The 55,051-nt window shown below is 62.2% G+C and carries 51 protein-coding genes (1 of these 51 cut by a window edge); 25 read left to right on the top strand and 26 right to left on the bottom strand.

Annotated elements, in window-relative coordinates; all coding sequences use genetic code 11:
- The first annotated feature begins 333 nt into the window (after nucleotides 1-333).
- Complete coding sequence (locus QMG25_RS12665; RefSeq protein ID WP_283460720.1) at nucleotides 334-555, top strand: hypothetical protein; 222 nt, start codon at nucleotides 334-336, stop codon at nucleotides 553-555.
- Between the two features lie 196 nt (nucleotides 556-751).
- Here the strand turns inward: QMG25_RS12665 and QMG25_RS12660 are convergent, their stop codons facing one another.
- Nucleotides 752-1,177: a hypothetical protein gene (locus QMG25_RS12660; protein WP_283460718.1), complete on the bottom strand. Its 426-nt coding sequence runs from the start codon at nucleotides 1,175-1,177 to the stop codon at nucleotides 752-754.
- On the opposite strand from QMG25_RS12660, the gene QMG25_RS20445 reads away from it, so the two are divergent.
- The 3 genes from QMG25_RS20445 (at nucleotide 1,171) to QMG25_RS12650 (ending at nucleotide 3,665) form a co-directional block, all read left to right on the top strand.
- Complete coding sequence (locus tag QMG25_RS20445) at nucleotides 1,171-1,560, top strand: putative quinol monooxygenase (protein ID WP_349307138.1); 390 nt, start codon at nucleotides 1,171-1,173, stop codon at nucleotides 1,558-1,560. The two genes, QMG25_RS12660 and QMG25_RS20445, sit on opposite strands and share 7 nt — an antisense overlap.
- Before the next feature lie 300 nt (nucleotides 1,561-1,860).
- A complete protein-coding gene (locus QMG25_RS12655) occupies nucleotides 1,861-3,444 on the top strand; it encodes an acyl-CoA carboxylase subunit beta (protein WP_283460715.1) in 1,584 nt (527 codons plus the stop codon).
- Entirely contained in the window at nucleotides 3,441-3,665 is a 225-nt protein-coding gene (locus tag QMG25_RS12650; protein ID WP_283460714.1) for an acyl-CoA carboxylase subunit epsilon, read from the top strand. The genes QMG25_RS12655 and QMG25_RS12650 overlap by 4 nt, the downstream gene beginning before the upstream one ends.
- A gap of 33 nt (nucleotides 3,666-3,698) precedes the next feature.
- On the opposite strand, the gene QMG25_RS12645 is transcribed toward QMG25_RS12650, so the two are convergent.
- A complete protein-coding gene (locus QMG25_RS12645; RefSeq protein ID WP_283460712.1) occupies nucleotides 3,699-5,834 on the bottom strand; it encodes an FUSC family protein in 2,136 nt (711 codons plus the stop codon).
- 99 nt (nucleotides 5,835-5,933) lie between these two features.
- Between QMG25_RS12645 and QMG25_RS12640 the strand changes: the two genes are divergently transcribed.
- On the top strand, nucleotides 5,934-7,736 hold the full coding sequence (locus tag QMG25_RS12640) for a DUF885 domain-containing protein (protein ID WP_283460710.1): 1,803 nt from the start codon (nucleotides 5,934-5,936) through the stop codon (nucleotides 7,734-7,736).
- A gap of 107 nt (nucleotides 7,737-7,843) precedes the next feature.
- Here QMG25_RS12640 and QMG25_RS12635 read toward each other — a convergent pair whose 3' ends face one another.
- On the bottom strand, nucleotides 7,844-8,836 hold the full coding sequence (locus QMG25_RS12635; RefSeq protein WP_283460708.1) for a DUF559 domain-containing protein: 993 nt from the start codon (nucleotides 8,834-8,836) through the stop codon (nucleotides 7,844-7,846).
- A gap of 269 nt (nucleotides 8,837-9,105) precedes the next feature.
- Here QMG25_RS12635 and QMG25_RS12630 point away from each other — a divergent pair, with 269 nt between their 5' ends.
- Nucleotides 9,106-10,554, top strand: coding sequence for a dicarboxylate/amino acid:cation symporter (locus QMG25_RS12630; RefSeq protein ID WP_283460706.1), 1,449 nt, complete (start codon nucleotides 9,106-9,108; stop codon nucleotides 10,552-10,554).
- 141 nt (nucleotides 10,555-10,695) lie between these two features.
- Here the strand turns inward: QMG25_RS12630 and QMG25_RS12625 are convergent, their stop codons facing one another.
- Nucleotides 10,696-11,166 carry a DUF6326 family protein gene (locus QMG25_RS12625; protein WP_283460704.1) on the bottom strand — a complete coding sequence of 157 codons (471 nt, stop codon included), beginning with the start codon at nucleotides 11,164-11,166 and terminating at the stop codon, nucleotides 10,696-10,698.
- Nucleotides 11,167-11,331: 165 nt separating this feature from the next.
- Here QMG25_RS12625 and QMG25_RS12620 point away from each other — a divergent pair, with 165 nt between their 5' ends.
- Nucleotides 11,332-12,483, top strand: a complete 1,152-nt coding sequence (locus QMG25_RS12620) for a sensor histidine kinase (protein WP_283460703.1) — start codon at nucleotides 11,332-11,334, stop codon at nucleotides 12,481-12,483.
- Complete coding sequence (locus QMG25_RS12615) at nucleotides 12,480-13,127, top strand: response regulator transcription factor (RefSeq protein WP_283460701.1); 648 nt, start codon at nucleotides 12,480-12,482, stop codon at nucleotides 13,125-13,127. Before QMG25_RS12620 ends, QMG25_RS12615 begins: the two co-directional genes overlap by 4 nt.
- 1,547 nt (nucleotides 13,128-14,674) lie before the next feature.
- Here QMG25_RS12615 and QMG25_RS12610 read toward each other — a convergent pair.
- From QMG25_RS12610 to QMG25_RS12595, 4 genes are all read right to left on the bottom strand, one after another.
- Nucleotides 14,675-15,001: a type II toxin-antitoxin system HicB family antitoxin gene (locus QMG25_RS12610; protein WP_283460699.1), complete on the bottom strand. Its 327-nt coding sequence runs from the start codon at nucleotides 14,999-15,001 to the stop codon at nucleotides 14,675-14,677.
- Complete coding sequence (locus tag QMG25_RS12605; protein WP_283460697.1) at nucleotides 14,998-15,294, bottom strand: toxin HicA; 297 nt, start codon at nucleotides 15,292-15,294, stop codon at nucleotides 14,998-15,000. The genes QMG25_RS12610 and QMG25_RS12605 overlap by 4 nt, the downstream gene beginning before the upstream one ends.
- A gap of 178 nt (nucleotides 15,295-15,472) precedes the next feature.
- A complete protein-coding gene (locus tag QMG25_RS12600; RefSeq protein WP_283460695.1) occupies nucleotides 15,473-16,159 on the bottom strand; it encodes a hypothetical protein in 687 nt (228 codons plus the stop codon).
- A complete protein-coding gene (locus QMG25_RS12595) occupies nucleotides 16,156-16,455 on the bottom strand; it encodes a hypothetical protein (protein WP_283460694.1) in 300 nt (99 codons plus the stop codon). Before QMG25_RS12595 ends, QMG25_RS12600 begins: the two co-directional genes overlap by 4 nt.
- Before the next feature lie 474 nt (nucleotides 16,456-16,929).
- Here QMG25_RS12595 and QMG25_RS12590 point away from each other — a divergent pair, with 474 nt between their 5' ends.
- The 3 genes from QMG25_RS12590 (at nucleotide 16,930) to QMG25_RS12580 (ending at nucleotide 21,914) form a co-directional block, all read left to right on the top strand.
- A complete protein-coding gene (locus QMG25_RS12590; protein WP_283460692.1) occupies nucleotides 16,930-17,544 on the top strand; it encodes a TetR/AcrR family transcriptional regulator in 615 nt (204 codons plus the stop codon).
- Nucleotides 17,545-17,591: 47 nt separating this feature from the next.
- Entirely contained in the window at nucleotides 17,592-20,300 is a 2,709-nt protein-coding gene (locus QMG25_RS12585; protein WP_283460690.1) for an MMPL family transporter, read from the top strand.
- Nucleotides 20,301-20,645: 345 nt separating this feature from the next.
- Entirely contained in the window at nucleotides 20,646-21,914 is a 1,269-nt protein-coding gene (locus QMG25_RS12580) for a GAF domain-containing protein (RefSeq protein WP_283460688.1), read from the top strand.
- Between the two features lie 148 nt (nucleotides 21,915-22,062).
- Here QMG25_RS12580 and QMG25_RS12575 read toward each other — a convergent pair whose 3' ends face one another.
- From QMG25_RS12575 to QMG25_RS12550, 6 genes are all read right to left on the bottom strand, one after another.
- On the bottom strand, nucleotides 22,063-22,560 hold the full coding sequence (locus QMG25_RS12575; protein WP_349307136.1) for an RES family NAD+ phosphorylase: 498 nt from the start codon (nucleotides 22,558-22,560) through the stop codon (nucleotides 22,063-22,065).
- 113 nt (nucleotides 22,561-22,673) lie between these two features.
- Nucleotides 22,674-23,198, bottom strand: a complete 525-nt coding sequence (locus QMG25_RS12570) for a hypothetical protein (RefSeq protein ID WP_283460685.1) — start codon at nucleotides 23,196-23,198, stop codon at nucleotides 22,674-22,676.
- A gap of 603 nt (nucleotides 23,199-23,801) precedes the next feature.
- Nucleotides 23,802-24,089 (bottom strand): HigA family addiction module antitoxin, encoded by a 288-nt coding sequence (locus tag QMG25_RS12565; protein ID WP_283460684.1) that lies wholly within the window; start codon nucleotides 24,087-24,089, stop codon nucleotides 23,802-23,804.
- Nucleotides 24,090-24,099: 10 nt separating this feature from the next.
- Nucleotides 24,100-24,378 carry a type II toxin-antitoxin system RelE/ParE family toxin gene (locus QMG25_RS12560; RefSeq protein ID WP_283460681.1) on the bottom strand — a complete coding sequence of 93 codons (279 nt, stop codon included), beginning with the start codon at nucleotides 24,376-24,378 and terminating at the stop codon, nucleotides 24,100-24,102.
- A gap of 388 nt (nucleotides 24,379-24,766) precedes the next feature.
- Nucleotides 24,767-25,507, bottom strand: a complete 741-nt coding sequence (locus QMG25_RS12555) for a hypothetical protein (RefSeq protein WP_283460678.1) — start codon at nucleotides 25,505-25,507, stop codon at nucleotides 24,767-24,769.
- 9 nt (nucleotides 25,508-25,516) lie between these two features.
- Nucleotides 25,517-25,924: a hypothetical protein gene (locus tag QMG25_RS12550; protein ID WP_283460676.1), complete on the bottom strand. Its 408-nt coding sequence runs from the start codon at nucleotides 25,922-25,924 to the stop codon at nucleotides 25,517-25,519.
- Nucleotides 25,925-26,084: 160 nt separating this feature from the next.
- On the opposite strand from QMG25_RS12550, the gene exaC reads away from it, so the two are divergent.
- Together exaC and QMG25_RS12540 are read left to right on the top strand one after the other, a co-directional pair.
- Nucleotides 26,085-27,608 carry an acetaldehyde dehydrogenase ExaC gene (gene exaC / locus QMG25_RS12545; protein ID WP_283460674.1) on the top strand — a complete coding sequence of 508 codons (1,524 nt, stop codon included), beginning with the start codon at nucleotides 26,085-26,087 and terminating at the stop codon, nucleotides 27,606-27,608.
- Between the two features lie 210 nt (nucleotides 27,609-27,818).
- Nucleotides 27,819-28,235 (top strand): DUF779 domain-containing protein, encoded by a 417-nt coding sequence (locus tag QMG25_RS12540; protein ID WP_283460673.1) that lies wholly within the window; start codon nucleotides 27,819-27,821, stop codon nucleotides 28,233-28,235.
- A gap of 241 nt (nucleotides 28,236-28,476) precedes the next feature.
- Here the strand turns inward: QMG25_RS12540 and QMG25_RS12535 are convergent, their stop codons facing one another.
- Both QMG25_RS12535 and QMG25_RS12530 read right to left on the bottom strand, forming a co-directional pair.
- Nucleotides 28,477-29,028: a TetR/AcrR family transcriptional regulator gene (locus QMG25_RS12535; protein WP_283460671.1), complete on the bottom strand. Its 552-nt coding sequence runs from the start codon at nucleotides 29,026-29,028 to the stop codon at nucleotides 28,477-28,479.
- Nucleotides 29,028-31,220 (bottom strand): MFS transporter, encoded by a 2,193-nt coding sequence (locus tag QMG25_RS12530; RefSeq protein WP_283460669.1) that lies wholly within the window; start codon nucleotides 31,218-31,220, stop codon nucleotides 29,028-29,030. The genes QMG25_RS12535 and QMG25_RS12530 overlap by 1 nt, the downstream gene beginning before the upstream one ends.
- 264 nt (nucleotides 31,221-31,484) lie before the next feature.
- Between QMG25_RS12530 and QMG25_RS12525 the strand changes: the two genes are divergently transcribed.
- The 8 genes from QMG25_RS12525 to QMG25_RS12490 all read left to right on the top strand — a co-directional run bounded on the left by QMG25_RS12525 (nucleotide 31,485) and on the right by QMG25_RS12490 (nucleotide 39,549).
- Nucleotides 31,485-32,123, top strand: a complete 639-nt coding sequence (locus QMG25_RS12525) for a Maf family protein (RefSeq protein ID WP_283460668.1) — start codon at nucleotides 31,485-31,487, stop codon at nucleotides 32,121-32,123.
- A 271-nt stretch (nucleotides 32,124-32,394) separates the two neighbouring features.
- Complete coding sequence (locus QMG25_RS12520) at nucleotides 32,395-32,838, top strand: hypothetical protein (protein WP_283460666.1); 444 nt, start codon at nucleotides 32,395-32,397, stop codon at nucleotides 32,836-32,838.
- Nucleotides 32,835-33,173: a winged helix-turn-helix domain-containing protein gene (locus QMG25_RS12515; protein WP_283460664.1), complete on the top strand. Its 339-nt coding sequence runs from the start codon at nucleotides 32,835-32,837 to the stop codon at nucleotides 33,171-33,173. Before QMG25_RS12520 ends, QMG25_RS12515 begins: the two co-directional genes overlap by 4 nt.
- Before the next feature lie 73 nt (nucleotides 33,174-33,246).
- Entirely contained in the window at nucleotides 33,247-33,504 is a 258-nt protein-coding gene (locus tag QMG25_RS12510; RefSeq protein ID WP_283460662.1) for a hypothetical protein, read from the top strand.
- A 1,226-nt stretch (nucleotides 33,505-34,730) separates the two neighbouring features.
- Nucleotides 34,731-36,218 (top strand): NCS1 family nucleobase:cation symporter-1, encoded by a 1,488-nt coding sequence (locus tag QMG25_RS12505; RefSeq protein WP_283460724.1) that lies wholly within the window; start codon nucleotides 34,731-34,733, stop codon nucleotides 36,216-36,218.
- A 92-nt stretch (nucleotides 36,219-36,310) separates the two neighbouring features.
- Nucleotides 36,311-37,045 carry an aspartate/glutamate racemase family protein gene (locus tag QMG25_RS12500; protein ID WP_283460660.1) on the top strand — a complete coding sequence of 245 codons (735 nt, stop codon included), beginning with the start codon at nucleotides 36,311-36,313 and terminating at the stop codon, nucleotides 37,043-37,045.
- 80 nt (nucleotides 37,046-37,125) lie between these two features.
- Complete coding sequence (gene allB / locus QMG25_RS12495) at nucleotides 37,126-38,520, top strand: allantoinase AllB (RefSeq protein WP_283460658.1); 1,395 nt, start codon at nucleotides 37,126-37,128, stop codon at nucleotides 38,518-38,520.
- A gap of 168 nt (nucleotides 38,521-38,688) precedes the next feature.
- Nucleotides 38,689-39,549 carry a universal stress protein gene (locus QMG25_RS12490; RefSeq protein ID WP_283460656.1) on the top strand — a complete coding sequence of 287 codons (861 nt, stop codon included), beginning with the start codon at nucleotides 38,689-38,691 and terminating at the stop codon, nucleotides 39,547-39,549.
- A gap of 356 nt (nucleotides 39,550-39,905) precedes the next feature.
- Here QMG25_RS12490 and QMG25_RS12485 read toward each other — a convergent pair whose 3' ends face one another.
- The 3 genes from QMG25_RS12485 to QMG25_RS12475 all read right to left on the bottom strand — a co-directional run bounded on the left by QMG25_RS12485 (nucleotide 39,906) and on the right by QMG25_RS12475 (nucleotide 44,028).
- A complete protein-coding gene (locus QMG25_RS12485; protein WP_283460654.1) occupies nucleotides 39,906-42,203 on the bottom strand; it encodes an FtsX-like permease family protein in 2,298 nt (765 codons plus the stop codon).
- Between the two features lie 36 nt (nucleotides 42,204-42,239).
- Nucleotides 42,240-42,983 (bottom strand): ABC transporter ATP-binding protein, encoded by a 744-nt coding sequence (locus QMG25_RS12480; RefSeq protein ID WP_283460652.1) that lies wholly within the window; start codon nucleotides 42,981-42,983, stop codon nucleotides 42,240-42,242.
- 766 nt (nucleotides 42,984-43,749) lie between these two features.
- Complete coding sequence (locus tag QMG25_RS12475; protein ID WP_283460650.1) at nucleotides 43,750-44,028, bottom strand: hypothetical protein; 279 nt, start codon at nucleotides 44,026-44,028, stop codon at nucleotides 43,750-43,752.
- Nucleotides 44,029-44,771: 743 nt separating this feature from the next.
- Between QMG25_RS12475 and QMG25_RS12470 the strand changes: the two genes are divergently transcribed.
- Complete coding sequence (locus QMG25_RS12470) at nucleotides 44,772-46,571, top strand: acetyl/propionyl/methylcrotonyl-CoA carboxylase subunit alpha (RefSeq protein ID WP_283460649.1); 1,800 nt, start codon at nucleotides 44,772-44,774, stop codon at nucleotides 46,569-46,571.
- Between the two features lie 136 nt (nucleotides 46,572-46,707).
- Here the strand turns inward: QMG25_RS12470 and QMG25_RS12465 are convergent, their stop codons facing one another.
- The 4 genes from QMG25_RS12465 to QMG25_RS12450 all read right to left on the bottom strand — a co-directional run bounded on the left by QMG25_RS12465 (nucleotide 46,708) and on the right by QMG25_RS12450 (nucleotide 51,042).
- A complete protein-coding gene (locus tag QMG25_RS12465) occupies nucleotides 46,708-48,117 on the bottom strand; it encodes an MFS transporter (protein WP_283460647.1) in 1,410 nt (469 codons plus the stop codon).
- A gap of 221 nt (nucleotides 48,118-48,338) precedes the next feature.
- The gene (locus QMG25_RS12460) at nucleotides 48,339-48,629 is read right to left on the bottom strand and encodes a DUF4287 domain-containing protein (RefSeq protein WP_283460645.1); all 291 of its coding nucleotides are present in this window, start codon (nucleotides 48,627-48,629) and stop codon (nucleotides 48,339-48,341) included.
- Nucleotides 48,630-49,116: 487 nt separating this feature from the next.
- Nucleotides 49,117-49,548 carry a protein-tyrosine phosphatase family protein gene (locus tag QMG25_RS12455; protein WP_283460643.1) on the bottom strand — a complete coding sequence of 144 codons (432 nt, stop codon included), beginning with the start codon at nucleotides 49,546-49,548 and terminating at the stop codon, nucleotides 49,117-49,119.
- 102 nt (nucleotides 49,549-49,650) lie between these two features.
- Nucleotides 49,651-51,042, bottom strand: a complete 1,392-nt coding sequence (locus tag QMG25_RS12450; protein WP_349307135.1) for a metallophosphoesterase family protein — start codon at nucleotides 51,040-51,042, stop codon at nucleotides 49,651-49,653.
- A gap of 269 nt (nucleotides 51,043-51,311) precedes the next feature.
- Here QMG25_RS12450 and QMG25_RS12445 point away from each other — a divergent pair, with 269 nt between their 5' ends.
- The 3 genes from QMG25_RS12445 to QMG25_RS12435 all read left to right on the top strand — a co-directional run bounded on the left by QMG25_RS12445 (nucleotide 51,312) and on the right by QMG25_RS12435 (nucleotide 52,633).
- Nucleotides 51,312-51,560, top strand: a complete 249-nt coding sequence (locus QMG25_RS12445) for a type II toxin-antitoxin system Phd/YefM family antitoxin (protein WP_113719418.1) — start codon at nucleotides 51,312-51,314, stop codon at nucleotides 51,558-51,560.
- A complete protein-coding gene (locus QMG25_RS12440; RefSeq protein WP_283460639.1) occupies nucleotides 51,557-51,814 on the top strand; it encodes a type II toxin-antitoxin system RelE family toxin in 258 nt (85 codons plus the stop codon). The genes QMG25_RS12445 and QMG25_RS12440 overlap by 4 nt, the downstream gene beginning before the upstream one ends.
- 120 nt (nucleotides 51,815-51,934) lie before the next feature.
- Nucleotides 51,935-52,633, top strand: coding sequence for a nucleotidyltransferase domain-containing protein (locus QMG25_RS12435; RefSeq protein ID WP_283460636.1), 699 nt, complete (start codon nucleotides 51,935-51,937; stop codon nucleotides 52,631-52,633).
- Between the two features lie 37 nt (nucleotides 52,634-52,670).
- On the opposite strand, the gene QMG25_RS12430 is transcribed toward QMG25_RS12435, so the two are convergent.
- The 3 genes from QMG25_RS12430 to QMG25_RS12420 all read right to left on the bottom strand — a co-directional run.
- Complete coding sequence (locus QMG25_RS12430) at nucleotides 52,671-53,312, bottom strand: GNAT family N-acetyltransferase (RefSeq protein WP_283460635.1); 642 nt, start codon at nucleotides 53,310-53,312, stop codon at nucleotides 52,671-52,673.
- A 410-nt stretch (nucleotides 53,313-53,722) separates the two neighbouring features.
- The gene (locus tag QMG25_RS12425; protein WP_283460632.1) at nucleotides 53,723-53,860 is read right to left on the bottom strand and encodes a methionine/alanine import family NSS transporter small subunit; all 138 of its coding nucleotides are present in this window, start codon (nucleotides 53,858-53,860) and stop codon (nucleotides 53,723-53,725) included.
- On the bottom strand, nucleotides 53,857-55,051 hold the 3' portion of the coding sequence (locus QMG25_RS12420) for a sodium-dependent transporter (RefSeq protein ID WP_283460630.1). Its footprint extends 410 nt past the window's final position; 1,195 of the gene's 1,605 nt are visible here — the last part of the coding sequence; its start codon lies beyond the right edge, outside the window; it ends in the stop codon at nucleotides 53,857-53,859. Before QMG25_RS12420 ends, QMG25_RS12425 begins: the two co-directional genes overlap by 4 nt.

Below are 55,051 nucleotides of genomic sequence, written 5' to 3'. Positions count from 1 at the left end.
AGCAATTAATGGAAGATTGGAACACCTTCGGGGCTCTGCCCTCGGCTTCAGGAATCTCACCAACTACGTCGCCAGATCATTGCTGGAATCCGGAGGCTTCAGACCGAAACTACACTCTGGATTCTGACGAGCCCGTTTACTACAGCCTAGACACAGTTCCAAGGCATCCTCCACTTCGAGCAATCCCGGAAGCCAGGGTCGATCCCCGGCCGTAGGACGTTCCCCTTGCTGGCCCGGAATCGTTGTCCACGCGACTTTGAACATTCCGTGCAGTCGTTTTTGGAAAACGATTCGGGAAAAACTGCATCTTCCCACTGCCTGTAGCATCGAGCTATGCACAGCTCAATAGATCGCATCATCCGCGCCGACCGACCCATAGCGACCACCTTCGCGCTGATTGGGATCGGATTCTTGGTGAGCTTGCTGGTCGGGCTGGTGGTCGGGTTACTCGCCGATGACTTTCGGTCATCGTTCGGATGGACTGTAGCCGTCGGGATGATCGTGACGGCCGTCCTCAGCATCGTCTTGCTTGCCGTCGCGACCGCGCGCCGGTAGCAGTTCAAGGCCCTTCTGCTTAGCGCTAGATTCCACGCGCGTCGCGGCTGGCAGGCTGGCATCTGTATAACCGTCCCTCAAGTAGCGTCAGCGAGTAACAGGTGGGCTGTGCAGATGCCTTCTGACAGAGTGGCGTCTGATGAGACGTATCGCAGCCCCTGCCCCACTGGCGCAGTACAGGATGCACTTGGCTGGATCAGCCCACGGCGACGAGCGTCGCCCAGGCAACGTCAATCACACAAAACCCATCGCCAATCTCACGGTAGAAGACGTCTCCCGGATAGTGGCTCCCGGGCACTGCACCCTCGGGGAGCCCCTCCAGGTTAATGCTCCATTGCGGGTCGAGCGTCGCTTGGTCGTCCCAATACTCCGCGACAAACTTTTCCGGTTCGCCCGCGGAAAGCCCTAACCAATCGCTGGGCGCGCCGAGCTGCGCCACGGAATTCGTGCAGACAATGTCTGACGTTTCACCCGATGCCAAGTCGCCCACGAGCTTCTCTGTCGCTTGAATGACCTGGGCACCATCGCTCCCCCAGATCAGAGTGTCAACCGAGCATCCAGTCAGCAGAGCCGCGAGTGCTCCGGCTGAAAGTCCGCGAATCGCTCTCCGAATCGATGCCATCGGCCAAACCTATCCGATCTCTGCACCAACGGTCGAGGAGTGACCGGCCAATGTGCCACCGTCCCTATTTTGGCGTCGCACTTGTCCGTGTCAGGATCATTGTTGTGAACAACGTCTTTTTGACTGGGCTGCTGATATGCCAAAGTGACGGCGAGACTGCAATCGTTGCGGAGTTTCTACCTCGGCATCTTGAATTGACACGTGCTGAGCCAGGTTGCATTTCTTTCGAGGTGAGCCCCACTGGCGATCCACTGGTCTGGGATGTCGCCGAGTGTTTCCAGAACGCAGACTCCTTTGAGCTTCACCAAGCGCGGGTCAGGGCCAGCGAATGGGGACGCGCGAGGGCTGGTATCAAGCGCCGCTACTCAGTGTGGGGCCAGTAATGCGGGCGCGAACTCCGCCCCGCGCACACCAGTCCGTAGGCGGGGTTCTCCTTGCGGGGAACCCCGACCCTGACACGAATCAAACGGACTCACTGCACTTGGACCATTGTGCTGGCTTCACGGCTTTTCATCGTCCAACTTGGATGGGACTGGACAACGGCAGAGAGAAAACGGGCGACTTTGTAGGGTTCCTACACACGCAGAGGCAATTTCCTTTACTAGAATGAATCCAGAGAATGCCCTTTTGTGCGGTTCCCACTTAAGGGTCGCCCGCTTCCACACCAACGAGCCGGAGTATCAATGAGCCACGATCTTTCAACGACAGCAGGCAAAATTGCCGATTTCCGCGACCGGATGGCTCAATCGGAGAAGCCCTCGGGGGAAGCGGCCATTGAAAAGCAGCATGCCAAGGGCCGCAACACGGCCCGCGAGCGCATAGACCTGTTGCTTGACCCCGACTCCTTTGTGGAGTTTGACGCCCTCGCCGTGCACCGTTCCACCGCGTTTGGGATGGAAAGGAAGAAGCCGCTGGGCGACGGCGTCGTGTCCGGCTACGGCACTGTCGAGGGAAGGCTCGTGGCGGTCTACAGCCAGGACTTCAGCGTCTATGGCGGCTCCCTCAGCAAGGTCAACGGCGAAAAGATCGTCAAGGTCCAGGAATTTGCGCTGCGCAACGGCTGCCCCGTGGTGGGCATCAACGACGGCGGCGGAGCCCGCATCCAGGAAGGCGTGGCCTCGCTAGCCATGTTCGCGGACATTTTCCGCAACAACGTCCACGCCTCCGGTGTGATCCCGCAGATCTCCCTCATCATGGGCCCGTGTGCCGGCGGCGCCGCGTACTCCCCCGCCTTGACCGACTACGTGGTCATGGTGGACAAGACCAGCCACATGTTCATCACCGGTCCGGACGTCATCAAGACCGTCACCGGCGAGGACGTGGACATGGAGACCCTGGGCGGGGCGCGCCAGCACAACGCCAACACGGGAACCTCCACCTACCTGGCCGCGGATGAAGCGGACGCCATTGAGTTTGTGCGCGAACTTCTTGACTTCCTGCCCTCCAACAACCTGGCCGAGGCTCCCGTCGTCGACCATGAACAGGATATGGAGCTCGACGACGGCGACCTCGCCTTGGACACGCTGATCCCCGATTCCGCCAACCACCCGTACAACATGTCCACGCTGGTCGAACAGATCCTCGACGACGGGCACTTCCTGGAGATGCAGTCACTGTACGCACCCAACGTCATGATCGGCTACGGGCGCATCGAAGGCCACACGGTGGGCATTGTGGCCAACCAGCCCATGCAGTTTGCCGGCACCCTTGACATTGCGGCCTCCGAAAAGGCTGCCCGTTTTGTGCGCAATTGCGATGCCTTCAACATCCCGATCATCACCCTTGTTGACGTCCCCGGCTTCCTGCCCGGCAAGGACCAGGAATTCCAGGGCATCATCCGCCGCGGCGCCAAACTGCTGTACGCCTATGCCGAAGCCACCGTGCCCAAGCTGACCGTCATCACCCGCAAGGCCTACGGCGGAGCGTACATCGTCATGGGTTCGAAGAAGCTCGGCGCCGACCTGAACCTGGCCTGGCCCACGGCCCAGATCGGCGTCATGGGCGCACAAGGTGCCGTGAACATCCTGTACCGCCGCGACTTGGCCGCCGTCGAGGCCGACGGCGGCGACGTCGAGGCTCGCCGCACGGAGATTGTCCGCGACTACGAGGACGAGCTGCTGAATCCCTACCAGGCTGCAGAACTTGGCTACATCGACGCCGTCATCGCCCCGTCCGACACACGCCTCCAGCTCATCAAGGGCCTGCGCGCCCTCCGTGAAAAGCGAGCCAGCCTGCCCGCCAAGAAGCATGGGAACATCCCGCTGTGACAGCCCACGACTCGCCGGCTGACCGGCCATCGGAGCCGTTGCTCAACGTCACTCGGGGCAATCCAAGCGCTGAAGAGCTGGCCGCGGTCACCGCCGTCGTGCTGGCACTGCAGTCCGAGGCAAACAACGACGACTCCCCTGCGTCGAACCGGCATTGGGCGCGGCGGGCGCAGCTGAACCTGCCGCCCAAACCAGGTGCAGGTGCGTGGCGCCGTTCCTAACTCACTGGCTGCAGCAACCCGCCGGCCGCCACCCTAATCGGTGCTGGCGGCGGCGCGCTCACGCAGCAGGTGCACCATCGTGTCCACCGAGTTGGCGATCCTGTCCGCTGCATCAAGAATGGCCGGCCGCACCACGTCGGACTGCGGTGCAACGGCGGGCAGGCTGTTAGTCAGTTCCGTGTAGGAGTCGCGCATGTTGACGGACCCGCGGGCTGGAACCCCCGTCAGCACTGCCGCCTCGCACGCCGTGAGGGTGGTGGCGGCGTCGTTCACGAAGGGCTCCATCGGCACGAGGATCTGTTCAACAGAACCCTTGGCGGCCGAAACGGACAGCCGAGCCGCGTCAAGGACCATGGCGGCTTGGATGAACAGGTGGCTTTGGACCAGCAGACCCTCGCCGACGTATTGCGCGCTCCGGCCGGCCACCGGTTCGGCCTGGGTCCGTTCCAAGGACGCTTGCGCATTGGATCGGGCCAGCCGTGCGGCAATCCTGGCCTCGTCAATGCGGGCCTTGCCGGCCGCAGGATCCGCCACTGCCACCAAGTAGTGCCGGTAGGAACCCAGCAGCTCCGCGAGTCGCGCGGGAAGGTAGCTGCGCTCCCACGCCGGCCAGACAACAGTGGCGGCCACCACCAGCACACCGGCCAGGACGGTGTCCAGCAAGCGCGGCACCACCACGTCTCCCGCCGGAATGCCGGACAGATCCAGCAGCGCCACCAGATAAGCCGCCGTCCAGATGCTCATGAAGAAGGCGTTGGGCGCCCCGGAAATGCGGACCCCAAACACAAAGACGACGATCAAAAACACCAGCGCATACGGGTTGCCGCTGCCCACCAGGAAGGTGGCCGCGGTGCCAATGCCCAGCCCCACCAGGGTCCCGGCCAGCCGGGCGCTGGTGCGCAGCAAGGTGGCGGCAAAGTCCGGGCGCAACAGCAGCAGCACCATCAGCGAGATCCAATACCCGCGGGAGTTGTCCGGCAGCAGCCGGGCCAGCCCGTCCGTGGCGGTGACGAGCACGGCCAGCCGGACAGCGTGCCGAAAAATGGCTGATTCCGGCTGCAGATTGGCTCGCAGCGTGTCGAGGGGAGCCCGGACAGCCACCCGGATCCCACCCACGGTGATGGCCTCCTCCGTAATGCGGCCTTCCACCGCACCGGGCGTCACCATGCGCGCGCAGGCCCGCAGCTGCCCGGCCAAGGCCCGGGCGTGCAAAGAGGCAAACCTGCCGGTTGGAGAATCCGGGTGCTCCCCCATGACGTCCCGGATTCGTTCCGCTGCCACGGCGAGCGGTTCCAGCACGGAGTCGTCAAAAACCTTTCCCTTGCGCAGTGCTTCCGCAACAGCATCAAGGACCGGCCCGGCCTCCAGCAGCAAGGCGTGAACGGCCTCGGCCTGCGTGGTCCGTCCGACCCTTTCGAAGCGTTCAAGGCAGTAGGCCAGAGCGATGACTTCCAGCCGAATCCGCTCTGCTTCGTCCAGCAGGCCGCGGTAGGACTCCATGCTGGGTCCGTGGCTGTGGCCGTAACCGGTAATGGTGGCCCGCGCTGTGGTGAGCTTGGCACCGGCGCCCGGCGTCATCATTTGTGGGTGCGGTGAGCGCGTGCGTTGCGCCAAGGCCGCATAGACGGCTCCCAAGACGGCCCGCTCGGGCGCGTGCCGTCGCACCGGCCAACCGGCAATGGCCAGCAAGCTTTGCAGTAGTCCGGCGGCCAGCACCACGGCACCGATGCCCACCGCGCTGGAGGGCGGGAGCGCGAATCCGTTCAGAACAATGGCCACAGCCGTGCCGGCAATGCCGATCTGGGCCACCACAGGTCCAAACGCCATCAGCATGCCGCTGGTGAAGGCAAACACGGCTATCAACAGCAGCGAGAGCACTACGGACTGGGATGCCAATACCGACAAACCGCCGCCGATGCCCGCGGCCAGCGAGGTCATTCCCATACGGGAAAGCCGCACCCGGTAGCTGCCGGGCCTGTCCGAAAATGCGGCAAACATGGCCCCGACGGCACCAAAGATAGCAATGGGTATGCTCCCGATGGCCACCCCCACGACCAGCGGCACGGCGATCCCCAACGCATTGCGCGCCGCAATAATGGGATCGGACTGGGAAAAATCCAGCCGCAAGGACTTCTTGAACGTTGCGGAGACTGACGAGGCGGCTGACACGCTCCCCAGTATTGCAGCCATTGGACCCGCACGGTGTGCTGGACGCGAGTCGGTGGCCCGGGCTGAACAAACCGAGTTGGAACAAACTAGGCTCGACCCATGAGCCACGACACAACTCTCCCGTCCCGCCCCGCCAGCCCAGTCGACGCCGCCGCGAATGCGTACACGGAACGCCTCCTCGAACTTGATCCCGGCTTCGCCACGGAGTTGGGCCGGCCCGGACATGAGAGCGAGTACCGCGACTTCTCCCCCGCCGGGCTTGCCACAGCAGCCACCGCCGCCCGCCATGCACTGGCCGCGCTTGACCGCTTGGAGCCGGTGGACGCCGTGGACACCACCACGCTGCACGCCATGCGTGAAAGGCTCGGCCTGGACGTGGAACTCCACGAGACCGGCTGGCCGCTGGCGGAACTGAACAACATCGCCTCCCCATCCCAGGAAATTCGAGCCATCTTTGACCTGATGCCCACCGCCACCCCGACCCAGTGGGAACACATTGCCGCCCGGCTGGCCAACGTCCCGGCAGCCATTGACGGTTACATCGCTTCCTTGCGCGAGGGTGCCGGGCGCGGCCTTGTCGCGGCCAGGCGGCAGGTGTCAACGGTGATTGGGCAGTGCGAACGGCATGCTGCGCCCGACGGCTTCTTCCTCACCCTGGCTCGGGATGCCGCCCTGGATGTCCCCGCTCCGGACTCTTCAGCCGCAGATTCCCCTTCCGCGAACGACGCCGGACCCGCCCTCCCAGCCTCCCTCGCCACGGCGCTGCTCACCCATGCCGAGACGGCCCGCGCAAGTTACGGGACGCTTGTCGCGTTCCTGCGCGAGGAACTGCTGCCGCTGGCACCGGAGGCGGACGCCGTGGGCCGGGACCGCTACACACTGGCCTCGCGCACTTTCCTGGGCTCCGCCGTCGACCTTGCGGAAACCTATGCATGGGGTGTGGCCGAACTGGACCGGATCATTGCCGAGCAGCAGGCCGTGGCGCAACAGCTCAAACCCGGCGCAAGCATCGCCGAAGCCAAGGCGCTGCTCAATGCCGACCCCGCACGGCAGCTCCACGGCACGCAGGCGCTGACCCAGTGGATGCAGAAGCTCTCGGACACGGCCATGGCGGAGCTGGCAGGGGCGCAATTCGACATCCCGGAGATTATGCGCACCCTTGAATGCCGGATTGCCCCCACCCATGACGGCGGCGTTTACTACACCGGCCCGTCCGAGGACTTCACCCGCCCCGGGCGCATGTGGTGGTCCGTGCCCGAGGGCGAGGACTCGTTCAGCACCTGGGCGGAAACCACCACCGTCTACCACGAGGGCGTTCCCGGCCACCACTTGCAGGTGGGCACGGCAACGTACCAATCAGGGCTGCTCAACGACTGGCGACGCAATGTTTGCTGGGTGTCCGGCCATGGCGAGGGCTGGGCGCTCTATGCAGAGCGGCTCATGGACAGCCTGGGCTACCTCTCCGATCCCGGGGACAGGATGGGCATGCTTGACGGCCAACGCATGCGTGCGGCCCGCGTGGTGTTTGACATTGGCGTGCACCTGGGGCTGGAAATCCCGGCGCAGTGGATCGCCGTGACGGGCAGTCCGCAGGAAGGAGAACAAGAGACGGGAGCACAGCAGGCAGGAGCACAACAGACGTGGACGGCGGAGGCCGGCCTTGAGTTCCTCAAGGCCAACCTTGACCTCTCCCCCGGCCAGCTGAACTTTGAATTCAACAGGTATCTCGGCTGGCCGGGCCAGGCCCCGTCCTACAAAATCGGTCAACGGCTCTGGGAGGAGATCCGCGACGCCCGCGCCGCCCGCGACGGCGAGGAGTTTTCGTTGCGCGACTTCCACACCCAAGCGCTGAACCTCGGTTCGGTGGGACTGGACACGCTGAAGGCGGCACTGCTGGACTAATTGATCTGCAGCGCCGCGAGATGCCACATATGGTGTCCACATCCCGAGTATGGGCACCACATGTGGCATCTCGACAATGAAATGCGAGTGGGAGGCAGTTTCAGCGGCTATCCGAAGTCCCTGCGCGTGTTCAAGTGCCCCTGGAGCGAGCGACCCGCCAGATTCTGCGGATCCGGCCATCCTCCGAACTTGAGCATTCGCGCAATTTTAGTGACTACCGCCAATTCTCCTGTCCTGATGTCATCATTGTTGATCAGCACTTGGTGCCAGCCCAGCGATTTGGTCACGAAGTCCCGGTCGTGGTCCTTGGCCTGTTGCGCCGGGGTGAAATGATGCTTGCCATCGTATTCAATGCACGTCTTGTACTCCTCACAGGCCAAGTCCGGCCCCACTTTGCCGCAACCGGCAGCATCCCTGATCTCCACATTGTGCGCAAAACCGGGCAGTGCAGACCGTGCGATGATCAACCTCAGCATGGTCTCGCGAGGTGAGTCAGAGCCCACACGAACCAATTCCATTGCGGCCTGCAGCCTGCGCATCCCCCGTGCCCCGGCGTGCTGGGCGACATAGAGCTTCAACACGTCCAACTGGACCAATGGCCATTGTTGCCACCCAAATGACCTTTGGTGTTCGCAAACTATTTGATCACCTATGGCCACCAGTTCGTCGATGGTGAGCAGCGGTGCGATGTCCAACAGCGTTCTCTGCAAGGACGTGACCGGCACCCCGCCAATATGTACAACATCATGTGGCCCCAGGGACAGGACATGGCCTTTGACGTCTTTCCTTCTGGGCTGCCTTATGCCCGAGGGGGTGGCCACATCGAGGACAGCTAGTTGCTCAAGCCGTCGAGGCAGATAGAGCCCGTGCAAAGTTGCAGCGCTCAGATGGCTGACAACACCTGAAGACGTCACTGCGGCGTAGGCCCGGCAGCTTTCCAAGAGACTGAACGGTGCTTCCCGTGGCACGCGAATGCCTCGCGTCGGCGTCCAAAGATCACTGCGACGGGACCTGCCTCGAGAGATTCCGGCATGGCGGGCCTCAACCATGGTGAAGGGACGCATTGCGAGGTGGAGGGGCAGGGGTTTGAACTTGTCCATGAACCCATTAGCGCCGAGAACTGCCCTCCATGGATCCTCAGATGTCCCAAATGGTCAAAACTGTGGATAACGCGCGGCTTCTTCCTCGTGAAGAGCCGAGAAAAATCGCGAGGTGCCATATATGGCGTCCAACCCACCATCTTGAGCACCATACGTGGCATCTCGCGAACGGAGAAGGCCCCCGAGGTGCGTAACATTGAAAACTGCGATCCGTAACAGGGGGAAACACAAATTTCATACTGCTATTGTGCACCGCCTACCGTGGGGGCATGACTTCCACAGCGACCACTCCCAAAGCGTCGAAGCTGCCCCGCTGGGCCAGTTCCTTCGGCGTACAAATCATTGCCGGCCTTGTGCTGGGCCTCGTCCTGGGCTTGTTCGCCCGCCAGCTTGGCGGGGACTCCGAAACCGACCCCAACGGCCTTGTCACCATGCTGTCCACGATCGGCTCAAGCTACGTCTCCATCTTGAAGGCAGCCGTCGTGCCGTTGATCTTCACGGCCGTGGTCTCCTCGATTGCCAATCTGCGCGAAGTCACCAATGCTGCCCGCTTGGCGTGGAACACGCTCCTGTGGTTTGCCATCACGTCACTGATCGCCGTCAGCGTCGGCATCGTGCTGGGTCTGGTGTTCCAGCCCGGTGCAGGAACTGACCAGGCAACTCCGGCAGACTACTCCGGCAAGTCCGGTGACTGGTGGGCGTTCTTGGTTGGCCTGTTCCCCTCCAACTTCCTGGGACTGGGTGCCACCACCAAGGCTGCCGAGTCGGGCGCGTTGACCACCTCCGTCAGCTTCAATGTCCTGCAGATCCTTGTCATTGCCATTGTCATCGGCATTGCAGCCCTGAAGGTTGGCAAGGCCGCCGATCCGTTCCTGAAGCTCAACGGTTCCGCACTCGCCGTCATCCAGAAGGTGCTGTGGTGGATCATCCGGCTGGCCCCGATCGGCACCGTCGGACTGATCGGCAACGCCGTGGCCAGCTACGGCTGGAGCACCATCGGCTCGCTGGGCAAGTTCAGTATTGCCATCTACGTTGGCCTGGCCATCATCTTGTTCGTTGTCTACCCCGTACTCATCAAGAGCCACGGCCTGTCCATCAAGGCGTACTTCTCCGGCGTATGGCCGGCCGTCCAACTGGGCTTCGTATCCCGCTCCTCCATCGGCACGCTGCCGCTGACCCAGCGCGTGACCGAACGCAACCTGGGCGTGCCGCGCGCCTACGCATCCTTCGCCGTGCCGCTGGGCGCCACCACCAAGATGGACGGCTGCGCCGCGATCTACCCGGCCGTTGCCGCCATCTTCGTGGCACAGTTCTTCGGCATCCAGCTTGACCTGGGCCAGTACCTGCTCATCGTCCTGGTCTCCGTTCTGGGATCGGCCGCCACGGCAGGCACCACCGGCGCCGTCGTGATGCTCACCCTGACCCTGTCAACGCTGGGACTGCCGCTGGCCGGCGTCGGACTTCTGCTGGCCGTTGACCCGATCCTTGACATGGGCCGCACCGCTGTCAACGTGGCTGGCCAGGCACTGGTGCCCACCATTGTCGCCAAGCGCCAAGGCATCCTGAATGAGAAGCTGTACAACGCACCGCGCAACGGCAATCCTTTCGCCGACGACAGCGACGAGATCAACGACGCCGGCGACGCGGCGGCCCTGGCGGAGGTGCCTGCCAGCAGCGGCGAGGACATCGACCAAAAGCGCGAAACAGTCAACGCCTAGCTGCCTGCCCGGGCACGCTGGAAGTTCTTGACGCTCCCGCCAGGGCTGCGATCCGACGGATCACAGCCCTGGCGGGAGTTTGTGTTGAGGCGGGCGCCGCAGGATCTCGTGGAGAGGCTGCGATGGCCCACCTCGAGCGTGTCAGCGGTCTGCTTGCTTCAGCGCCTCGGGCCGAGCACCGGACGTCCGTCGAGACCGCCAGGACCAAGCGACGCCGGAAATGGTTGCCAGCAGTGCCAACTCCACCACGCTCCCCGCAATGTAGTAGAGCCAGCTCTCGCCGATCATCGTGGCCACGATTGAGCCGGCATAGAAGACACTGACGGTGAGGTTGAGGACCTGATTGACCCGGGCAGGGACGAGCAGTGATGCTGCGACCATGAGGCTCGGGATCAGAATGTAGGCCGTTGTGAGAACCAGGAACGTCTGATCAATGCCCAATCCCGTCCCCGGAACCGAACCGGAGAGCGCGCCATCAATGGCGTCTGCGCGCCAGAAAGTGAAAATGTCTACATAGGCGAAGATGAAGAGGACGCTGGTCCACAGGCCGCTGAGCACAATCCTGCGGTCGACTCCTGTCTCACGTGGGCTGGTTCTGGCGATGGCGTTCATGACTATTCCTCCATGCGTTGTGGTGCCGGTTCCGTACTTCAGTTTGGCTCCGTCCCGGCCGTGGGCACACCGTCTTTGCGGACCGAGAAGACCTGGCCGATCGGCCGGGTCGACGGCGGCCCTTGGGCTCTTCAGCTTGCCGTTCCGGCCCTCTATGCTGAGGGCATGTGGACAGCTTCCAGGTTGTTGTGGGCCGAGCCGGCCGTGAAGCACTCGCCCCGTGCGATCCGCCGCGACCACGTGGTCGCCGCGGTGGTACTGGCCTCGGCGGCGGTGGAGGCGTTCCTCCGTCCTGACGTATCGTGGCGCATGGCCGCTCTAGCTCTGGGCTTTGCCGTTGCGGTGGCCGTGTGGATACGGCGCAAGCAGCCCTTGGCGGCCGTGGTCGTGTCCTTCGGCGCCCTTCTCTTGGCTGATCTCATGGCTGCAGTTCTTGCAGCGGACCCGGTGGTGCTCTGGACCGCGGCGACCGTGCTGCTCATGGTCTACTCGCTGTTGCGCTGGGCCCCGGCACGCGACATCGCCATTGGGGCCGGGCTCGTGGCGCTGGAGTACGCCGTCGCGGTTGGAACCGACGGCAGCGGACTTGAGGAGGCGGGTGGCGGGGCTGCCGTGCTGCTGTTGGCCGCCGCCCTGGGGTTGGCGGCTCGCTACCGTGCCATGGCGGGTGCGCAGCTGGTGGAGCGGGTGAAGCTGCAGGAGCGTGAACAGTTCGCCAGGGAGTTGCACGACACGGTGGCCCACCACGTGTCCGCCATCGCCATCCAAGCTCAGGCCGGGCTGGTGCTGGCCCACTCCGCCGCACCCGGCGACGCCGCACAAGCACTGAAAAGCATCGATGGCGAGGCAGCCCTGGCCCTAGCCGAGATGAGGATGATGGTAGGCGGCCTGCGTGCTCCCGGCGGCGCTGCCCTCCCCATTGCCGGGCACACCTTGGCTGACATCGAGAACCTGGCAGGGACGGGCACTGACCGGCTGCGGGTCCACGTGGCATTGCGGGGTGATCTCACCGGGCTGGGACCTGCACTGCAGTCCTCCCTGTATCGAATAGCTCAGGAGTCGGTCACCAACGCCCGCCGACACGCTCGAGGGGCAACGAAGATCGCCGTCGCCGTCACTGGCAAGACCACCGAGGTGGAGCTGAGCGTCGAGGACGACGGCGGTGGCGGGCTCACGTCCGGCCCGCCCGGATTCGGACTGACGGGGATGGCTGAACGGGCCCGAATGCTGGGCGGAGAACTCACCGCCGGTCCGGACAGCGGCGGTGGCTGGCACGTGCGCGTCGTCCTCCCGCGTGATCGGATCCGGCGGCCATGATCCGCGTGCTCATCGCCGACGACCAGAGCATTGTCCGCACCGGGCTGGCGACGATTCTGGGCAGCCAAGCCGACTTCGAGGTTGTTGGACAAGCTTCCGATGGCCGTGAAGCGCTCGCCCTGGCTCGCCGGCTGCGGCCCGACGTGTGCTTGTTCGACATCCGGATGCCGATTCTGGACGGCATTGAGGCCGCCCGCATGCTTGGGGGCCCGGATGTCGATGACCCGATCGCCGTCGTGCTTATTACCACTTTCGACACAGACGAGTACATCCACGGAGCACTCAAAGCCGGGGTGCGGGGGTTCCTGCTCAAGGGTGCCACAACCGTGCAGCTGGTTCAGGCGATCCACGCTGCCGTCAACGGGGATGCGTTCATCGACCCCGGAGTCACCGCCCGTCTGCTTGCTCGCTTTGCCCGCTCCGGCGCGATGAAAGTGGCTGAGCCTGCCGACCCCCTCACCCGCCGGGAGGAGGCGGTGCTCCTGACCGTCGCGCGGGGGCTGTCAAACGCCGAGATCGGCGACGCCCTCCACATCAGCATGAGCACCGTCAAGTTCCATTTGTCGGCCCTGATGACCAAGCTCGCAGTCCGCAACCGCGTGGAACTAGCCATCTGGGCCTACGAGTCAGGGCGCGTGGAATGAACTGCCGAGGCGCGCCGCCCCTGTCCCGGCACCTGCCCCGTCTGCGCCCCTGTAGGATCCCAAGCTGCCTGTCACCAACGAATCGCTCTGACATGCGACGATGCGCAGGCCAAGACCACCGTGATTCTCAATTTCGTGACATTTTCCTACGTTCAGCCCATGTCTGGCGACCACGAAAGGCTACAACTCGCGTCCGGTATGTAGGCAGCACGTTTCCATGACTCAGCGGGTCATGGGAAGCTGATCTTGTGATTGAGCGGAAAGTGAATTTCGAACGCCTCCGAGGGATGCGCTGTGGAAGTTGTAGCTATGAGTGGAAAACCAACGACAAATGGTTAGATCGCTTCAATCAGGGAGAAGAGACGTGCCCAAGCTGTGGCACAGACTGCCAAGTTGAGGAGCGTCCCAATTTCTGGGCCGCACAGGACGACCCCTCCTACGACGATACGAACGTGCAGGCCACGTACTGGTACCACACCTCTACACACTCAAGCTGGCCTGACCCAAACTTCGACCCCATCGCCCGCCTATCCGACGAAACTAGGCAAAAATACCAGCACATCGGCACAGATGGCCGGGCACTGGAACGCTGGGCTCAACGTCAGACGAGCAAAGCATTGCACTTAGGTACATACGAGTCAGCCATCGGGAACATGCTTAGGCGGATGAAAGACCAAGACATTTCGGAAGACCAATTCTATTTGTATCGAGTGCAGCTACGCCCCGACGCTGCCATTGAACCTGGCGTACACAAGGAACCTACCAACTGGGTCGGTGACGTCCAATTGGTCGAATGATGCTCCCCTAGCATCGACATTTTCCGCTACGTGAACACCCATGAGGACCCTTCAAGTATTTCAATCGCAGTTAACCTCAAAGCCATCCATGCAGTACAGCGGATCCCGGTTCCACTGACAACTGAACCGGCAGATCCGTGGGTGCACACTGCAGCGGCACGATTGCTTGAAGCAGCACGGCTGCCTACGCCGCTACCAAAATCAGCCATCGAACGCCTAATGCGCAATAGGCCCTCCGCACTATCGGCAAGAAGCACACCAACTGGAAACCGATATTGCCAACACAATTCCTCTGGGGCTACGTCGTAGGCTTCATGCCCACTTTGACAAAGCCACCCTGACCTCAAACCCGCGTACCTATCCCGCCAAACTAAAGGATTTGGCCCAGCACATCAGAAATCCGACAGATGCTCTCCAATTACTCAATTCCAAAGCCTGGCGAACACTCTGAACAGGACTTTCTCAGGCGGTTGCTTCCAGAGCATCGACTTCGACACGGATCCATACGGCCGCAAGGGGTCCTCAGATTTGGGATCGACAAAGAGCATCGGTTTGGCCAGCGGAAGATCCGGGGCGGTGAGGCGCGGAAGAACTGGAGTGTAAGACACGGAACTTCCTTTCGGGGCCGGAGGCCCGGCGGATCCCCGGCACACCCGATGTGTGTGGACGCAGGAAAAACACTCCCCGGCCCGTTGGCTGACAAGGGTTTTCGGGAACTTTCGATGATGGCCCGGAGGGTCTTGTCCGTTCCTAAGCGGAGAGCTTTAAGGAAGCAAGACGGTTGAGGGAGACGTTCTGTTCGGCGGCCTCTTCCGCCAGACGGCGGTGGGCCTGCGGGGGGATTCGGACCACGAATTTGCCGGAGTAGTTGCGCTCGGACAGCGGTTCGGGAACGGGCTCACCATTGGCTTCCAAGTCGGCCACGACGTCGGCAGCCAGCTTCCGGATACCGGAGAAGGCTACTCCTGAGTCATCTTCGAGCCATGACAGGGACGGCAGCTCCAAGACGGTACCGACGAACTCCTGGTCTTCAACCGACCAGTTTACTCGGTAGCTGTAGTGCTCTGCGATATTCACTGCTCCCCCTCCTCGGAATCCTTTTCATCAGATTCCGCCTCTTCGGCCTTCATTGCCTCGATTTTCCTGACCGCTTCGAGGACTTGTTTCACCTGATACGGCTTGGCTTCGCCGTTCTTGTTCTGGATATTCACCCGTGGATCGCCGCCCCACGGGGTTGCGTAGACCCTGTGGGATGTTCCGCTTTGTCTTGGTTCGCCGAAGTACTCGTCGCAAACCCGGACAACGTCTTCGTACCGGACGGAGGTCGGATTCTGGCGCATCTTGGCCAAAGCCTTCTCCGCTTTCCCCATACGATAATAGTACCATTAGTGGTATCAAGTGGGTCAAGAAGGAGGCGAAACTGTCCGCTGACCTGGGTCCGGGAGTGCTGACTAACCCCCTGGTCGGTTCCTGCTCTCTTTGGCCATCCTTCACCATGCCCCTACGTGTCAGGCTGGAGCGGTACCAACGGCATAAAAGCAATTCCATCTATTCGCGTGGGGTGACCTTCAGCTCCATGTAGGCAAGGAGCTGATTCATCGCGCCGATCGCTTCCAGTGCGTCAGACTGTTCGACTCTTGTTTCACCCTCATGGACGGCGATATTGCGCTTCGCCTGAAGGGCGTCTCCGGCCGTCAGAACATCCTGGGGTGCCCCAGCGAGACGGTGCTTCAGGTCCACACCACGCCCGCCGCAGGCCATCTCTACCGCGAGACGTGCGGAGAGCACGGCCTCGCGGTAATGGCCTCTATCGAAATGTTTTACAGCCGTACGTGAGTGCGCCGCGGCTGCAGAATCCTCCTCCAGAACGCGGAACGCATCCCGGTACGCGGTATCCGGTAACGGACCGAGCAGGCAGGTGAGCTGGGCATCGCCTTCGAAGAGGAGCACGTCATGCGAGTCCACGGCAGTCCCGCCAGAGACCAGCACGTAGTCGTGGTACCCGTCCTTCTCATAGAGGTTCGGCATGAACTTGGACGCGGCCGTGATGCGCGGGCTAGCAAGGAAATCGGTCAAGTGGTCCTTAGTCTTGACGTACATCTCGACCTTGCGGCCGGTAATCTTCTCCCGGAGCCGGAGTCCGAGACTCTCATTCTCGCCGGGGCACTCCTCGATATAGCACCATACGGAGAGGGGCGGAGAGATTTTACGTGCGGACAAGATATTGACCTTCACGGAGAACTCTTCATCGAGGCACACCCCATAATCTCTTGCGCGTTCTGAGTGAAGATTGGTGCGACGATGGCGACGTGCTCCTCGCGGTTCCGAGGCTGGATGAGCCCGCCGCCGTGGGCATAGCAGTCCTGCAGCAGGTGCGACATCGGTGCGAGCTGCTGAAATATCTGTTGGTCAGAAAGGACCCGCACCGTCCGTCGGGTCAACTTCTCACGAAGGCGGAGGTCATACATCCCGTCAGGGTGCTCGAAGCGCTCCACGTAACACTTGATCATGCCGGAGCTCTGCGAGCTCATACCTTCGTCCTCTCGCTCATATTCAACCGACCACTTCAGCCATTGGCGGTTCGACGCCTTCAGAACCAATATCTTGGCAGGTGTAGAAAAATCCGATCAGTGGGAGATGAATCGATCCGTCTACCAACTAGCCATCCGAAAACCATCCCTTCCCAAAGATGCCCGATGGCACCCCCGGAGATCAGTCTGTTATCGTTCCCGGCTGGCAATCCCCCAGTGGGCCGTACCGCAGAGGATCTCCCTTGTAGAACGCCCAGATCATCGGCCCCAGGGGGCTTAGTTCTGACTACGACTACAACCAGACAAAGGACTGGTGCTATGAAATTGGGAAAAGTGACATGCTGGTGTCACGAAATTGGGAGAAGTGTCAAACAATTTGGGATCCTAAAGCCCCCGTCTGCGCACCTGCCTTGTCGGCGCCAGGAGCGAAACATCAGTTTGCACTAAGTGCAAACTTGCACTTAGTGTAGAGATGTGAACACAACGCCGCCACCCGTCTCCCGCCGCGAGCTGAACAAAGCAGCCACCAGGGAGAGCATCGCCACTGCCGCCCTGGATTTTCTGCGCAATCGCGACTTCAACGCTTTCACTGTCGACGACGTAGCCGCCGCCGCAGGGGTATCCCGGCGCACCTTCTTCAACTACTTCTCCTCGGTGGAAGCCGCCGTGGCCAGCTTCACGCAAAACTACTTGGACCAGGTCATTGTGCAACTCGTTGCCCGACCGGTCGATGAACCCTTGCTTGAATCGGCCCAAGCCGCACTTTCAGCCGGGGGCAACGCCCGCGACCTGGCCATCCTGGCCGAAACCTTCACCCTTACCCAAGACCCCCAGTTGGATCGCTTCCAGCTCCAGGCTTGGGAGGAATGTAGCCTAAAAATCACCGATTTGGCCAGGCAGCGCCTCCCGTCGGGAACCGATGAACTGTACCTCCACGCCCTGGTGGGTGCCGTCGTCGGCAGTTGCAAGGGCGCCTTCCAAGTCTGGTTCCAGAAACACGGAACCAACATCACCGAAGAATCACTGGCCGATCTGCGGGACCTGCTGGCCAGCACCCTCGGCTTGATCCGCAACGGCTTCCACAGCTAAAACCCCGGCGCCTGCTTGAGCGGGCCACCACAAAGAATGGAATGATCATGGCGCTTTGGCTTTATCGACTCGGAAGGCTCGCGGCACGCCGCGCGTGGCTTGTAATTGCCGCCTGGGCCGTCATCATGGGCATGGTGGGCGGCGCTGCCGTCTTGTTCATGGGACCGATGTCCAACAACTTCGAGATTCCCGGCACCGAAACCCAGCAGATGGCGGACAAGCTGCAGGCCGAGCTGCCCGAGGCCTCCGGAGGCACGGGATCGGTGGTGTTCACAAGCACCAATGGCGAACCGCTGACAGCGGCCCAAGAAAAGGACATCACGGCCGCCTTGGAAACAGTGACCGCCGTGCCCAGTGTCAAGGGCGTCATTGACCCGTTCGCGGTGACTGCGGCCAAGGCAGACGGAGATGCCAAACTTGCCGATGGGGCCAAGCAACTTGCCGCCGGCGAAGCCGAAGCCGCTTCCAAAAAGCCTGCTCTGGATGCCGCAGCCAAGGAACTGGCCGCAGCTAAAACCCAACTGGACGACGGCGAAGCGCAGCTGCAGGCCGGACAGGCCCAGCTGGACGCGCAAAAGTCCCAGATCGCCGGGCTGCCGGCAGGTTCGCCGCAGGCCGAGGCCGCAGCCGCACAACTTGCGGGGGCCCAGGGGCAGCTTGACGCACAGAAAGCTGCGTTTGCCCAGAAGAAGGCGCAATGGCAGGCCGGACAGGACCAGTACGAAGCAGGCCTGGCCAAGTTCAAGGACGGGGAAGCCACCCTCGCTGCCAAAAAGGCTGAACTTGCCACCGGACAACGCAGTGCAGACGCTGCGGCAGGGATCGTGTTCGTCTCCGAGAACGGCAAGGCTGCCATCGGGCAGATTCAGTTCACCGAGTCCATGAACGCCGTCACCCCGGCCAACCGCCAGCTGGTCCAGGACAAGCTGAACACCTTGGAATCCAACGGTGTGACGGTCTCCTACAGCAAGGAGATCGTCGAGGACGTCTCCGAGCTGTTCGGCATCTCGGAAGTGCTGGGCATCGCCGTTGCAGCCGCCGTGCTGTTGATCATGCTGGGCACTTTTGTGGCCGCCGGCCTGCCGCTGCTGATGGCCGTGGTGGGCGTCGGCATCGGTGTGGGCGGCACCATGGCCCTCACAACTGTCATTGAAATGTCCTCCATCTCCCCCATGCTGGCGTTGATGCTGGGACTGGCGGTGGGAATCGACTACTCCCTGTTCATCGTCAACAGGCACCGCCAGCAGCTGCTGGCGGGCATGGAAACGCGCGTGTCCATCGCCAAGGCCACCGGCACCTCAGGCAATGCCGTCACCTTTGCCGGCCTCACTGTTGTCATTGCCCTGGCGGCGCTCTCGGTGACGGGGTTGCCGTTCCTGGCCATCCTCGGCCTGGCCGCAGCGGCAACGGTCGCCGTCTCGGTGCTGATTGCCCTGACCCTGACCCCGGCCCTGCTGTCCTTGATCGGCACCCGGATCATCTCCAAGAAAGCTTGGCGGAAGAACACCGCCGCCACGGCCAAGCACGAGGCCACCCTCGTGGGCATGAGCGACTCCGAGAAGACAGCAGCGGATGAGGCGGCAGACATTGCCCGCAGCGCCCGCGGCTGGGGCGGTCTTGTCACCAAGCACCCCGTCATTTCCCTTGTCGGCGCCGTGGTGGCACTGGCTGTCATCGCCATCCCGGCCGCAGGACTGCGTCTGGCACTGCCCGACGGCGGCTCCGAACCTGTCGATTCCAGCGCCTACCAGGCGTACTCCATCACCGGCAAGAACTTTGGTGAAGGCATGAACGGGCCCATCATTGTGGTGGGATCACTGCCGGCCGGATTGGACAAGGCCGGCGCAACGGCGCTTAACCTGGATGTGGCCGACGAGCTGCGCGGTGTCGAGAACGTCAAGGCCGCCATTCCCGTCACAGTCAGCGGGGATCTGCGCACCGCCATCTACCAGGTCATCCCCACCGAGGGCCCTGCCAGCGAAAGCACTGTCCAGGTGATCCACGACCTGCGGACCGAGGGCTCCACCATCGAAGCCAAGTACGACGTCGCCATCGGCTTGACGGGGCAGACCGCGGCCAACGTCGATGTCTCGGAAAAGCTGGGAGCGGCGCTGCCGCCCTACCTGGCCATCGTCGTCGGACTTTCACTGATCCTGCTGATTCTGGTGTTCCGCTCCATCCTGGTGCCGCTGCTGGCCACTGCCGGCTTCCTACTCTCGCTGGTTGCGGCCTTTGGCGGCGTGGTGGCCGTGTACCAGTGGGGCTGGCTGGGAGGCATTTTTGATGTTGCCAATCCCGGAGCCGTGCTGAGCTTCCTGCCGATCATCTTGATTGGCGTGTTGTTTGGCCTGGCCATGGACTACCAGGTGTTCATCGCCTCCGGCATGCGCGAGGCGTACGCCCACGGGCAGGATGCGAAGCAAGCGGTGCGCACCGGGTTCAAGCACGCAGCACCGGTGGTCACGGCGGCTGCGATCATTATGATCAGCGTGTTCTCCGGCTTCATCTTCAGCCACCTGACCATGGTGCGCCCGCTGGGCTTCGCGCTGGCGTTCGGCGTGCTCATTGACGCGTTCGTGGTGCGCATGACGATTGTCCCGGCCGCCATGCACCTGCTGGGCAAGTCCGCCTGGTGGCTGCCGAAATGGCTGGACAAGTTCCTGCCCGATGTCGACGTTGAAGGCGCCAAGCTGGCCACGCTGAACGTGGAAGACGACGCCTCCTCGCTGAGCGGGGAACCCGAACCGGCACGCTAGCCGGCAACCCCGGCAACCACCTGAGGGCGGGCGGCGCTTCGGCGCTGCCCGCCCTTTTGGTGCCACCACTGGCCGCTTCTCCCCCGCGACCTCGCCTCGCTCCCTTCCGCGCCGCGCCATCCACCACCGCCCTCGCCCCGTCCGCGCTCCCACCCGCCCTCACCCGGCGCGTCCTCCCCGGCGCGTCCTCCCCCGGCGAAAGCGCAGTAGTCGGCAATGTTCGCGGCCAGCATTGCCATCTACTGCAAAGTCGAGGACGGCGGAGGCTGGGCTAGACTTGTGAGCCACGGCACAGCCCCTTGGATTTGTGCCGGATGCCCTCCCTGGATTGGTTTTGGAGTGTTCATGCCCTCGACGCACCCCTTGTTTTCGGTCCTGCCGGAGATGCGCCCGCTGGTGCGCGATTCGTGGCGCCGTTCCCTTGACACCTTCGCAACACCGGAGGACGTCCTTCCACCGCTGGTGTGGGAAAACTCGCAGCTGCAGGAGTTCCGCCGCAACCACCCCCTCGCCGCCGTCATGCCCGTCATCCAGGCGCTGCTTATCGCACCCAGCCACGACACCGGCCTCCTCATTGCGGTGGGCGATGAGCATGGCCGGCTTTTGTGGGTCGAGGGCGACTCCGCCGCTCGCACACACGGCGAGAAAATCAACTTTGCCGGCGGCACGGACTGGTCCGAAGCTGCTGCCGGGACCAGCGCCCCGGGCACGGCCCTTGCTTTGGGACGTGCCGTGCAGATTGTCGGCGAGGAGCACTTCAACCCGGCCGTGCATTCCTGGAGCTGCACTGCGGTGCCGGTGCACGACCCTGATTCCGGTGGCCTCCTGGGCGTTGTAGACATCACCGGCGGCCCGGACGCGGTGGGCGCCAACACGCTGTCGCTGGTCCAAGCCACGGTGGCAGCCGCCGAAGCCCAGTTGCGCATCCAACGGCTGGAACGGCTGGCCGAGACATCCCGCCGCAGCCATGTCGGGCCCGCGCGGTCCACCGCCACCCGGAAGGCAGCGAACGGGCCGGCCAAGCCCTTGTACCGCGACAGCCTGCAGATCCTGGGCCGCGACCACGGCTTGCTGCACCTGGCCGGGGAGGCCGTGGCACTCAGTGAACGGCACACCGAAATCCTCACCATGCTCGCCATGCACCCGGCAGGTTTGAGTGCTGAGCAACTCACCGGCATGGTCTACCCCGAGGGCACCTCGTTGACGAGCATTCGCGCCGAAATGGTGCGCCTGCGCAAGCTCCTGCACAAGCACCACCCCTCCCTGGTCCCGGATTCCCGTCCCTACCGCCTGCCACGAACCCTCGTAGTCGACGCCGGCCAGGTGCTCAGCTACTTGGACCGCGGAGCGCACCGGCTGGCGCTGAACATTTACAAGGGGGCCGCGCTGCCTCGCTCGGAGGCGCCGGCCGTGGCCGCGCTGCGAATCAGGACCAGCCTGCTGTTGCGCGAGGCCATCCTCAACGACGCCAGCCCCGAAGTCGTGCTGGCCTACCTGCAGCTTCCCGAAGCCGCGGACGACGCCGAAGCCTGGCACAGTGCACTGCGTCTCCTGCCGCCGCGCTCACCCAAGCGCGCCGCCGTCGTGGCTCACCTGGAGGCGCTGGAATCCTAGGGCAATGAGCTTGAAGGCACCAAGCCCTGTCGGGTCCTCGAAATGGACAACATGGGCTGCGAGTGCCGGCACTGCTTTGCGGGCCCTTAAGGGTCCACGCCGTTAGCCCGCAGTGCCGCGGCCATGATCCGGCAAACTGCTGGCTCGCTTACCAGCGAACGTCGACATGAAGCGGGACGCATAGATCAGTCAACCAGGCCAGGTCGGGCTCCAAGGCGAACGCCCGGGCATAGCTCGAATCCACCACCAGGTCAGCCACGTCAACGCGGTCTCCAAACAGAACATAAGCCCTGTCGGTGTTGCAGCGGTGACTCATCCACACGGCTCCGTCAAGACCGGCTTCGTGGGCGGCTGCCGCCCAGCGCACTGTCTCGCCGTATCGGGCAGCCGTCGTGGCGGTAATGTCTTGGGCGTCGATCTTGAGGGTCCGCAGTCCGGTGCCCATGAACTTCGCCATGCGCAGCTCCCGTGTGGGACTGATCCTGGCCATGACTTTGTCTCGGCAGGATTCTGCGGTGATCATGCCGCCGGCCGTCGGAACATCGTGAAGGAGGGTCGCACAAATCGCAGCCTCCTCAGTAGCTGCCGCATACAGCACCGGCACCGTCGGAGTACCGAAGAATGCAAACCGGGTGCGCGAACCCATGCGTGGATTGAACTGGTTCGCGCGGCGGCCCGGGGCATTGCCAAAGAGTCTGTACATGTGCTCGCCGGCGGGCATAGTGATGATTTGTGGTTCAAACTCACCACGTGGCCCGACTACCACTGAACTCCATAGTGGTTTTCTGCGGCTTCGAGTACCGTAGCTGGTTCATTAAGACGATCCACCGGACGGTCGTCATCCAACTGACCCGTGTGGGCGCATAGCCACTGCGTCAGATCCTCAGCACTGCGGGCATGTCTTTCAATGATCTCCAACAGCGCCGGGATGACTGGCCGCACTTCCCCAACCCGGGGGTCAACTTGAAAGGCCGGGTAGAGAAAAGCATTCCTGCGCTTGATGCCCAAGAGCTTGCCTGCCTTGCGGCGATCGGTGGCGAATCCAGTGGCAGATTTTGCGTTTGATCCCAGCAGCGCAGCCACTTCGGTGCCGGTGAGCATCCCGAATTCGGATTCGATGTCCCGCCAGGCGTTCTCCGTCGTCTGCACCCCGCGCGCCATCTGCGCGGATACAGGCACCTCAAGGGCTTCCACCGCCAGGCCCAAGGCTTCGCGGCTGCGGTGCATATTGATGACAGCTTGGTCCAGGGCATCGTGCGGTGCATCAGGAAACACTGTGCTCATGACTTAACCTCCCTTAGATTCCAGAGGTTTAGTCTAATACAGGAATCTCTGGATTATAAGAGCCGGCGTTGCTTCGCAGGGTTGACAGGAGGTTCTTCGCTGTTCACCGGGATTCCTCTTGCCAGGCATGAGCACACCACAGGATGAATCTGGCCGGGAATCGACGCCATTACCCGGTGGGCAATACACCAGACTGCCGGATTCCGTGCAGGCAACCCACTGCGAGATATTATGAGACGGAGAATGCTGCAAGTGATTAGTCTTCGACTGCTTTGACTCGCAGATACGGTTTTTCCATGCTGCACCACTGGGTGGCGGAAAACTAAGGAACAGTGTTGTGAAACTGCTATTGAGGGCTTCTCGTGTTCCTGGTGTGATTTATCCACTGGGAACGATGGTGCCAAACGAGCCGCCATAAGCAACCTCAGCCTTTAACGTACGACAAGCGCGTGTGGGACCGCTACTTCAGTGGGAACCCGCACCACCACCAGTGCGCGCAAAAGCCCTGCCGGGTGCCGTAGCCGGGCACCCGGCGGGGCTCAGATGTCTACTGACGTTCGGAAATGAGCATGAACTTCTGGCAGCTTCCGACCAGTTGCATCTCTAGCCGGCCTGGGCTAGTTGTTGAATGCCGGGATGTTCGTTCTTCCTTGCCTGGGCAAGATCATAGGCACTCTGCATGGCCAGCCAGGCACGAGCTGTGCCTGCACCAGCAAGTTCCAGCCGGATCGCCAGGTCGGGACTAATGGCGGCATGGCAGTGGAGCACCCGTGAAAGGGTTACTCGTGCGATCCCGAGTCGTTCAGCGGCATCTGTAACAGTGATTCCCAGCTCCTCGATAACGTCTTCACGAAGAAGTTCTCCGGGGTGGGACGGGTTATTCATCATCATTGGGTTCCTTTCAGTGGTAGTCGAGATAGTTAACATGTTCAATATCTGCACCTGCGAATCGAAAAATAACCCGCCAATTTCCGTTGACCGTGATCGACCAGGTCCCTTTCAACTCTCCTTTGAGTTCATGGGTGCGAAAAGAGGGCAACATCAGGTCCTGGGGTGTTTGGGCGATGTCGAGTGCGGAAAGAATTCTCACCAACTTGCTGGCATGGGCGGCTTGGATGCCATGTTTCGAGCCCGTTTGGTAGAACGCTTCGAGCCCTTTGTGGCGGAAAGTTAGGATCACAGCCACAGTGTATCGCGTAACGTAACAACACACAATCACTATGCTCGGTCGGCACTCCCCAAGTAACGAAACTGTCATTTTTACGACGGCTACTGCACTAAATATCAGAAGTCGTCTGCACAGTACTTTCAGTACCCGCAGGGGAACCTCTTGTGGGACGACCGAACTCACCCGCTCAAGGCGTGGGCCGTGTCCGCCTGACTGGCAGCGTGGAGAATTAACTAGTGCAGTCTTACAGCCTCTGACGGAGAAGTGTTCCGGACTATGGGAACTGCGGTGACGCGGGCCGTTGCATCACCCCAGTCCCAGGACGTTTCTCAGCTGACAAACAGCTTGGAACCCAACTACTTGGTGCACTTGGCCGGATTGCCGTGTTTGAGGACGACTGCTACTCCGGGTTCTCGAGGAGAAAGTCCAACACCTCGGCGGCAGCTTCACTGTCCAGTCCTGTTTCACTGGAGAGCAGCGAGCGGGCCTGCTCGGTTTGGCCCGCGTCCACCAAGGCGCGAATCCGGGCTGTGACCGCTTCGGACAAAAGCACCGAGCGTTCGCTGTAGCTGCTTCCGCTGCTGCCGTTGGCGTGTTTTTCCCTGCTGCTGGTTGCTTGCCGCGGTGTGGACGTTGATTCGGTGACAGTGGAGGAGACTGTGAGCCTCCCTGCATTCTTCGCCTGCAGGGTTGCGGCGTCGTACAGACATCCGTTGGGCGAGCGCTGCGGGACGTCCCGCAGCGCGGCGACCGAGACAAGGGCCAGCACGCGATCACATCCCGTGGCCTTTTCATAGGCCCTGGCGGCCGCCGAATCGTTGCCCTTGAGCAGGGCGTTGTACACCGTTCGGTGCTGATCTTCATTCAGGTTTGCGGCAGCATCGCGGGCCAACAATCCCGTTGCGTCTTGCCCACCATGATTGGTGGCTCCGCCTTCCGGGGAAGGCGCCTTCGTTGTCCATGCGGCGTGGCCGGGAACTTCAAAGGTGGGCTGATAGGTGGAGTTGGCTGCGGTCGGCTGCGCCGGCGCGTGCATGCCGATGGTCGGCTTCTTGCCGTTGCGCCGCTTCCGTTCCATCCACAGGATCCAAATCAAGGACGCGGCGGACAGCACGAGAACGGCCGGAATGATGATATCCATGCCAATATTCTACCCGGTCGGGGTAACCACCATCTGGCCGGTCGCAAGCGGAGAGCGGCTAAGTGCGGCACGGTCTTTCGCCGCCGTCCTCCCCAAAAGCCACAACAGCATGCCACCAGTGAAAACCACCAAGACGGCGCCGAAGGGGGCGTTCAACCAGAACGCAATGGGCACTTCCTCCACGTCGCTGAAGGGCACATCCCCCTCCCGAGGATTTCCAGCCGCGTCCCAGAGCCTGTTCATCTTCAGTCCAGCCCACATCAGGACGGACAGCGCCACGAACACTGCTGACAGGTACGCATTCCACACACGCACACCGGCCATGACCCGCAGCAGCAGGGTCCCGGCCAGCAAAGTGCCCGCCGTGAGCGCAACCACCAGCACCGCCAGAACGTCGATCCAGCCGTCAATCCCCATGGGTCGAGCCTAGCGTCCGGCGCCGGGCAGCAGAGCCGTGCCGCCACCGAACACCCCGGCCAAAGATGTGATCCAGCTCATGCAACGTGCTTGCAACGTTGCCCCACGTACGCTTCTGGGCAAGGACGCCGACGTCCCCCACTGCAAAGGAGTTTCAACAATGGCTGTTTATGCACAACCCGGCACCGAGGGTTCGAAAGTCACTTTCAAGGACCGCTACGAGAACTGGATTGGTGGCGAGTGGGTTGCCCCTGTCAAGGGCGAATACTTTGAAAACATCACCCCTGTCACGGGCAGGGTCTTTTGCGAGGTGGCCCGCGGCACGGCCGAGGACATCGAGCTGGCCCTTGACGCCGCACACAAGGTCGCTCCGAGCTGGGGTGCCACCTCGGCTGCAGAGCGTGCCGCCGTCCTCAACAAGGTGGCGGACAGGATTGATGAGAACGTCGAGCTGCTAGCCGTCGCCGAAACCTGGGACAACGGCAAGGCCGTGCGCGAAACCCTCAACGCCGACATCCCCCTCGCGGCCGACCACTTCCGCTACTTTGCGTCCGTGGTCCGCGCCCAGGAAGGCCGCTTGACCCAGCTCGACGAGAACACCACCGCCTACCACTACCATGAGCCGCTCGGGGTGGTGGGCCAGATCATTCCGTGGAACTTCCCCATTCTGATGGCCGTGTGGAAGTTGGCTCCGGCACTCGCGGCGGGCAACGCCGTCGTGCTTAAGCCGGCAGAGCAGACGCCCGCCTCCATTCTGGTCCTCATGGAACTGCTCGCCGACATCCTGCCGCCCGGCGTGCTCAACGTGGTCAACGGCTTCGGCGTGGAGGCTGGCAAGCCGCTCGCTTCGTCCAAGCGCATCCGCAAGATCGCGTTCACCGGTGAGACCACCACCGGCCGGCTCATCAGCCAGTACGCCTCGCAAAACCTGATCCCCGTGACACTGGAACTGGGAGGGAAGAGCCCGAACATCTTCTTCGACGACGTCATGGCCAAGGACGACGCCTTCTACGACAAGGCGCTCGAGGGCTTCACCATGTACGCCTTCAACCAGGGCGAGGTCTGCACCTGCCCGTCGCGCGCACTGGTGCAGGAATCCATGTATGAGGCTTTCATGGCCGACGCCGTGGCCCGCACCGAAGCCATCATCCAGGGCAACCCGCTGGACACCGACACCCAGATCGGCGCCCAAGCTTCGAATGACCAGCTGGAGAAAATCCTCTCCTACATGGACATCGGCAAGCTGGAAGGCGCCAAGGTCCTCACCGGCGGCGAGCGCAACATCCTCGAAGGCGACCTCGCTGGCGGCTATTACGTCAAGCCGACCATTTTTGAGGGCACCAATGACATGCGCGTATTCCAGGAGGAGATCTTCGGCCCCGTCTTGGCAGTGACGAAGTTTGACGACTACGCCGACGCCCTGCACATCGCCAACGACACCCTGTACGGGCTCGGTGCCGGCGTTTGGTCCCGCAACGGCAACGTGGCTTACCGTGCCGGGCGCGAAATCCAAGCCGGGCGCGTGTGGGTGAACAACTACCACGCCTACCCTGCTGGCGCTGCGTTTGGCGGTTACAAGTCCTCCGGCATCGGCCGCGAGAACCACGCCATGATGCTGGACCACTACCAGCAGACCAAGAACCTGCTGGTCAGCTACAGCGAGGACAAGCAGGGCTTCTTCTAAACCGGTCAGCTGGCCCCGCAGTTCCCGCCTTTCCAACGCTCCTGCAGCAACGGGGCACTTTCCCCCAACGCTCATGCAGCAACGGGGCATTTCCCCCAAACGCTCCCTTACTCTCGCATCGAGCGATGCGAGAGTAAGGGAGCGTTTGGCGATCAAACCCTGCCAAACCACGTTGGCCCTCCCCTCACCACCATTACAAGGAGCATCTCAATGGCAGGCACCACAGGCGTGTTGGACGCCTCGATCACCCTCCCAGGCGAGACGCAATCCCGCGTCGCCTTGTCCGGCACAGCCGTGGAGCTGCTGCAAAAGCTGTGGGGCAGTCACGGCCCGCTCATGTTCCACCAGTCCGGCGGCTGCTGCGACGGTTCCTCCCCCATGTGCTATCCGGCAGGGGAATTCATTACGGCGGAGGCCGACGTGCTGCTCGGCCTGTTCGAGCTGCCCGGCTGTGGGCCGCTGGAATTTTGGATGTCCAGGGAACAGTTCAAGTACTGGTCCCACACCCACCTCACGGTGGACGTGGTGGCCGGGCGCGGCAGCGGCTTCTCCGTGGAGGCTCCCGAGGGGAAGAGGTTCCTGATCCGCTCCCGGCTGGTGGACGGCAACACCGCGGCAGGGACATAGCCGTTGCGGCCCAGCTGGGACCCCGCAGCTACTTCCGCTTCCGCTTGGACTGCTGCCGTTTTTGCACCAGCACTGCCACAACAGCCACCACAATGGCTCCGGCCATGGCGAGTTCCATTTTCTGCCCATCCTTCGAATTTGTTGTCACGCGAGCCTCCAGCATAGCCAGCCGCGGCGCACACTACCGCCCAGACGCACGCGGCGGATGCCCGACGTCGTCCGCGGCGCCGGCAGCGAGGGGTCAGTTGTTGGGCGGGCCGTCTATGATGCTTTGGACAATGGCGCCGTACTGTTGGATCAGGGCCTCTTCGGCCATCTCCCCCGGTTCCAGCAGACCCAGCACACGCGTGCCGGCGCCGAGCCCCATCACGGCGCACACCAGCAGCTGGGATTTTTGCAAGGATGGCGAGTCATCGCCGATCTGGCCGGACATCCACTGCACGTAGCGTTCGCGCAATTCTGCCTGGGCTGTCGCTTGGTTGGGCGCATCCTGGACCAGCATGGCCACCATGGACCACGGTTCGGCCTCACCATTGCGGCGCCTTCGCAGGATCCGCCGGACTAGGGCAAAGCCCAGGGGTTCCCCGACCCCGTCCAAGAAGTCCGAGCGCGGCACATCCGGTGCGGCGGCCTCATACAACTTGGCTTTGCTGCCCATCACCTTCATCACCATGGCAGGGGAATATCCCGCCAGTGCGGCCACGTCCTTGACCGTGACTGCTGTATAGCCGCGTTCGCCAAAGAGCCGGCGCGCCGCTTCGATGACGGCTTCTCGCGTGTCGGGGCGGGACATCAGTGGCGCCCCGTCCCGGAACCAGCCCCTATTTTGGCCCCCGCTCCTGTCGTTTCGGCGCCGCGGCTCGCTGCGTTGCCTCCAAGCAGCACGTCGACCACGGCCGAACGTGCTGTCAGCACCACGTGCACGGATTCGCTGCTCCGTCCCTCACTGTCCATGGCAGTTAGGATATAACGCCCCACCGGCGGGAGCGGAACTTCATAGCCTCCGTCCGTGTCGCAGAACGTGGAAACCACGAACCTCCCCGTTGCCTTGGTCAGCGTCACCAGCGCACCGTCCAGGCCGCGGGCGCCGTTGCCCACTACGCCGCTGACGCTCAGCCTGAGGGCCAAGAGAATATGCTGCGTGCTCGAAGAGTCCGCAAAGTCCAGGACCTGCGAGCTGGGTGCCCAGCCGTCGGCGCTGGAGATGACAAGGTAGCGCCCGGACGCCGGCAAGACCAGGGAGTAGCGGCCGTCATTGTCGGCCCGGCTCCAGTCGGCCGGTTCCCCGTTGGTGTGCAGGGCATTGACCACGGCCTGGCGGATCGGTTTGCCGCCTGCACCCACCACCGTGCCGCTGACCACAATCTCGTTCTCGGCCGGTGTGTACGCTGCCGCTCCGGCCGCATCCAGCGTGCCAAGCTCCACACGGTTTTCGGAATTGTGGCCGGCAACAGCACCCACCGGTGCCACACCGGGGGAACCGGCAACGGCTGTCACGGCGGTTGGCACAGCGGGCTGTCCAGGCAGGATCTGGCCCTGTGAAACCTCCCCGTGCGAGGCCTTGAAGCGGGGAATGAAAACAGCGACGCCGATGGACAGCAGCGCCGCGATGGCCGCGTACCAGAAAATCTCCTTGAAGGCGTCCACCGTGGGCAGCGCCAGTGGTCCCACGTGCACCACGGCCGAGGTCAGCACGGCGCCGACCACTGCTGACATGGTGGAGGTGCCCACGGCGCGCAGCAGCGAGTTCAGCCCGTTGGCGGAAGCCGTCTCCGTGATCGGGACAGAGCGCATGATCAGGGTTGGCATGGCGGCATAGGCGATCGCAGTACCCATACTCACGGCCGTGGCCCCGAGGATCACCATCCACACCTCGCCGGTGAGGAACACGCGCGCCATATAGGCCACGGCCAGCACCAGGGAGCCGACGATCAAGGTGGCCTTGGCACCGTGTCGCTTGGTGATCATCGCGGAGACCGGGGCAAGTGCCACCATGGCCAGCCCGGAGGGGATCATGCACAGTCCGGCCACCACCACGCTCAGTCCAAAGCCGTAGCCGCCCACGTTGGGCAGTTGGAGCTGCTGGGTGGTGCTGAGCATGTTCGCGTACATGGAGAAGCCGACAAGGATGGAGGCGATGTTTGTCAGCAGCACAGGCCTGCGGGCCGAGGTGCGCAGGTCCACCATGGGCTGGCTGACGCGCAGTTCATAAGGGAACCAGACTGCCAGGAACACCACGGTGCCAATAAACAGCAGGATCACCGGTTCGCTGGTCCATCCCCATTCGCCACCCTTTGAGATGGCAAGCAGCAACGCCGTCAGCGCCGCTGTCAGCAAGAGGGCACCAACGGCGTCGAACTTTCCCTTGGTGCGCACGGCAGACTCAGGCACCACGGCCAGTACGGCAATGATGAGCAGCACACCGATGATGGCCGAAATCCAGAAGATGGCCTGCCAGCCCAAGGATTCGTAGATAATCCCCGACAGCGGCAGCCCCAGTGCGCTGCCAATACCCAGAGTGGCGCTCATGAGGGCGACGGCGGAAACCACCTTTTCCCGGGGCAGTTCATCGCGCATGATGCTGATGCCGACGGGGATCAGGGACGCGGCGAGTCCCTGGAAGGCCCGCCCCACCAAAAGGGTCACCAGCGTCCCGCCCAATGCAGCGATGACGGATCCCACCACCATGGTGACCATGGCCACCACCATCATGCGCCGCTTGCCGAACATGTCCGCCAGCCGGGAAACGATGGGCGTGGCGATGGCACTGGTCAGCAGCGTGATGGTGACAAGCCACGACGTGTTGTCCGGGGAAGCGTTCAGGATCTTCGGGAAGTCCGGCAGCAGCGGCACCACCATGGTCTGCTGCAGCGCCACCACGGTTCCGGCCAGGCACAAAATGGTGATGACAAGCGAGGTGCGTTTCGGTGCGGCGGTCCGCCCCTTGCGGGCGGATGGGGTTGGGGTGGCCAAGTGGGACGGCACGGGCTTCCTTCACAGAAAAATGGTCCCTGCCGCAACGGCAGGGCTGGTGAACGCGCGTTCACCCATTTAGTGAACCACCGTTCACCTCCTGTGGTCAAGGCCGGATTGTGGCAATCAGGGGGTCTAGCAATGCCGGGCCGGGCCCGCGGAACCGCCAAAAGAGGCGCCCGGCGCGCCAGCGGCCACGCCCCGAGAGTGGCGGAACTCACGTGCCAAAAGCCGTGGGTCCGGCCAGCCCGGGCAGCAACGATTACGCTGGAACGCATGACCTTCCACGCATCCCTCATCCTGGCTTCCGCCTCCCCTGCCCGCACCAAACTGCTGTCCGACGCTGGCATTGGCCACACCATTCGCGTTTCCACTGTGGACGAGGACGCCGTCACGGCTGCGGCCGGCCCCTTGGCGCCGATGGACACCGCCTTGCTGCTGGCCCGCGCCAAGGCCGAGTCGGTGGCTGCAGAAGTGGCTGGGGAGATGGCCAAGGATCAGCCGCGGGCGCTGGTAGTGGGCTGCGATTCAGTCTTCGAATTTGCCGGGGCACCGTACGGCAAGCCGTGGGAACCGGCTGTGGCCCGAGAACGCTGGCAGCTCATGCGCGGCCAGTCCGGCGTGCTGCACACCGGACATTGGCTCATCAACTCTTCCCCCGGCGAGGCGGTGGCGCATGGGGAAGTGACGAGTGCCGTTGTCCATTTCGAAGACGTGTCCGACGCCGAAATCGACGCCTACGTAGCCACGGGCGAGCCGTTGCAGGTGGCTGGGGGCTTCACCATTGATGGTCTGGCCGGGGCTTTCATCAGCGGGGTCGACGGCGATCCGCACACCGTGGTGGGGCTGTCCATTTCCACGCTCCGCCGCCTTTTGGCCAAGTCCGGGCTGTCAATCACTGATTTCTGGTCCTAATTCTGCTTTCTGGGCCTGCTCCTGCACTTATGCGCTGGATCCACCGGGAATCTTGCGCATAAATTCTCCGGGGGGTTCTTATTATGCGTGACATTCAAGGTCGAATCGTGCGCCAATGACTCACTGGTGGCGCACGATTAGCGGGTGAACCTTACGCATAAGATCCCGAATTTCGGAAAGTACTTGACGCAATGGAAAGTACTTTCATATAGTTGAGTTATTGCGCTGCACCACTGAATTGCACCGCACCACTCAACAGAAGAGGTCCACCATGGTCCCGCACAACAGCTCCCCGTCAGCCGCGGAAGCCCGCGAACTTCTCGCCACGGCGGAATCCGTTGGCAGCACGGCCACCAGCGCGGCCGGCTGGCCCACCGCCATGGTCTTCAACTCGATGGCGATCTTCGGCTCGATGCTCATGATCGGTTTCCAGATTGTGGCCCACACCGGCTACGGCGCCCAGCTCTTGGCCATGTCAGTGGGAGCGTGGGCAGCCATCACCGCCATCACGTGGTCGTGGATGCACACCACCACCAAGGCCGGCTTCTCCAAGCGCTTCGCCGGCTCGCTCACCGCATACATGGTGCTGTACGTGGCAGCCATCCTCGTGGGCACCCTTGCATTCCCGAACGGCAGCCTGGCCTACTACATCACGGCCGCAGTCGTCCTCGCCGCCGCAGGCCTGGCAGCTGCCTTCAGGGAGTTGCGCGCATGAGCCAGCACGCAGCCCAGCCAGGAGAGGTGCAGCAGGAACCTCACGAGCACCCTCGCCACGAACTCAGCGAGGTCCTGCACCAGCCCGTCAGGTTTTCCATAGCCGCCTCCCTGGCCAAAACGGAAACCATGGATTTCAAGGACCTGCGCAACACCATCCAGGTGAGCGACTCCGTCCTCAGCAAACAGCTTTCAACACTGGAAAAGGCTGGTTTTGTGCAGATCAAGAAGGCGTTTGTGGGCAAGTTCCCGCGCACTTCGGTCAAACTCACCGTGGCAGGCCGGCAAGCGTGGGAACACCACCTGCAGATCCTGCGCGACATCGCCGGCACCTAAGTGTCCCGTCGGCACTACTTTCCAGTTCGCACCCAGCAGCACACCACCATCTGCAAGAAGGAGTGAGAATCCCATGAGCAACCATGTCATCGTGATCGAAACCGGCTTCAAGTCCGCCTCCGCCAACTACAAGATCCACACCATTGGCCCCGTGGACCAGGCCGAAGCGGACAGCCGCTTTCAGTCCTTGATGGCCGGAACGGCAGCCGAGTTGCCCAGCGCCAAGGGCACCACCGTCATCAAGGTCTCCGACGCGCAGTTCATGCGCATCCGCACCGGACTCAGCGGCTCCACCATCTTGGACCGAGTCACCCGCGGCACCGTGGTGTGATCTGACCACCCAACGCCGGTTCGAGCGCAGCCGAGACCCCACGCAATTCTTCATTTTTGGGCTTCTCCCCAGAGAAGTGCCTTGCAAACGCACAAGCGCCATGCTGTGTTCCCAACAACCACATGCTCGTACCAGCCGTCCATCTCTCGGGGATTGCTAGTCGCTGGGGCCTGCGATAGTCGATGACTTGCCCGGCGGGCTGCCGCGCATGCCGGCGCAGTGACCTAGCCCGTGGTTTGCCAGCAGACAAGAAGATGCTCGGAGCTGGACGCTACTCATCATAAATCTGGCCTGCTTCGCCGCACTACCGTGAAGACGACCCGTCCACCTTGCCTAAGCAGCAACAGCCCAATCCGGCTCGATGGCTCGATGGAAAATTGTCCTGTATGCGGGCGACGGCGGACCGTGACTCGTTGGAGGCTTGTCTCGGTGCGCCCCCTTTTGATTCCCAAGCAATCGGTCCGTCAGGAGGCAAGTAGCTAACCTGACCATCTTGACCGATAAATTTGCTGATGCGGCTGGGTCGGACACACTTTGCAGACCTCACGTCGAAACCTAGCCAAGCACCGCCAAACTTCCACGATGTGAATATTTGATATCCCATTGTGGAATGTTGTGATTTGCCTTACAGTATTAATATCCTCAGCGTTGAGGAGCACTCCAAAGATTGGTTTAGGTCCATGTCGATTCCCCGAACTGCTGCGCAGAAAGCGACTTCGACAGCAGCCAAGAGACTCCAGGCGTACCGCCAGCGCTTCTCTTGAACATTTCTCACCACCCCGGCGGCGCATCTGAAATCCGACCGACGCAGTCAACTTCAGGCAGCTGTCAGGATCATGAAGCCCGGCCCTAAAACGGTCGTAAAAAGTCGCCTCGCACTCCGCGCCTATAAGTCCATGGCCCAGTGCGGTTAGGTCGTCGACGCATGCAACAACTCTTTGCCGACCTACAAAATACGAATGCAAGAGCCTCCATACTGCCTGCCCACGGGATTACTGATCCCAAATCCGCGCACTTGGCCATGCCGCCAAAGGAAGGCCTCCCGCCTCTGACTGCGCTCCGCGTGACTTGAGCATAAGGCGCACCCTCCGAATCCAGATGCCGCTTGTGCGCAACTGCAGATAATTCTTCGCTACACGACAGGACTCCCCATGAGTACGATTCCAGGCTCGACCCCACCGGTCGAGGCGAACAACGACCATCACGCTAACCATCCCGATCCAATCATGCATCATCCGCCTGCGTCGGCGTTGGCCGTGCCGGGTCTACCCGATATTAGCGAGAGGCTGTACAACCAGGATTTGGCACCGACAAAGGCAGCAGGTCGGCGGTGGACCAGCTACAGCATCTTCACACTGTGGGCCAACGATGTGCATAGCCTGGGAAACTACACCTTCGCTATTGGCCTGTTCGCACTCGGGCTCGGAGCTTGGCAAATTCTGATGGCTCTTGGCGTGGGAGCCGTCCTGCTGTTCGCGCTCCTGACGTTCTCAGGATTCATGGGGTACAAGACGGGGGTTCCGTTTCCTGTGATGAGTCGAATCTCGTTCGGTATCCATGGCGCCCAAATTCCCGCCCTGATCCGTGGTGGTGTGGCGATCGCCTGGTTTGGAATTCAGACCTACCTTGCGTCGTTGGTCCTGCGTGTCCTGCTGATCGCCCTGTCGCCGGGACTGGCCAATCTAGACCAGAACTCGATCCTCGGGCTCTCCACCTTGGGATGGGTAGCCTTCCTCGCCCTCTGGGTGGTGCAGGTTGTCATCGTCCGTTACGGAATGGACATGATTCGCAAGTACGAGGCTGTCGCCGGGCCCATCATCCTTTTCACCATGATTGCTCTGGCAGTCTGGATGTTCGCAAAGGCCGGAGGGTCCATTGCACTGTCAAAGCCTGATGCACTGACCGGTGGGGCCATGTGGCGGGAGATCTTCGCCGGCGGTGCTCTCTGGGTTTCGATCTACGCCACTTTTCTCCTGAACTTTTGCGACTTCACCCGGTCCTCGACCACCCGGAAGTCGATCATCAAGGGCAACTTCTGGGGTATCCCGATTAACATGCTCCTCTTTGGTCTGATCGTGGTCGTCCTCACCGGTGCTCAGTTCAAAATCAACGGTGTCATCATCAACAGCCCGTCGGATATAGTCGAATCCATCCCCAATACGCTCCTGCTGATCTTGGCCGCACTGGCACTGATCATTCTCACCGTTGCAGTCAACTTGATGGCCAACTTCGTCGCCCCGATCTACGCCCTAACCAACTTGCTCCCCAAGAGACTCAACTTCCGCCGGGCCAGCTTGGTCAGTGCCATCATCGGCTTGGTCATCCTGCCGTGGAACCTTTACAACAGCCCGGTCGTCATCGTGTATTTCCTCGGTGGGCTTGGCGCACTGCTTGGTCCTCTGTTCGGTGTCATCATGGCCGACTACTGGCTTCTCCGCAAGGCCAAGATCAACGTCCCCGAGCTGTACACCGAGTCCGGAACAGGCGCGTACTTCTACCATAAAGGCGTCAATCCCCGAGCAATCCTCGCCTTCATTCCGTCCGCTGCGATCTCGCTTCTCATCGCCTTCGTTCCAGCTCTCCACTCAGTCTCGCCGTTTTCTTGGTTCTTCGGGGCCGGCATAGGCGCCGTGGTCTACCTCCTGGTTGCTGACCGCAGCCGGACATTCGAAGACGTCTCCGGGGAACCGATCGCCGTCCCCAGCCTGCACTGACAAACACCACCGCTGCCGGAGCGCGGGCAAGGCTCGAAATCGATTCGACTGACCAGCCCGCGCCCCGGCGCCAAAGTAGGGAAAAGAATACAATGCGCATCCTCGTTGCCAACGTCAACACCACTGTTTCCATGACAGAATCCATCGCTGCACAGACCCGCAGCGTCGCATCCCCCGGAACGGAAATTGTGGGCATCACCCCACGGTTCGGAGCCGACTCTTGTGAAGGAAATTTTGAAAGCTATCTAGCAGCGATCGCCGTCATGGACGCGATACTTGCCTACCCTGAGCCGTTCGACGCCGTGATCCAGGCAGGCTACGGTGAGCACGGCAGGGAGGGGCTTCAGGAACTACTGAATGTTCCCGTGGTGGACATCACCGAGGCTGCAGCAAGCACGGCAATGTTCCTGGGCTACAAGTATTCGGTCGTGACCACATTGGACAGGACAGTGCCGCTGATCGAGGACCGGCTCAAACTCGCAGGTCTCGAAGCCCGGTGCGCGTCGGTGCGAGCCAGCGGCCTGGGAGTGCTTGAACTGGAAGAATTTCCGGACCGTGCAGTGTCCGCCATCATCGATCAGGCTACTCAGGCAGTGGAGGACGACAAGGCGGAAGTTATTGTCTTGGGTTGCGGCGGCATGTCCGGCCTGGATGAACAGATCCGCGAACGCTTGGGGGTTCCAGTGGTCGACGGCGTCGCCGCAGCGGTCACAATCGCGGAATCCTTGGTCCGGCTCGGGCTCAGCACCTCAAAAGTCCGCACCTACGCTCCACCCCGGCCCAAGAAGATCACTGGCTGGCCTTTCCCCGTGTTGCCGGAGGAATAATATGGCAGCGGAACTAACTTCGCACCAGTCCTTCGCACATCCCTTTTAAACATCCGAACCAGGATATTAGGAGCTCTCCAATGACTGACACCACACATAACAGTTATGACCTTGTCATTCGCGGCAACCGCGTACTCACCACCGCCGGCATCGCACCGCGCGAAGTAGGTGTCCGCGATGGCGTCGTCATCGCTTTGGTACCCCTGGGCAACAACCTCTCCGGAACCGAGGTCATTGAACTGGCCGACGACGAGACGCTCATTCCGGGCCTTGTGGACAGCCACGTGCACGTCAACGAGCCCGGCCGCACGGAATGGGAAGGCTTTGCCTCCGCCACCCGCGCAGCAGCGGCCGGCGGTGTCACCACCATCATCGACATGCCCTTGAACTCCATCCCGGCCACCGTCAACGTCGACGCCCTGGAACTCAAGCGCAGCGTCGCAGTGGACCAGGCCTATGTGGACGTTGGATTCTGGGGCGGTGCCATCCCCGGCAACACCTCCGACCTGCGCCCGCTACACGACGACGGCGTCTTCGGCTTCAAGTGCTTCCTGCTGCACTCCGGCGTTGACGAGTTCCCGCCGCTTGACCCCGACGAGATGGAAAAGGACATGCGCGAGCTGACGTCCTTCGACGCTCTCATGCTGGTCCACGCCGAAGATTCACGCACCATCGACCGTGCCCCCACCGCCCAAGGCGACCACTACAACAAGTTCCTCGCCTCCCGTCCCCGCGGCGCCGAGAACCTGGCCATTGCCGAGGTCATTGAGCGCGCCCGCTGGACCGGTGCCAAGGCGCACATCCTGCACCTGAGCTCCTCGGACGCCTTGCCCATGATTGCCAGCGCCCGCCGCGACGGCGTGAAGCTGAGCGTGGAGACGTGCCCGCACTACCTCACGCTCATGGCCGAGGAAATCCCCAACGGGGGCACCGCCTACAAGTGCTGCCCACCCATCCGCGAAGCCTCCAACCGCGAAAAGCTGTGGGAAGGCCTACGCGACGGCGTCATCGACTGCATCGTCTCGGACCACTCCCCCAGCACCTTGGACCTGAAGGACCTGGAAAACGGCGACTTCGCCGTGGCTTGGGGCGGGGTCTCCTCGCTGCAGCTGGGACTGTCGCTGATCTGGACCGAAGCACGCAAGCGCGGCATCTCCCTCGAACAGGTTGTCCACTGGATGTCCACGGCCCCGGCCGAGCTGGTCCAGCTCCACCACAAGGGCAAATTGGCGCCCGGCTACGACGCCGACTTCGCCATCTTCGCCGCCGACGACGCCTACGTAGTGGACGTCAAGAAGCTCAAGCACAAAAACCCGATCACCCCCTACGACGGGCGTGCGCTCTCCGGCGTCGTCCGCCGCACCTTCCTGCGCGGACACGAACTCGACGGCATCACCCCCACCGGCAAGCTCCTGCGCCGCGGTGAAATCACAGTGGAGCGGCCGCACGGTGATATTGACCTCGATGTGCACTAAGCCATAAATGGTCGTGCTTGCGATCGTGACCTCCTATAGGACGGAGATGCGGCTCCCGTGGATCCCAAATCATTGCGCGGAGCCGCATCAGAACCGGCCACACACAATCAAGAAGCCTGCACAGCTGCCCTCGGGCAGCCCATTCAACGCAAAATCAAAGGACACTTCATGCGCTACATAGTTGGCTATACTCCCGACCGCCGCGGCGCAGAGGCCATTGCGCTGGCCGCCTCGATTGCCCGCACCCAAGATGCCCACTTGGATTTGGTTCACGTTCTGGACAATCCACGACCGGAGGATGCCGGATTCCCTGAACGCGGCGTCCAAGAAATTCTCGCCGGCAACGCCAAAGTGTGGTTGGAGGAAGCGTTGGCACTGCTCCCTCCAAATGTGGACGTCCAAACCCATTTGCGCTATGCCGAATCGTTCGCGGAGGGTCTGATTGAGTTTGCTGCGGAAGTGGACGCTGAACTTATAGTCATTGGCGCGGCAAAACGCGGCGTGCTCAAGCATTTTAGTATCGGCACAGTGGCCAACACTCTCCTGCATGCATCGCCGGTACCGGTGGCCCTGGCACCCTCCGGATATGAATCCTCCCCATCAATCAGCCGCATCACTTGCACCGTCGGCGGCAGGGAAGGCGCAATTGAACTGCTTGGAGTAGCCATGGATTCCTCGTCGCGACGCCACGTTCCGCTTCGGCTAGTTTCTTTGGTCGCCGTGGACCAGTCCCAGGCAAAGGACGCCAACCAATTCCAGCTGGATCAGACCAAGGATCGCATAGATGAGTTGGTGGCAACAGCCGCCTTGTCGACCGAAACCGAAGTCACCGCGGTCGTGGCACAGGGCTCGACCATTGAAGAAGCGATCGAAAACCTTCAATGGCGTGACGACGAAGTTGTCCTGATCGGTTCGAGCCGCTTGGCAGAAGCACGAAGGTTGTTCCTCGGCAGAACGGCCTACAAGTTGCTCCACGAGCTCACGCTGCCCATGATAGTTGTCCCTCGTGATTACAGGCGCAAAGTCTGATATCCATTGCAAAGAATCACCGGTTTCAGGGCAATGGGCAGGAGGCGCGCATTCGCAATTGGTCCAGCATCGGGTCACGCCGGTGTCAACACCCAATACCGGTGTTGACACGGCCGAGGCAGAAAAGTCGAGGACTCGGACCGCCAAACGGAAAACATCAAACCCGCTCACGGCGCGCACCTCGTCGTCAAGCACGTCCAACACGTCGAACGGAAAAACCAGTCCGTGCCCGGAGAACTTGCCCGCCGACGAGGTGCGGACGCCCGCCGTCGCGCATTTTGCCCACCGCCCGGAAAAACTCCAGGGAATCCGGCGGCACACGCCGTCGTCGGCGGTGATCGGCGCATGTCCGTTCCTCACGTGTAGCTCACCGCCGTCGGGCTGATCCGCGACACCCACGGAAGCACCAGGAGGTGCGCCAGTTGCGCGAATCCCGCCACGAGCACCACCAGGACAACGAGTGCGGGCCAGGAGACGGCGAGCACCAGGTGGTAGTCGGATGCGTCGCTGACAAGCCCACCGAAAAACGTCAGCAATGCCGGCGAGAGGATCGCGCCGAACATCGCGCCAGCCACAATAAACATCCCGTAGACGTTGATTACCAGGCTGAGGGATTCGCGCGGGCGGTAGCCGAGCTGGTCAAGCAGGGCGATGGCGCGCCGGTTGTCGAACACGTTGAGGTAGGCGATGAGGAACAGCACCCCGACGGCCAGCACGACGGCGATGCCCACGAGAATCGGCACCAGGCCAAAGCTGGCAGCGATGGCGTCCTGCGCCTGCGCCACCAGGGCCGCCTTCGTCGTGGAGGTGGACTCGGCGTTGCTTGGCGCTGCGGCGTCCTTGGCCACGAACGCCGTGTTGTAGTTGCCGGCGTCAGCACCGACGACGGCCTCGGGCAGGTGCTGGCCTTTGAAGTACAGGCGCGTGTCCAGCGCCACCGGATTGATCCCGACCACTCGGAACGCGGCGGCGTCGAGCTGCTGCGGCTGGATGCGCACGACGTCGCCGACGGACACCCCGAATTCGGCGGCGAACTTTGATGACACGACGACGCCGTCCGCGCCGTCTCCGGCGAGAGACTCGAACACCTGCTGCCCTGCCGGGCCAGCCGCACGGACGGCGTCGAACCCGGGGGCGACGAACATGGAGTCGTAGGACCGGTCCACCGTGCCGGGCCCGGCGGACTCCGAATCGGCGTCGGCCACGTAGAGGCGATCCGCGTAGCCGACGTCGGTCCGGCCGGCGGCCCCTTCCTGCGGGGCGGCATATTGCACCAGCCGCTCGAAGTTCATGGACTCGGCGAGCTGGGCCCCGGGACGGCTCGCCATCGAGACGATGGACAGCGAAAACGCGAGCACCAGCACCGAGACTGCCGCGGACCCCAGCACCACCGCGATCCGTGCCGGGCTGGAAAGCGCGAACACTGCCCGCACCCGGGTGGCAAGTTTCAGCCGTCCCAACAGCGAGGACAACTTCCGCCTGCGGGGCGGTGGCGAGAACAGCACCCGGCCGTTGAGCAGGTGCAGCACCGGTGCCCGCACAAGCCGGAATGCCGTCACGGCGCACACCGCGAGGGGGATCAACAGCGCCAGTCCGAGCTGTCCGAGCGTGAACGCCGGCTCGGTCGGGATCGGTGGGACAACTACGTTGAAGAGCTCCAGGTAGCCCGCGCTGAACGACGGGGCAAGCAGCAGGCCAAGGGCAGCTCCTCCGGCCACGCCCAGCACGATGGGTGCAACATAGACCATAAACGAAGCGACGATGCCCAGTGGGGGCAGGCCCATCGCGTTCATGACGCCGATCACGGCGACCGAGCGCCGGAGGTTGTTGCGCATCACCTGCCACACAACGAGGACGATGGCCGCGGCGAACAAGGCAGTTCCGATGAGCATGAACGTCAGGCTCGTGGAGAAGTTCGAGCGCAGCGAGCTCATGGCCGAAAGCTGGTCGCTGCGGGTCACGGAGCCCACATCGACACTGGCACGCAGATCCTCAAGAACCGCGGTGAGGCTGCCGTTTTCAGGCACGACGCCGGCGAAGGCCAGCTCCTCCTGCGCAGGCACGGCCTCGAAGTCGCCTTCCGTCATGAGCACCCCGGTGTTGGCGGCGTTGCCGAGGGCGGCACCGCCCGTCGTGCCCAGCAGCGACTGCGACGGCTGCGTGTATGTTCCGGCGATGCGATACTCGATGCCGTCCACCGTGAGATGGCCTCCCACGTGGAGCCCGGCCAGCCGGGCCGGCTGCGCGGTGACGAGCACGCTGCCTGCCGTGAGGTTAGCCGTCCCGTCAACGAGCACGATGCGATTGATCCGCTGCGGCACGGTGCCCATGGCGTAGCGCATGCCATCCGCCTCCACCGACTTTTGCCGGATCGCCTCGGTGTTGAAACCGTAGTGTGCCGCAAGGTTCTGCGCGTGCTGCTGATAGTACGGAAGCAAATTCACGGTGCCGTCCGCGGCGGCGGTCCTTGCCTTCTCGCCGTCGGCCGGGTTCAGCGTCGGCAAAAACCGAAACTCCTCCACGTTGGAGGTGGCCGCTGTCGCCTCGTAGGCGCGCTGCATGGGCACGTTGCCGTAGTACAGATAGGAGCTGATGAACCCGGCGATGAGTGCGAAGAGCAGGAGCACCACGCTCGTGACCGGCCCGCGAACCATGACGCGGAGATTGGCCTTGCACAGGAGGCGCACAGGTCACACCCACTCGATCTCGTCGACCGTCAAGGGCGATTCGGTCCGTTTCTGCGCCACTATTTTCCCGTCGCGCATCGTCAGCACGCGATCGGCAAGTTCGGCGATCTGTGGATTGTGCGTGACCATCACGATGCTCGTGCCGTGCTGCGAGCGGTAACTGCGCAGCAATTCGAGCACCAGCTGGCTGTTGCTCGTGTCAAGGGCACCTGTGGGCTCGTCGCAAAACAGCACCACCGGACGTTTCACCAGCGCCCGGGCGATCGCGACCCGTTGCTGCTCGCCGCCGGACAGCTCCGTGGGGAACTTCGAGAGCAGTGCGCTGATTCCCAGCTCCTCGGCGAGCCCTTCCAGGTGGGGCCCCGGCCGCTGCGCCTCGCCGCCCAACAGGATATTGTCGCGTGCGTTGAGTGTGGGAACGAGGTTGTAGGCCTGGAACACGAAGCCGATCCGCTCACGGCGCAGGTTCTGCACAGCGCGGCGGCGACGGTGGTTGACAGGGGTTCCCAAGTACTCCACCGTGCCGCTGTCGGGTTCCTCGAGCGTGCCCACAACGTTCAGCAGCGTGCTCTTCCCCGACCCGGACGGTCCCAGAATGACAACCAATTCGCCTTGGGCGAGTTCGAAGTCCACGCCGTCCAGGGCCTGAACGCCCGCACCGCCAACCCCGTAGCTGTGCTTCAAGTCGAAGGGAGCCAGAATTGGCCGGCCTGGACCGGTGGAGCCGTTCTTTTCAACCGTGCCCATGTGACCAGTCCCCCACTCGGTCAACCAACGGGAACTGAGCTCCAGGCCCGCGTCATGAATCCAAAGCCGGAAAATTCACCGGCAGTCCAGTGGCCCTCAATGTAGCCCGCGCCGACGCCGGCGGTCAATGAGCAGGGCATGGCAGCACCACCGCAGTTGGAGGGGTGTCAGCCGAAAACGCGTAGCCGCGGATTGGCGTTGCTGCCACGGCCTGACCGGTCAAGCGCGGCCGCGCATGTGGGGTCCGGCGCTAGTTGTCATCAGTCTGGATTTCATGTCACCAGCCATTGGCCCGGTTGTTGTTGGCAGCAAGACTTGGACGCATCGGCTGGGGTTGTTTGTGCGTCTCATAGGCGGGATCCTTCGTGGGACGCTGCGCTTTGAAATCTGCCCTTATAGTTGCTGTGCGTTCGCCAGTCAGCAACCTGCGTTCGTTGAAGAAGGGCTACTTGGTTGATAAGACCGAGGCCGGAGACCGATCAGTGGATTTATGCGCACGGTAGAGCTCAATAGTCGCACCTTGGCAGTTCCAGAGGGTGTCCCTTACCGGCGCCTTTTCATCAAGCGGTGTCAGCCAGGAAAGTTTCAACCGCTACATTTACTAGCAATCTTCCATTCCCTGCTGTACTTGCCACGGCGAGGGTCTCCACACATGCAGCAAACAGACACCACAAGGCGCCTGCCAACGCGGAGCCTTGTCGCGTTGTGGGCTGGTTCAAGGACGTGGCGGCATAACTCGACGCTCTATCAACCAGTTTGCATCGGCTTACCTGTGACTATGCTTGCTCTCCGCATCAGACTCAGACACCGATTCCCGTTGACTGCGGCGAAGATAGCCCGGGTTGATAAAGTCCCGCCACACCCACCCCCAAAAACTCACAGTTGGATCGATCCCGACACGCTTCCACAACACGCCCGCATAGAGCGAAGAAGCGATCAACAGACTGAAGCAAAAAATGAAGCCGTCAAGAAGCGAAGCCTGCGGCAAAGAAACTTGCAGCATCAAGATAATGGTGGCCAGCCCCAGAATAGCTGCGCTGGCCATAGGTGCCCACTTCATGCATGGAACGCGAAATTCCGCTGACAAGATGCCGAGACAAACCCCTACAGCAGCGATTAAAACCTGAAACATTGAACCCCCAATTAACTATCAGTCACCTGCCCTTTCGCCCCATAGTAATATGCCTGCTCAGGCGAGTGCCATCGCACTTCAATTGGCGCTACCCAGTGACGGTGAAGCCACATTGGCTGGCAGCATCCATGGCTGCTTCAAGAGCAAGTGTCATCACTCCTGAAAAAGTATCAACCAAGATACGGGTTCTCGAAATCGCACGTACCAAGGCAGCCTTTGCTCGATACGCACTATGTGGGTGCCGAAATGGGCGTCCCGTACAGACATAGTCCGAGTGTCCCGCAAGCCAATCCCCCACCAGACACTGTGGTTTCTGACCTGCACCATTACAAGCACTGGCCGCTGAGCGTTCCATTTCCCACGCCCGTTGATCCGTCCGGTGCGCGGACGGCGGATTCCATATGGGATATCGAGCTCATGTGGGGCACCGACATGCCCCGTCGACGTGTTCCCTCGGTTCTGGCCGTTGCATCAACGCAGGTCAGGAGGTTTCATCGGTGACAGTCAGCTTGGGAACTCACAGCGAACCCGCAGCAATTCTGCATTTTTGTAGCTTCTCCACAAAAGAATGGCCTCGCACACGCATAAAGGCCATGATGTGTGCGGAAAAGCCACATAGTCGCGCTAGGCTCTGGAGACAATAGAAGGAGTCTCGTGTGAGAATCTCGCAGTCCGCCAGTGCGCATAAGCTGAGCAAAGTCCTGATTGCCAACCGCGGCGAAATCGCTGTCCGGATCATCCGGGCCGCCCGCGACGAAGGCATCGCCTCCGTCGCCGTCTACGCGGAACCGGACAGGGAAGCCCTGCATGTGCGCATGGCCGATGAAGCCTTCGCATTGGGCGGCACCACGGCCGCCGACTCCTACCTCGTCATGGACAAAATCCTCGACGCCGCCCGCCAATCCGGCGCAGACGCCATCCACCCCGGCTACGGCTTCCTCTCGGAGAACGCAGAATTCGCGCAAAAGGTGGTTGACGCCGGGTTGACCTGGATCGGCCCCTCGGCTGCCTCGATCGCCGCGCTGGGCGACAAGGTCCAAGCACGCCACATTGCCAAGAAGGTTGGCGCTCCCCTGGTTCCGGGCACCAAGAACCCGGTGGAATCCACCCAGGAAGTCCTCGACTTCGCCGACGAATTCGGCCTCCCGCTGGCCATCAAGGCAGCCTTCGGCGGCGGCGGACGCGGCATCAAGGTGGTGCGGACCCGCGAGGAAATCCCCGAGCTGTACGAATCCGCAGTGCGTGAAGCCGTTGCAGCCTTTGGCCGCGGCGAGTGCTTTGTGGAGCGCTTCCTGGATGCTCCCCGCCACGTGGAAACCCAGTGCCTGGCAGACGAGGCCGGCAACGTCGTCGTCATTTCAACCCGCGACTGCTCCCTCCAGCGCCGCAACCAAAAGCTCGTTGAAGAAGCCCCGGCACCGTTCCTCAGCGACGCACAGAACGCCCAGCTCTACGAAGCTTCCAAGGCCATCTTGAAGGAAGCCAACTACGTGGGCGCCGGAACCTGTGAGTTCCTTGTCGGCACCGACGGCACCATCTCCTTCCTCGAGGTCAACACCCGCCTGCAGGTGGAGCACCCCGTCTCCGAGGAAGTCACCGGCATCGACCTGGTCCGCGAACAGTTCAGGCTGGCCCGCGGCGAAGAGCTGGGCTACACCGACCCCGAAGTTCGCGGCCACTCCCTGGAATTCCGCATCAACGGCGAGGATGCCGGCCGCGGCTTCATGCCTGCCCCGGGCACCGTCGCCACACTGGTTTTGCCCACCGGCCCCGGCGTTCGCGTCGACTCCGGCATCACGGCCGGGGAAATCATCGGCGGCAACTTCGATTCCATGCTGGCCAAGCTGATCGTCACCGGCGCCACCCGCGAGCAGGCCCTTGCCCGCGCCAACCGCGCCCTGGCTGAAATGGAAATCGGCGGCATGCCCACCGTCCTGCCGTTCCACCGTGCAGTGGTCGCCGACCCCGCCTTCGCCCCGGCCAACGGCGCACCCTTCACCATCCACACGCGGTGGATCGAGACCGAGTTCAACAACACCATCCCGGCCTTTGACCTGGCCCAGGGCGCCCATGCAACGGACGACGCCGGTACCCGCCAAAGCGTCACCGTCGAGGTGGGCGGCAAACGGCTTGAGGTGACGTTGCCGGGCCAGTTCGCGCTCAGCAATGGTTCGGCAGGCGGTGCGAAAAAGGCCAAGAAGTCCAGCCGCAACCGCAGCTCGGGCCCGGCTGCCTCCAACGGCAATTCCCTCACCTCCCCCATGCAGGGAACCATTGTGAAGGTGGCAGTGGCCGACGGCGACTCCGTCTCCGAAGGTGATCTGATTGTGGTTCTCGAAGCCATGAAGATGGAGCAGCCACTCACGGCCCACCGCACAGGCACTGTGACCGGCCTCAGCGCAGCAGCCGGGGACACCGTCTCCGCCGGTGCCGTGCTGGCAACCATCGAGGACTGATCCCCACGCCCTCCCTTCCGCTCGCAAGCTCGCGGAGGGGCCCTCGTGCGCGTGGGCCCAACCAGCCTGGCAGACACAAGGCGGGTCCCACCGGAAATGGTGGGACCCGCCCTTTCGTTGTCAGCTCATGAAGTTGTCAGCTCACATTGGCGGTGTAGTCGATGTCGCGGGTTTCCTTCATGATGACCAGCGCAATCAAGGTCAGCACGGCCATGGAGGAGAGGTAGACGCCCACCAGGACGGGGCTGCCGTTGGCGGACTGCCACAGGGCCACGGCGATGAACGGTGCCACGGCGGCGCCGAGGATGCTGGCCATGTTGTAGCTGATGGCCGATCCCGTGTAGCGCACGTTCGTGGGGAACAGTTCAGGCAGCAGTGCGCCCATGGGGCCGAAGGTCAGGCCCATCAAGGTGAAGCCAATGATCAGCAGCGCCATCACACCCACCAGTCCGGCCCCGAACAGCGGCACGAACGTTAGGCCAAAGACCAGAATGGCGCCGGTGACCCACAGGAGGGTTTTGCGGCGGCCATACTTTTCCGCCAACGGTCCGGAGACCAGGGTGAAGATGCCAAAGAACACCACGCCAACAATGAGCATGATCAGGAACTCGTTGCGCGTGTAGCCCAGGCCGGGCACCCATGAGGCGATGGAGTCCGCCGTCATGGGCTTCCCGGCAGCCACGGCCTTGGCCTCGGCGGCTGCAAGGGTTGCCGGGGTGGTGCCATAGGAGAGCGTGAACGTGGTCATCAAGTAGAACAGCACGTAGGTGGCCAGCATGACGAAGGTGCCCAGGATCAGCGGACGCCAGCTTGTCTTGAAGACGCGGCCCACGGGCAGCTTGGAGACTTCACCCTCGTCAATGACCTTTTGGAACGCGGGAGTTTCCACCAGTTTCAGGCGCACGTACAAGCCCACAATGACCATGACGGAGCTGAGCAGGAACGGAATGCGCCAGCCCCACGCCTGGAACTGTTCGGTGGTCAGGCCAAAGCTCAGTGCCAGGAAGATGCCGTTCGCCAAAATGAAACCGATGGGGGCACCCAACTGCGGGAAGGTTCCCCAAATGGCGCGCTTTCCTGCAGGAGCGTTTTCGGTGGCGAGCAGCGCGGCCCCGCTCCACTCCCCGCCCAAGGCCAGGCCCTGCAGGAAGCGCAGAATGACAAGCAGCGCCGGAGCCAGAATGGTCCAGCCCGGCACCAGCGCAGTGGGCAGGACGCCAATCAGGAACGTGGCGATGCCCATGGTCAACAGCGATGCCACCAGGGTTCCCTTGCGCCCCACCTTGTCGCCAAAATGGCCAAACACAATGGAGCCCAGCGGCCGGGCCACGAACGCCACGCCAAAGATGGCGAAGGAGCTCAGCAGGGCCGTGGCGGCGTCGGCAGTGGGGAAGAACAGCGCCGGGAAGACCAGCACGGCCGCCGTGGCGTAGACGTAAAAGTCGTAAAACTCGATGGTGGTGCCAACGAGGCTTGCCACAATCACGCGACCCCGGCTGTTCGCTGCGGGGGTGTCCACTTTTCCCGCGTTGTGGGAAGTACTCATGAGGCAGCTTTCTTTAGCGCCGCGCGTAGCCCAGGAACCATGGCGCGGCTGTGTCATGGTGATGTCAGGGAACAATATTAGCGAACTTGTCCGCCTGGTGGACAACTGATGCCACCATCTGGACATCCCACCTCCCACTCACAGGTGTTTTGCGCAAAAAAGTACGACGGCGGGAGGCGCCCCGGCAGCGTTCCTGCCGGATCCTGGACCACTGCCGGCAGCTAACCGGGGCGGTTGTTCTTGCCGTCCAGCCAAAGTTCAGTGGATTCATCCCGGTGCGTTCCGTCTGAACCAACGTGTTTTTCACTAATGGTGGGCCCGTTCTTGATCACGTGCACCAGGGCCATCGCGTGCCCGCGGCCCAGTCCGTAGTCTTCCTTGAGCCAGTCGATGATCGCCCCGGCTTTGACGGGCTCTTCATCCAGGCCGCGTTGATGTGCCAGCACCAGAAGTTCCCGGGGAGTGAGTCCGGTCTTGTCTTCAATCGTGTTGAGGTACGCCTGAAATGACATGGTCCGGTCTCCTGATGGACGGGTGGCGGTTTGAGCATTAGACAGTACTGTAGCCAGAAGGACACGGCGGCGTCCAGAACTTTTCAAGGATTCCGTTATGTGCGCTCGAGGTAAGCGTGCAGGACTTGATCAGGCAATGAGTTGGAGGAATGGGCGGCCTGAAGGAATGCGAATATGGCCAGCCGACTTCTGATCCAAAGCGTGCTTGCAACTCTGGCTATGATCATGAGTTTTCTGGTCACAGCACTTCCAGCCCAGGCCGCCACACTGAGTGGCCATGACATTTCCTGGCCGTAATGTCCAACTTCAGTGGGCGGTTTCGGCTTGCCGTTTACGAAAAATCCCCTGTCTCGGCAGCCAGCTGGTGAGCTAGGGCTCCAAGGGTCCGTGGTCCGCCCCTGCCATGGTGTGGATCGACGTCGAACCCCGCACGGCCCAGCTCTGGCCCACCGCAGGCTCCTCACGGAAACTCAGGCGCAGACAAGCGTCAGATCAGGGCTGCCGCCTCACGCAACCACCGCTGCTGGCCGGTGGTTTCGACGGCGCGGGGGTGGTAGTTCGCCCGAACCCAGTCCACGGCGTCGGCACCGCCAATTCCGGCCATCATGGCCAGCAGTGCAAGGGCCGTGCCAGTTCTCCCAACGCCGCCGCGGCAGACAATCTCAACCCGCTCCCCCAATGACCGCTCGAAGGCTTCCCGCAAAGCGTCCACAGCATCCGCGCTCGACGCCGGCACCCCGAAGTCCCGCCACTTCACCCAGCGGTACTCGGGCAACGGGTGGCGGGGTGCGCTGCCCAGCAAGTAGACGGCGAAGTCAGCATGTTCGGCTGTTTGGCGGGAATCACGCCGGCTCGCGCCCCTTACGCGCCGGCCATCAGGGAATTCCACCACTGACGCTTGGCAGGTCCACATGGTCATTTCTCTACGGTACGCCGGGGCGGGATGAAAGTTGAAGGGTCCCTGGCACAGCAGGGCCCGCGGCAGGAGTGCATCGCGGGCCCTGCCTCCGGGCCAAAGAGGCTAGAGCTGGCCGGGACCCAGCGGGAGCGGCTCTATCGGCTGGTCATTGGCGGTCAGGTCGATCCCGAAGTCCTTGGCAAAGACAACGCGCGTGTCCTTGTAAATGCCGGGGTGGTTCTCATCCAGCTCAAACACGCGCGCACCGCGCAGGCGGTTCCGCTCGGCACCGGGCAGGCCGTAAGCCCCGAAGCCCGTACCCGGCGCGTAGCCCAGCTCAACGCCATAGTAGTTGCCCACGTAAGTGTTCACGTGGTCGTGGCCCACAAAGTATCCCTTGACATCCCCACGCTCCAGGAAGGCATTGAACAATCCGGAGTTGATGGGGCCGGGGCACTCATCCTCGTTGCGCTCCCCGACGATGGTGTGCCGGGTGAGCGCCCGTGCGTGGTCAGATTCCTGGCGTGAGTCAAGGCTGGCAAACCACATGTTGCGGTGCTCGTGCAGGGCGATGTGGCCCCACATCAGGGAGGGCACCTTCTTCCCGTATTTGCGCTCCGTTGCCAGGGACATTTCGCGATACCAGTTGACCTGGTCCATGCGCACCCAGTCCCAATCGGGGTAGCCCTCAAAGCTCTGCCCGTTGATGGTGCCCGGCGCATAGCGGCCCGTGTCGATGAGCCAGAGGCCAAAGGCGGGCACCTTGGATTTGGCGGACTTGATGAGCAGCTGCGTATTGGAGGTTCCAGTGAGGCCCGGCGTGGAGTCTGCGTTTACGTTGAACTCGTAGCTTTGCAGGAACGCAAGCATCTTGGCTTCCGTCATGCCAGTTCGCGCAAGCGAGTCCTCATCATGGTTGCCGAACGTCACTGCCCAGCTGGTCCTGCGCCGTTCCATGGGGAGCACCACATGGTTCAGGGCCTGCTTGACCTCCAGTTCGTTGTCGCAGCCCCCGGTGATCACGTCACCATTGATGACTACGAAATCGGGCTTCTCCGCGTCGAGGGTGCGCTCCATGAGTTCGATGGTGCGGCGGTCGGTGCGTTCGTCGTCCTGCGTGTCATTGAACTGGACAATCTTGAAGGTGCCGTTGGGCCGGAACGCGAGGCTCGGCTTGGGCGGCTTGGGCCCGGGTGCCGCCTTGCTCTCGGATCCGGCCGCCACGGTGATGCCCAGCGCCCCCAGTGTTCCCGCGGCAGCCAGTGCCGTCCTCCGGCTGAGTTTTGGCTGGTTGATGCTTGCCGTCATTGCTGCCTCCCAAAGGTTGCGCGGCGCCTGTTTGGGCCGCGGCTGCACCACGACAATAGAGAGCTGGATCAGCCAAATCGGCAACACGGGGCGGACGGCGTGGTAACAGTGGGTGAACGTCCGGTACGACGGCGGTCCCGCCCCTTTGGTGTAGAATCCCAAGCTGTCTGTCACCGACGGATCGCTCTGACCTGCGTCGATGCTCAACGCTGGATCTGCGGAATTCTCAAATTCGTATCACTTTCCTACGAGGCGCATCATCGTTGGTGAAGACGCGCCATCCAGTTCCACGTGCGATGACCAAATCAACTGGGGTCAGGCGGTATTGGTGGCTGTCCTCGGTTCGTCGTGACGCCGAAAATCCAAAACATTTATCCCGCTCATCCTTCCTTCAGTAGGTATCGCGATCAACGTGGCTTTCCCTTCAAAGAACCTAAATCATGTACATTTCAAAATGCTGGATGTACAATTTAGCTATGTCCATTGTCAGCGTCGCAGACGCACGCAACCACTTTTCAGACGTCATCGATCGCTCGAAGACCGAAGCGGTGTTCATCGAGCGCCGCGGTCATCGCGCCGCCGTGGTTGTCAGCCCTGAGCGCTACGAGCAGATGCTTGAAGCTCTGGAAGAAGCCGAAGATGTCGCCGCATTCGATGAGGCTATGGCAGAGGAGGGCCCCAACATCCCTTGGGCTCAAGTGAAAGCCGATCTGGGCTGGGTATGACCTACCAAGTCGAGTTGCGTCCTGCCGCAGTTCGCGCGTTGAAACGAATTGACCATCAGGATCGCGACCGCATCCGTGGAGCGATCGCGCTCCTCGGTGAGGATCCACGGCCGCCAGGCGCCAAGGCCCTCCAAGGGCGTCCCGGCCTCAGAGTTCGCATAGGAGACTACCGCATCGTCTACACGGTTGACGACAACATCCTCGTTGTAGCAGTGATCACGCTTGGTCATCGCAGCAATGTCTACGAACGCTGACTGCCCGCCGATAAATCAGCTTTTCGTCACCCCGGTGTCCCGCAGAAAGTTCCCCTATGGAATGTTTGCATTCTTCGCTCACTTTGTGAACGAACCAATAGAGTAGGCCATCATAGATTGATGGAGCCTATCGCAATTGCCCGTTCATTCGTTGAAGAGATGCACGTCGGGGCGGATGCATCCATCCTTGGCGGTAGCGCGGCCCTCGGCCGGGCAACGTCAACCTCAGATCTTGACATAGCCATCCTCTATGAGGATGGTGAATCCAACTATGCCGAGACGGTCCGGTATCGCGGATGGATCGTGGAAGCCTTCGTTCATACCCCGGCCAGCCTGGACTTCTGGTATGAGAAAGAACGGACCATGCGATGTGCCGTCATCGGGGATATCTGTGCCCGCGGACTGTTGCTGACGGACAATGGTCCTGGCAAGAAATGGCAGGATGCGGCGCGCCGCTACATGGAACAGGGCCCTATGCCGTTGACCGATGGCGAACGAGACCTACGCCGGTACGATCTCAGTTGCTCACTGGATGACCTTTTAGGTTCAGTGGTTCCAGCCGAGACATTCGCCATCGCCTCTGAAGTATTCAACCAAACAGCTGAATTGCTCTTGCTCCAGCACCGAATGTGGTTGGGAAAAGGTAAATGGGCGCTCCGTCGTTTGGAGCAATTACCCAACGTCAGGGACGCCGTGGGGCTCTTGGCTTGGGCAGCGTCACCGGACCACGACCAATATCAGTTGGCAAAAATCGCTGGCGATGTACTGAACAAGAATGGCGGGTACGCAATGGACGGCTTCCTACGAGGTACCCGGTAGAGGTTCCCCTGCGGGCGGCGTCGCCCTGAACTGCTTTCTAGATGCTGAAGAATGGACGGGCTTTTGCCAGGCCGGTGACGACCAGATCTGCGGGATCGATCGGGACCCAATCCGAAGCATCGAGGCGCAACCGGTCGGAGACTACAGCTCGCCCTGCGAGGACGTCCCGCGAGATGCCATCGTGACGATAGCCGAGCCGACGCGAGACGCCTTGCGAACCAACGTTGTCTTGGAACACCTCGGTCAGGGCGGTGACGGCTCCCAACCCTTCAAAAGCAAGGCTCAGCAAAGCCGTCCGGGCCTCAGCGCCAATGCCCTGCCGGTGAAATTCAAGGCCAAGCCAAGACTCGGTTTTTACTTCACGCAGTACAAGAAAATTGCGTGCCTTTAGCGTGACCATGCCCACCGGCTCGTTTCCACGGAATACGCCCATTTCCAAGGCCCAATCCTCCGCACACCATGCTCCCCGGCGGCTCCAATGCTGCTGCATCACGTGGAGCGCCCGCTCACGAGGAGGAAGATCCGTCCATGGTGTCAAGAAAGGCTGCTCACCAGGCTCATGCACCCCGTTGGCTGCGACCTGAGCCAGTTCGGATAACTCGTCATCGTTTGGAATGCGGAGTTCCAAACGCTTGGTCGCAAGCTTCAATTGGGCGAGAGGCCAGTAATCGTTGAGCACTTCGCCAGTATGGCACGGCAGCGTTCGCCGACTCACGATGCGAAGCGCAAGCAACCGCATGCCAACTGCCGCCACTGTCCCGAAGACGACTCGGCTTGCGGGAACCACGGAACATTGTCTAGCCGGGGAATCCCAATCTTGATGACGACCGCAACCAAGCCAATGACTGGTGACACGAAACCCGGAATAGTGACATGCAGCTCCGGAACCTACATTTGGTGAAAAGACGAAACGGTCGTTGCAACTCCCAAAAAGATTAGGTGTTGCAACGACCGCTGGAACTCGCCCTTCCATCGAAGGGCACCTCGCGCCGTCGTCCGGACGGATGTCATGCAGGGAGGAGCCGTGCGGGAAGAACTGTGCAAAAAAGAATCCGGTCACGTGCGTGCATCACCGGGGTGCGCCGCAGCCTAGAGCTCGTGCGGCATTTCTTCCGGAAGCTGTTCTTCGTCCTCGGGGTGGCGGGCGAGATTCCACAGGGCGAGTCCCAAGCCGCCCCAAACCGTCAGCAAGGCAATGATCATCATGGTGATGGCTGCGGGAGTCATGCCTCCACCTCCTTCTTGTTGTTGTCGATGTCGCCTTCAAGTTCCGCGGCGGCGTTGAACTCTTCATACTCGGGATCCTTGAGCTTGGACTTCTCGCTCCATGGAATCAGTGAGAGCAGCAGTGCTCCCACAATCAGCGCACCGGCCATGCCCCAGCCGAAGACCCCGTTGAACCAGGCGGGATAGCCGGAATACTGCTCCGTGCTCTTGGTCTGCACCTCGTTGATGAGCAAGTAGCCCAGGACCACCGGAACAATGCCGCCGACCAGAATGCGCCATCCGGCGCCCAACTTGATGGTGGAGGACTTGTTGAGGTGCTGCTGCAGGCGCGGGAGGCTGCCGAGCCCGGCCGAGATCACGATGACCGCGACGAGCGCACAGGCCAGGATGCCGAACTGGTTCACAAACGCATCCGAGGTGTCCAGCAGCTGAAGGCCGGTGGTGGTCGGGAACAGGATCAGCGAGATCAGCGCAATGGGGATGGTGACCACCAAGGTGGCCCCCTTGCGGCTCCACCCCAATTTGTCCTGGAACGCCGCCACGATGACCTCAAGAATGGAGACCAGCGACGTCAGCCCGGCGAACACCAGCGAGCCGAAGAACAGCACGCCGAGCACCGCACCGAAGGGCGCCTCGGAGACAATGGTCGGGAACGCCACGAAGGCCAGCCCAATACCGCCGGAGGCCACTTCGTCCACGGCCGTTCCTGAGGCCACGGACATGAATCCAAGGGCTGCGAAGACGCCGATCCCGGCGAGGAGTTCGAAGCCGGAGTTGGCGAAGGCCACCACCATGCCCGAGCCCGTCAGGTCGGTTTTGCGCTTGAGGTAGGAGGAGTAGGTGACCATGATGCCGAAGGCCACGGAGAGGGAGAAGAAGATGTGGCCAAACGCCGCGGCCCACACACCGGGGTTCGCCAGGGCGGACCAGTCGGGGGTGAAGAAGGCGTTCAGGCCCACCATGGCACCGTCAAGGAAAAGCGCCTGCACCACGAGGACCACGAACATGACAACCAGCAGCGGCAGGAACACGGCGTTGGCCCGTGAAATGCCCTTGTTCACGCCGGCCACCATGATCACGATGACCACAATCCACACCGCAAGCATCGGGAAGAAGACCTTCGAGACGAAGTCGAAGGACAACCCCGCCTGGTCGGCCGTGTGCAGGAAGTCGTTGGAGAAGAAGCCCTGG

The sequence above is a fragment of the Arthrobacter sp. H35-D1 genome, assembly GCF_030063185.1.
GTDB lineage: Bacteria > Actinomycetota > Actinomycetes > Actinomycetales > Micrococcaceae > Specibacter.
Note: the sequence above shows the minus strand (reverse complement) of the source record. Positions and strands in the feature narration are given on the sequence as shown.

What these genes read in the sequence shown, in the direction of transcription:
- QMG25_RS12665 (WP_283460720.1), top strand. Translation starts at nt 334, where the DNA reads ATGCACAGCTCAATAGATCGCATCATCCGCGCCGACCGACCCATAGCG.
- QMG25_RS20445 (WP_349307138.1), top strand. Translation starts at nt 1,171, where the DNA reads ATGCCATCGGCCAAACCTATCCGATCTCTGCACCAACGGTCGAGGAGT.
- QMG25_RS12660 (WP_283460718.1), bottom strand. Translation starts at nt 1,177, where the DNA reads ATGGCATCGATTCGGAGAGCGATTCGCGGACTTTCAGCCGGAGCACTC.
- QMG25_RS12655 (WP_283460715.1), top strand. Translation starts at nt 1,861, where the DNA reads ATGAGCCACGATCTTTCAACGACAGCAGGCAAAATTGCCGATTTCCGC.
- QMG25_RS12640 (WP_283460710.1), top strand. Translation starts at nt 5,934, where the DNA reads ATGAGCCACGACACAACTCTCCCGTCCCGCCCCGCCAGCCCAGTCGAC.
- QMG25_RS12635 (WP_283460708.1), bottom strand. Translation starts at nt 8,836, where the DNA reads ATGGACAAGTTCAAACCCCTGCCCCTCCACCTCGCAATGCGTCCCTTC.
- QMG25_RS12630 (WP_283460706.1), top strand. Translation starts at nt 9,106, where the DNA reads ATGACTTCCACAGCGACCACTCCCAAAGCGTCGAAGCTGCCCCGCTGG.
- QMG25_RS12625 (WP_283460704.1), bottom strand. Translation starts at nt 11,166, where the DNA reads ATGAACGCCATCGCCAGAACCAGCCCACGTGAGACAGGAGTCGACCGC.
- QMG25_RS12620 (WP_283460703.1), top strand. Translation starts at nt 11,332, where the DNA reads ATGTGGACAGCTTCCAGGTTGTTGTGGGCCGAGCCGGCCGTGAAGCAC.
- QMG25_RS12615 (WP_283460701.1), top strand. Translation starts at nt 12,480, where the DNA reads ATGATCCGCGTGCTCATCGCCGACGACCAGAGCATTGTCCGCACCGGG.
- QMG25_RS12605 (WP_283460697.1), bottom strand. Translation starts at nt 15,294, where the DNA reads ATGGGGAAAGCGGAGAAGGCTTTGGCCAAGATGCGCCAGAATCCGACC.
- QMG25_RS12595 (WP_283460694.1), bottom strand. Translation starts at nt 16,455, where the DNA reads ATGAGCTCGCAGAGCTCCGGCATGATCAAGTGTTACGTGGAGCGCTTC.
- QMG25_RS12585 (WP_283460690.1), top strand. Translation starts at nt 17,592, where the DNA reads ATGGCGCTTTGGCTTTATCGACTCGGAAGGCTCGCGGCACGCCGCGCG.
- QMG25_RS12580 (WP_283460688.1), top strand. Translation starts at nt 20,646, where the DNA reads ATGCCCTCGACGCACCCCTTGTTTTCGGTCCTGCCGGAGATGCGCCCG.
- QMG25_RS12575 (WP_349307136.1), bottom strand. Translation starts at nt 22,560, where the DNA reads ATGGGTTCGCGCACCCGGTTTGCATTCTTCGGTACTCCGACGGTGCCG.
- QMG25_RS12570 (WP_283460685.1), bottom strand. Translation starts at nt 23,198, where the DNA reads ATGAGCACAGTGTTTCCTGATGCACCGCACGATGCCCTGGACCAAGCT.
- QMG25_RS12565 (WP_283460684.1), bottom strand. Translation starts at nt 24,089, where the DNA reads ATGATGATGAATAACCCGTCCCACCCCGGAGAACTTCTTCGTGAAGAC.
- QMG25_RS12555 (WP_283460678.1), bottom strand. Translation starts at nt 25,507, where the DNA reads ATGGATATCATCATTCCGGCCGTTCTCGTGCTGTCCGCCGCGTCCTTG.
- QMG25_RS12550 (WP_283460676.1), bottom strand. Translation starts at nt 25,924, where the DNA reads ATGGGGATTGACGGCTGGATCGACGTTCTGGCGGTGCTGGTGGTTGCG.
- exaC (WP_283460674.1), top strand. Translation starts at nt 26,085, where the DNA reads ATGGCTGTTTATGCACAACCCGGCACCGAGGGTTCGAAAGTCACTTTC.
- QMG25_RS12540 (WP_283460673.1), top strand. Translation starts at nt 27,819, where the DNA reads ATGGCAGGCACCACAGGCGTGTTGGACGCCTCGATCACCCTCCCAGGC.
- QMG25_RS12535 (WP_283460671.1), bottom strand. Translation starts at nt 29,028, where the DNA reads ATGTCCCGCCCCGACACGCGAGAAGCCGTCATCGAAGCGGCGCGCCGG.
- QMG25_RS12525 (WP_283460668.1), top strand. Translation starts at nt 31,485, where the DNA reads ATGACCTTCCACGCATCCCTCATCCTGGCTTCCGCCTCCCCTGCCCGC.
- QMG25_RS12520 (WP_283460666.1), top strand. Translation starts at nt 32,395, where the DNA reads ATGGTCCCGCACAACAGCTCCCCGTCAGCCGCGGAAGCCCGCGAACTT.
- QMG25_RS12515 (WP_283460664.1), top strand. Translation starts at nt 32,835, where the DNA reads ATGAGCCAGCACGCAGCCCAGCCAGGAGAGGTGCAGCAGGAACCTCAC.
- QMG25_RS12510 (WP_283460662.1), top strand. Translation starts at nt 33,247, where the DNA reads ATGAGCAACCATGTCATCGTGATCGAAACCGGCTTCAAGTCCGCCTCC.
- QMG25_RS12505 (WP_283460724.1), top strand. Translation starts at nt 34,731, where the DNA reads ATGCATCATCCGCCTGCGTCGGCGTTGGCCGTGCCGGGTCTACCCGAT.
- QMG25_RS12500 (WP_283460660.1), top strand. Translation starts at nt 36,311, where the DNA reads ATGCGCATCCTCGTTGCCAACGTCAACACCACTGTTTCCATGACAGAA.
- allB (WP_283460658.1), top strand. Translation starts at nt 37,126, where the DNA reads ATGACTGACACCACACATAACAGTTATGACCTTGTCATTCGCGGCAAC.
- QMG25_RS12490 (WP_283460656.1), top strand. Translation starts at nt 38,689, where the DNA reads ATGCGCTACATAGTTGGCTATACTCCCGACCGCCGCGGCGCAGAGGCC.
- QMG25_RS12485 (WP_283460654.1), bottom strand. Translation starts at nt 42,203, where the DNA reads ATGGTTCGCGGGCCGGTCACGAGCGTGGTGCTCCTGCTCTTCGCACTC.
- QMG25_RS12480 (WP_283460652.1), bottom strand. Translation starts at nt 42,983, where the DNA reads ATGGGCACGGTTGAAAAGAACGGCTCCACCGGTCCAGGCCGGCCAATT.
- QMG25_RS12475 (WP_283460650.1), bottom strand. Translation starts at nt 44,028, where the DNA reads ATGGCCAGCGCAGCTATTCTGGGGCTGGCCACCATTATCTTGATGCTG.
- QMG25_RS12465 (WP_283460647.1), bottom strand. Translation starts at nt 48,117, where the DNA reads ATGAGTACTTCCCACAACGCGGGAAAAGTGGACACCCCCGCAGCGAAC.
- QMG25_RS12460 (WP_283460645.1), bottom strand. Translation starts at nt 48,629, where the DNA reads ATGTCATTTCAGGCGTACCTCAACACGATTGAAGACAAGACCGGACTC.
- QMG25_RS12455 (WP_283460643.1), bottom strand. Translation starts at nt 49,548, where the DNA reads ATGACCATGTGGACCTGCCAAGCGTCAGTGGTGGAATTCCCTGATGGC.
- QMG25_RS12445 (WP_113719418.1), top strand. Translation starts at nt 51,312, where the DNA reads ATGTCCATTGTCAGCGTCGCAGACGCACGCAACCACTTTTCAGACGTC.
- QMG25_RS12440 (WP_283460639.1), top strand. Translation starts at nt 51,557, where the DNA reads ATGACCTACCAAGTCGAGTTGCGTCCTGCCGCAGTTCGCGCGTTGAAA.
- QMG25_RS12435 (WP_283460636.1), top strand. Translation starts at nt 51,935, where the DNA reads ATGGAGCCTATCGCAATTGCCCGTTCATTCGTTGAAGAGATGCACGTC.
- QMG25_RS12425 (WP_283460632.1), bottom strand. Translation starts at nt 53,860, where the DNA reads ATGACTCCCGCAGCCATCACCATGATGATCATTGCCTTGCTGACGGTT.